The organism is Bergeyella porcorum, assembly GCF_042427575.1.
GTDB classification, from domain to species: domain Bacteria; phylum Bacteroidota; class Bacteroidia; order Flavobacteriales; family Weeksellaceae; genus Bergeyella; species Bergeyella porcorum.
This window is the reverse complement of the sequence record NZ_JBHMFD010000002.1, coordinates 1-57,671: the sequence shown is the minus strand read 5'-3', so window position 1 is coordinate 57,671 and position 57,671 is coordinate 1. Positions and strand designations below refer to the sequence as shown.

The 57,671-nt window shown below is 37.1% G+C and carries 54 protein-coding genes and 1 other RNA gene (1 of these 55 running past the window's edge); 49 read left to right on the top strand and 6 right to left on the bottom strand.

Translation table 11 applies throughout. The features are described from left to right. The 3 genes from ACFFUE_RS01795 to ACFFUE_RS01785 all read left to right on the top strand — a co-directional run. A protein-coding gene (locus ACFFUE_RS01795) for a M16 family metallopeptidase (protein WP_376832311.1) crosses the window boundary here: on the top strand, positions 1–2,347 show its 3' portion. Its footprint begins 518 nt before the window's first position; the window shows 2,347 of its 2,865 coding nt (coding positions 519–2,865); its start codon lies beyond the left edge, outside the window; the stop codon is at positions 2,345–2,347. Positions 2,348–2,749: 402 nt separating this feature from the next. Beyond that, complete coding sequence (locus ACFFUE_RS01790; protein WP_376832309.1) at positions 2,750–3,085, top strand: hypothetical protein; 336 nt, start codon at positions 2,750–2,752, stop codon at positions 3,083–3,085. A 42-nt stretch (positions 3,086–3,127) separates the two neighbouring features. Continuing rightward, a complete protein-coding gene (locus ACFFUE_RS01785; RefSeq protein ID WP_376832307.1) occupies positions 3,128–4,075 on the top strand; it encodes an SPFH domain-containing protein in 948 nt (315 codons plus the stop codon). A 78-nt stretch (positions 4,076–4,153) separates the two neighbouring features. Here ACFFUE_RS01785 and ACFFUE_RS01780 read toward each other — a convergent pair whose 3' ends face one another. After that, positions 4,154–5,842, bottom strand: a complete 1,689-nt coding sequence (locus ACFFUE_RS01780; protein WP_376832305.1) for an APC family permease — start codon at positions 5,840–5,842, stop codon at positions 4,154–4,156. Positions 5,843–6,130: 288 nt separating this feature from the next. Here ACFFUE_RS01780 and ACFFUE_RS01775 point away from each other — a divergent pair, with 288 nt between their 5' ends. The 11 genes from ACFFUE_RS01775 (at position 6,131) to ACFFUE_RS01725 (ending at position 22,944) form a co-directional block, all read left to right on the top strand. Continuing rightward, positions 6,131–9,694, top strand: coding sequence for an FIDD domain-containing protein (locus ACFFUE_RS01775; RefSeq protein ID WP_376832303.1), 3,564 nt, complete (start codon positions 6,131–6,133; stop codon positions 9,692–9,694). 716 nt (positions 9,695–10,410) lie between these two features. Next, on the top strand, positions 10,411–14,766 hold the full coding sequence (locus ACFFUE_RS01770; RefSeq protein ID WP_376832301.1) for a S8 family serine peptidase: 4,356 nt from the start codon (positions 10,411–10,413) through the stop codon (positions 14,764–14,766). A gap of 146 nt (positions 14,767–14,912) precedes the next feature. Next, positions 14,913–15,587 (top strand): VTT domain-containing protein, encoded by a 675-nt coding sequence (locus ACFFUE_RS01765; protein ID WP_327984418.1) that lies wholly within the window; start codon positions 14,913–14,915, stop codon positions 15,585–15,587. Between the two features lie 125 nt (positions 15,588–15,712). Continuing rightward, entirely contained in the window at positions 15,713–15,949 is a 237-nt protein-coding gene (locus ACFFUE_RS01760) for an HP1242/YdcH family protein (RefSeq protein WP_376832299.1), read from the top strand. Between the two features lie 123 nt (positions 15,950–16,072). After that, positions 16,073–17,881, top strand: a complete 1,809-nt coding sequence (gene typA, locus ACFFUE_RS01755; RefSeq protein WP_376832297.1) for a translational GTPase TypA — start codon at positions 16,073–16,075, stop codon at positions 17,879–17,881. Between the two features lie 423 nt (positions 17,882–18,304). After that, the gene (locus ACFFUE_RS01750; protein WP_376832295.1) at positions 18,305–19,444 is read left to right on the top strand and encodes an acyl-CoA dehydrogenase family protein; all 1,140 of its coding nucleotides are present in this window, start codon (positions 18,305–18,307) and stop codon (positions 19,442–19,444) included. 80 nt (positions 19,445–19,524) lie between these two features. Then, on the top strand, positions 19,525–19,992 hold the full coding sequence (locus tag ACFFUE_RS01745; RefSeq protein ID WP_376832293.1) for a pyrophosphohydrolase domain-containing protein: 468 nt from the start codon (positions 19,525–19,527) through the stop codon (positions 19,990–19,992). A gap of 6 nt (positions 19,993–19,998) precedes the next feature. After that, a complete protein-coding gene (locus tag ACFFUE_RS01740) occupies positions 19,999–20,574 on the top strand; it encodes a TlpA family protein disulfide reductase (protein ID WP_376832291.1) in 576 nt (191 codons plus the stop codon). Further along, on the top strand, positions 20,564–21,172 hold the full coding sequence (locus ACFFUE_RS01735; protein WP_376832289.1) for a DUF4230 domain-containing protein: 609 nt from the start codon (positions 20,564–20,566) through the stop codon (positions 21,170–21,172). The genes ACFFUE_RS01740 and ACFFUE_RS01735 overlap by 11 nt, the downstream gene beginning before the upstream one ends. Before the next feature lie 13 nt (positions 21,173–21,185). Further along, complete coding sequence (locus ACFFUE_RS01730; RefSeq protein ID WP_376832287.1) at positions 21,186–22,217, top strand: threonine aldolase family protein; 1,032 nt, start codon at positions 21,186–21,188, stop codon at positions 22,215–22,217. 40 nt (positions 22,218–22,257) lie between these two features. Next, positions 22,258–22,944: an NAD-dependent deacylase gene (locus ACFFUE_RS01725; RefSeq protein WP_376832285.1), complete on the top strand. Its 687-nt coding sequence runs from the start codon at positions 22,258–22,260 to the stop codon at positions 22,942–22,944. 37 nt (positions 22,945–22,981) lie between these two features. Here the strand turns inward: ACFFUE_RS01725 and ACFFUE_RS01720 are convergent, their stop codons facing one another. Next, positions 22,982–24,334 carry a DEAD/DEAH box helicase gene (locus tag ACFFUE_RS01720; RefSeq protein WP_376832283.1) on the bottom strand — a complete coding sequence of 451 codons (1,353 nt, stop codon included), beginning with the start codon at positions 24,332–24,334 and terminating at the stop codon, positions 22,982–22,984. A 175-nt stretch (positions 24,335–24,509) separates the two neighbouring features. On the opposite strand from ACFFUE_RS01720, the gene ACFFUE_RS01715 reads away from it, so the two are divergent. The 14 genes from ACFFUE_RS01715 to ACFFUE_RS01650 all read left to right on the top strand — a co-directional run bounded on the left by ACFFUE_RS01715 (position 24,510) and on the right by ACFFUE_RS01650 (position 37,333). After that, on the top strand, positions 24,510–25,019 hold the full coding sequence (locus tag ACFFUE_RS01715) for a DUF7935 family protein (protein ID WP_376832281.1): 510 nt from the start codon (positions 24,510–24,512) through the stop codon (positions 25,017–25,019). Between the two features lie 16 nt (positions 25,020–25,035). Further along, the gene (locus ACFFUE_RS01710) at positions 25,036–25,647 is read left to right on the top strand and encodes an inorganic pyrophosphatase (protein WP_376832279.1); all 612 of its coding nucleotides are present in this window, start codon (positions 25,036–25,038) and stop codon (positions 25,645–25,647) included. A 462-nt stretch (positions 25,648–26,109) separates the two neighbouring features. Beyond that, on the top strand, positions 26,110–26,613 hold the full coding sequence (locus tag ACFFUE_RS01705; protein WP_376832277.1) for a hypothetical protein: 504 nt from the start codon (positions 26,110–26,112) through the stop codon (positions 26,611–26,613). A gap of 153 nt (positions 26,614–26,766) precedes the next feature. After that, positions 26,767–26,916: a hypothetical protein gene (locus tag ACFFUE_RS01700; protein ID WP_376832275.1), complete on the top strand. Its 150-nt coding sequence runs from the start codon at positions 26,767–26,769 to the stop codon at positions 26,914–26,916. Positions 26,917–26,933: 17 nt separating this feature from the next. Then, positions 26,934–27,383, top strand: coding sequence for a hypothetical protein (locus ACFFUE_RS01695; RefSeq protein ID WP_376832273.1), 450 nt, complete (start codon positions 26,934–26,936; stop codon positions 27,381–27,383). Between the two features lie 6 nt (positions 27,384–27,389). Then, positions 27,390–29,201 (top strand): leucine-rich repeat domain-containing protein, encoded by a 1,812-nt coding sequence (locus ACFFUE_RS01690; protein WP_376832271.1) that lies wholly within the window; start codon positions 27,390–27,392, stop codon positions 29,199–29,201. 159 nt (positions 29,202–29,360) lie between these two features. Then, positions 29,361–30,338: an acyl-ACP desaturase gene (locus ACFFUE_RS01685; protein WP_376832269.1), complete on the top strand. Its 978-nt coding sequence runs from the start codon at positions 29,361–29,363 to the stop codon at positions 30,336–30,338. Between the two features lie 91 nt (positions 30,339–30,429). Then, a complete protein-coding gene (locus ACFFUE_RS01680; RefSeq protein WP_327985349.1) occupies positions 30,430–30,861 on the top strand; it encodes a BT0820 family HAD-type phosphatase in 432 nt (143 codons plus the stop codon). Between the two features lie 44 nt (positions 30,862–30,905). Further along, the gene (map, locus tag ACFFUE_RS01675; RefSeq protein ID WP_376832267.1) at positions 30,906–31,715 is read left to right on the top strand and encodes a type I methionyl aminopeptidase; all 810 of its coding nucleotides are present in this window, start codon (positions 30,906–30,908) and stop codon (positions 31,713–31,715) included. Positions 31,716–31,742: 27 nt separating this feature from the next. Next, entirely contained in the window at positions 31,743–32,624 is an 882-nt protein-coding gene (era, locus tag ACFFUE_RS01670; RefSeq protein WP_376832265.1) for a GTPase Era, read from the top strand. 43 nt (positions 32,625–32,667) lie between these two features. Next, on the top strand, positions 32,668–33,057 hold the full coding sequence (locus ACFFUE_RS01665) for a hypothetical protein (protein WP_376832263.1): 390 nt from the start codon (positions 32,668–32,670) through the stop codon (positions 33,055–33,057). 148 nt (positions 33,058–33,205) lie between these two features. After that, positions 33,206–35,614, top strand: coding sequence for a TonB-dependent receptor (locus tag ACFFUE_RS01660; protein WP_376832261.1), 2,409 nt, complete (start codon positions 33,206–33,208; stop codon positions 35,612–35,614). Positions 35,615–35,692: 78 nt separating this feature from the next. Continuing rightward, positions 35,693–36,982, top strand: coding sequence for a BspA family leucine-rich repeat surface protein (locus ACFFUE_RS01655; protein ID WP_376832259.1), 1,290 nt, complete (start codon positions 35,693–35,695; stop codon positions 36,980–36,982). A 42-nt stretch (positions 36,983–37,024) separates the two neighbouring features. Next, positions 37,025–37,333 (top strand): hypothetical protein, encoded by a 309-nt coding sequence (locus ACFFUE_RS01650; protein ID WP_376832257.1) that lies wholly within the window; start codon positions 37,025–37,027, stop codon positions 37,331–37,333. A 10-nt stretch (positions 37,334–37,343) separates the two neighbouring features. Here ACFFUE_RS01650 and ACFFUE_RS01645 read toward each other — a convergent pair whose 3' ends face one another. The 3 genes from ACFFUE_RS01645 to ACFFUE_RS01635 form a co-directional block, all read right to left on the bottom strand. After that, positions 37,344–38,276 carry an ABC transporter ATP-binding protein gene (locus ACFFUE_RS01645; protein WP_376832255.1) on the bottom strand — a complete coding sequence of 311 codons (933 nt, stop codon included), beginning with the start codon at positions 38,274–38,276 and terminating at the stop codon, positions 37,344–37,346. Between the two features lie 7 nt (positions 38,277–38,283). Next, entirely contained in the window at positions 38,284–39,252 is a 969-nt protein-coding gene (locus ACFFUE_RS01640) for an iron chelate uptake ABC transporter family permease subunit (protein ID WP_376832253.1), read from the bottom strand. A gap of 82 nt (positions 39,253–39,334) precedes the next feature. After that, complete coding sequence (locus tag ACFFUE_RS01635; RefSeq protein ID WP_376832251.1) at positions 39,335–39,877, bottom strand: thioredoxin domain-containing protein; 543 nt, start codon at positions 39,875–39,877, stop codon at positions 39,335–39,337. Between the two features lie 28 nt (positions 39,878–39,905). On the opposite strand from ACFFUE_RS01635, the gene ACFFUE_RS01630 reads away from it, so the two are divergent. The 10 genes from ACFFUE_RS01630 to ACFFUE_RS01585 all read left to right on the top strand — a co-directional run bounded on the left by ACFFUE_RS01630 (position 39,906) and on the right by ACFFUE_RS01585 (position 48,410). Further along, complete coding sequence (locus tag ACFFUE_RS01630; RefSeq protein WP_376832249.1) at positions 39,906–41,030, top strand: 2Fe-2S iron-sulfur cluster-binding protein; 1,125 nt, start codon at positions 39,906–39,908, stop codon at positions 41,028–41,030. A gap of 59 nt (positions 41,031–41,089) precedes the next feature. Continuing rightward, positions 41,090–41,644, top strand: a complete 555-nt coding sequence (locus ACFFUE_RS01625; protein ID WP_376832556.1) for a SanA/YdcF family protein — start codon at positions 41,090–41,092, stop codon at positions 41,642–41,644. Positions 41,645–41,724: 80 nt separating this feature from the next. Then, on the top strand, positions 41,725–42,339 hold the full coding sequence (udk, locus tag ACFFUE_RS01620) for a uridine kinase (RefSeq protein WP_376832247.1): 615 nt from the start codon (positions 41,725–41,727) through the stop codon (positions 42,337–42,339). Between the two features lie 2 nt (positions 42,340–42,341). Next, positions 42,342–42,692 carry an FtsB family cell division protein gene (locus ACFFUE_RS01615; protein ID WP_376832245.1) on the top strand — a complete coding sequence of 117 codons (351 nt, stop codon included), beginning with the start codon at positions 42,342–42,344 and terminating at the stop codon, positions 42,690–42,692. Positions 42,693–42,725: 33 nt separating this feature from the next. Further along, on the top strand, positions 42,726–43,889 hold the full coding sequence (locus ACFFUE_RS01610; RefSeq protein WP_376832242.1) for a methylmalonyl-CoA mutase family protein: 1,164 nt from the start codon (positions 42,726–42,728) through the stop codon (positions 43,887–43,889). 13 nt (positions 43,890–43,902) lie between these two features. Beyond that, positions 43,903–45,054, top strand: coding sequence for a THUMP-like domain-containing protein (locus ACFFUE_RS01605; RefSeq protein ID WP_376832240.1), 1,152 nt, complete (start codon positions 43,903–43,905; stop codon positions 45,052–45,054). 85 nt (positions 45,055–45,139) lie between these two features. Continuing rightward, positions 45,140–45,790, top strand: a complete 651-nt coding sequence (locus ACFFUE_RS01600) for an OmpA family protein (protein ID WP_376832237.1) — start codon at positions 45,140–45,142, stop codon at positions 45,788–45,790. Between the two features lie 201 nt (positions 45,791–45,991). Further along, positions 45,992–46,924 (top strand): 1,4-dihydroxy-2-naphthoate octaprenyltransferase, encoded by a 933-nt coding sequence (gene menA / locus ACFFUE_RS01595; protein ID WP_376832235.1) that lies wholly within the window; start codon positions 45,992–45,994, stop codon positions 46,922–46,924. A 21-nt stretch (positions 46,925–46,945) separates the two neighbouring features. After that, positions 46,946–47,713, top strand: a complete 768-nt coding sequence (locus ACFFUE_RS01590; RefSeq protein ID WP_376832233.1) for a Fic family protein — start codon at positions 46,946–46,948, stop codon at positions 47,711–47,713. A gap of 16 nt (positions 47,714–47,729) precedes the next feature. Then, positions 47,730–48,410, top strand: a complete 681-nt coding sequence (locus tag ACFFUE_RS01585; RefSeq protein ID WP_376832231.1) for a metal-dependent hydrolase — start codon at positions 47,730–47,732, stop codon at positions 48,408–48,410. 64 nt (positions 48,411–48,474) lie between these two features. Here ACFFUE_RS01585 and ffs read toward each other — a convergent pair. After that, positions 48,475–48,572, bottom strand: an RNA gene (gene ffs, locus ACFFUE_RS01580) — signal recognition particle sRNA small type. Positions 48,573–48,647: 75 nt separating this feature from the next. On the opposite strand from ffs, the gene ACFFUE_RS01575 reads away from it, so the two are divergent. The 11 genes from ACFFUE_RS01575 (at position 48,648) to ACFFUE_RS01525 (ending at position 57,347) form a co-directional block, all read left to right on the top strand. Further along, entirely contained in the window at positions 48,648–49,229 is a 582-nt protein-coding gene (locus tag ACFFUE_RS01575) for a DUF4199 domain-containing protein (RefSeq protein WP_327984563.1), read from the top strand. A gap of 106 nt (positions 49,230–49,335) precedes the next feature. Further along, the gene (locus ACFFUE_RS01570) at positions 49,336–50,286 is read left to right on the top strand and encodes a glycosyltransferase family 2 protein (protein WP_376832554.1); all 951 of its coding nucleotides are present in this window, start codon (positions 49,336–49,338) and stop codon (positions 50,284–50,286) included. Positions 50,287–50,371: 85 nt separating this feature from the next. Further along, a complete protein-coding gene (locus ACFFUE_RS01565; RefSeq protein ID WP_376832229.1) occupies positions 50,372–50,785 on the top strand; it encodes a hypothetical protein in 414 nt (137 codons plus the stop codon). Next, positions 50,772–51,479: a GIN domain-containing protein gene (locus tag ACFFUE_RS01560; protein ID WP_376832227.1), complete on the top strand. Its 708-nt coding sequence runs from the start codon at positions 50,772–50,774 to the stop codon at positions 51,477–51,479. Before ACFFUE_RS01565 ends, ACFFUE_RS01560 begins: the two co-directional genes overlap by 14 nt. A 33-nt stretch (positions 51,480–51,512) precedes the next feature. Continuing rightward, complete coding sequence (locus ACFFUE_RS01555) at positions 51,513–53,231, top strand: phospho-sugar mutase (protein ID WP_376832225.1); 1,719 nt, start codon at positions 51,513–51,515, stop codon at positions 53,229–53,231. A gap of 80 nt (positions 53,232–53,311) precedes the next feature. After that, positions 53,312–53,614: a hypothetical protein gene (locus ACFFUE_RS01550; protein ID WP_327984570.1), complete on the top strand. Its 303-nt coding sequence runs from the start codon at positions 53,312–53,314 to the stop codon at positions 53,612–53,614. Between the two features lie 102 nt (positions 53,615–53,716). Further along, complete coding sequence (locus ACFFUE_RS01545) at positions 53,717–54,970, top strand: pyridoxal phosphate-dependent aminotransferase (RefSeq protein ID WP_376832223.1); 1,254 nt, start codon at positions 53,717–53,719, stop codon at positions 54,968–54,970. A gap of 75 nt (positions 54,971–55,045) precedes the next feature. After that, positions 55,046–55,780, top strand: a complete 735-nt coding sequence (gene kdsB / locus ACFFUE_RS01540) for a 3-deoxy-manno-octulosonate cytidylyltransferase (protein ID WP_376832221.1) — start codon at positions 55,046–55,048, stop codon at positions 55,778–55,780. Between the two features lie 138 nt (positions 55,781–55,918). Beyond that, a complete protein-coding gene (locus ACFFUE_RS01535; protein WP_327984573.1) occupies positions 55,919–56,584 on the top strand; it encodes a LolA-like protein in 666 nt (221 codons plus the stop codon). Between the two features lie 240 nt (positions 56,585–56,824). Next, a complete protein-coding gene (locus tag ACFFUE_RS01530; protein WP_376832219.1) occupies positions 56,825–57,052 on the top strand; it encodes a hypothetical protein in 228 nt (75 codons plus the stop codon). A 40-nt stretch (positions 57,053–57,092) separates the two neighbouring features. Beyond that, positions 57,093–57,347, top strand: coding sequence for an integrase core domain-containing protein (locus tag ACFFUE_RS01525; RefSeq protein ID WP_376832217.1), 255 nt, complete (start codon positions 57,093–57,095; stop codon positions 57,345–57,347). Positions 57,348–57,671 lie beyond the last annotated feature (324 nt).

Below are 57,671 nucleotides of genomic sequence, written 5' to 3'. Positions count from 1 at the left end.
GCTGAAAATAGAACGAGAACGGTTTTCAGAGATTGCACTTAGATTGTTTCATACCGAGCTAGAGAGTGTGTATGAGGAGTTTAATAGAGCTCAAGATAATGATGGTAGATTGGTGCAGTACGCTTTGATGGAACTGCTATTTCCTACCCATCCCAATGGACAGCAGACAACTTTGGGGAAAGCCGAACATCTGAAAAACCCTTCTATGAAGGCAATACATCAGTATTTTTCAGATTACTATGTGCCTAATAATTATGCAATGGTTCTGGTGGGCGATTTGGATTTTGAAGAAACCATTCGGCTGATAGACCAATATTTCGGAACTTTTCAATACAAGGCATTGCCAGAGAAAGACCTCATAGAGGAAACTCCTATAACGCAAATCCAAAAAAGAGTAGTCAAGAGCCCTACCATTCCCAGAGTGCAAATCGCTTGGCGTACGGATAGCTACGGTACCAGAGAAAACATCTTGGCAGATGTGGTTGCCAATATCCTGAGCAATAAAGGCGAAGCGGGATTGATAGACCTTAATATCTGCAACGCTCAGAAGGCACTTTATGCGGCGGCGTTTTCTATGGGGCTCAATCAGTATGGCTATTTTTCCGCAGTGATTGTCCCAAAAGAAGAGCAAAGTTTGGATGATGGCATAGGGTTACTTCTTGCCGAGATAGATAATATCAAGCAAGGGAATTTTCCAGATTGGTTGCTCCCTGCCATTATCAATGATTTTAAATTGCAAAGACTGAAAGGATTAGAAACAGCGGATGGCTTGGCTACCAATCTGTATCAAACCTATATCCGAAAAAAAACTTGGAAAGAGGAGCTGGAAGAGATGGATATTTACCAATCTATTACTAAAGAGGAAGTGATTGCTTTTGCTAATGATTTTTTCAAGGAAAACTATGTGGCGGTGTATAAGGAAAGAGGAGAGAATGATAACCTTATCCGTGTGGAAAACCCAGAGATAACTCCAGTGAAAATCAACCGAGAAGAGCAATCTGATTTCTTGAAAGCCATTGCAGAGGAGCAACCTAAAAAGGATATAGAACCACAGTTTATCAATTATCAAAAGGAAATAAAAACCACAGAGATAAAAGGCAAGACGCTTAGCTTTGTGAAGAATAAATACAATGCTATTGCCCAACTGCATTATATTTTCCCTTTGGGAACCGACCACGATAAAGCCCTTACTTTGGCAATCTCTATGATGGAATATCTTGGAACGCCTCAGTTTTCCACAGAGGAACTGAAACAGGAGTTTTATAAACTGAGCATCACCCCAGAGTTTAGCGTGGAAAAGAATATGCTATCCCTTTCGCTTACAGGGTTGGAAGAAAATATGAAGGAAGGCATACGTTTGCTGCACCATTGGATGAAAAATGCCGTGCCTCAGCAAGAGATTTACGAAGAATTTGTACAAACCATCTTAGAAAGTCGTGCTGCAGCAAAGCGAGACAAAGGCAAGATAATGCAAGCCTTGCAGGCGTACGCTAAGTTTGGCAAGGCATCTAGATTGAGAGATGTGCTTACCGAAACGGAGCTACAAAATATACAATGCCAAGACCTTACGGATAAAATGAGTTCCCTTTTTGATTATCCTTACGAATTGTTCTTCTATGGTGAAGATGAGCAGCATTTTAAGGAATACATTGGTGATTTCATCAGCGAAGCCACTTTGGAAACTCCTGAAAGAAAGCAATATCCTCATCCCGAGACCAAAGGAAAAGTCTATTTTGTACATTATGATATGGTGCAAACGGAAATGGTAAAAATAGGTAGGGGAGAAGCCGTGAAAAACTACGATTTTGGGAAAATCAATGTGTTTAATGAATACTTTGGGACAGGTCTATCTTCCGTTGTTTTTCAAGAGATTAGAGAAAGCAAGAGTTTGGCGTATTCCGCGTATGTGGTGTACCGCTCTGGGGCAGAGATGGGCGAGCCAGACTATGTTACCACCTACCTTGGTACGCAGCCAGATAAACTGAAAATAGCCGTGGATACTATGGCAGAGCTGATGGCAGAGCTACCGCAATATCCTACCCAGTTTGAAAATGCCAAACGCTCGGCTTTAAAGCAAATTGCGTCGGGGAGAATTACCAGAACGAATATTTTTTTCAATCATTTAAAATTAAAGAGAATAGGCGTGGAAGGCGATGTAAGGCAAGGAATGTACGAGGAAATCAAACATCTAGACTTGCCAAAGCTTTCCCAATTTTACAATGAAACCATCCAACCGATTGATTTTAACATTGCTCTTTTGGGGAATCGAGAAAATTTAGATATAAAATCCTTATCAAAATTAGGCGAGGTTCAAGAGCTTTCTTTGGAAGATGTTTTTGGGTTTTAGGCATTAGCACCAATGGATTAATTAAAATCAATGAAAGGTGTTTGAAAAATTTATCATCTCAATAAGATTGAGCTTTAGTCCATTCTATGCAGTTTTATGAAAAAAGGCTTTAGCCGAAACTGATACGCATAACATCCTCTTGTCCCCTTTGAAGGAGCGATGTATAGTGAATAATAAAACCCAATGATGTCTAATGCGTCATTGGGTTTTAATTTGGCTAAAGCCTTTTTGAGAAACCATATTAAAAGTCGGGTTAAAACCCGACCCTATTGAAAATTGAAAGGATAGAGGTTAAAAGATTATCTTTCTAAAAAAGGAGCATTGTTTCAACTGCCGTACTATGGGTTTAATCTATGATATGAGCTCAAAGCTGATAATTATCAGCTCCGAGCTCATATTTTGATGCTTTTAGCAGGTTTGGAGGTGCTTTTTGCTCATATTTCGGAGCAAATAGCTCATATTTTGATGCTTTTAGCAGGTCTGGAAGTGCTTTCTGCTCATATTTCGGAGCAAATAGCTCATATTTTGATGCTTTTAGCAGGTTTGGAGGTGCTTTTTGCTCATATTTCGGAGCAAATAGCTCATATTTTGATGCTTTTGGCAGGTCTGGAAGTGCTTTCTGCTCATATTTCGGAACGAATTGCTAAAATCTATCGTATTTATCGCCTATGGCTTACCGCCTATTGCTTAAAAAAAAATGATATTTATTTTGTAACTTTATCGGCAAATCACGACTAATAGAATGTATTAATAACGATAAACCTTTTAATTTTTAATATTATGTCTTATTTTGGAGTACTTATTTTCGTAGCATTACTTATTTTGTTGGCTTCGTTTTTCATTGTAAAACAGCAGACGGCAGCCATTATAGAGCGTTTTGGTAAGTTGCAATCGGTGCGTCACGCGGGGTTTCATCTCAAAATTCCTGTAATAGACCAGATTGCCAGACGCATTAACCTGAGAATACAACAGCTGGATGTGATTATTGATACCAAAACTTTGGATAATGTTTTCGTAAAGATGAAGGTATCCGTACAGTATCAGGTGATTAGAGAGCAGGTGGCAGATGCTTTTTATAAACTGGAATATCCCGAAGGGCAGATTACTTCCTATGTCTTTGATGTGGTGAGAGCTGAGGTGCCAAAGATGAGGTTGGACGATGTCTTTGTGCGTAAAGATGATATTGCTATCGCAGTGAAGGGAGAGCTGCAAGAGGCAATGCAAAGCTATGGTTATGACATCATTAAAGCTTTGGTAACGGATATAGACCCAGATGAGCAGGTGAAGCACGCAATGAACCGAATCAACGCAGCGGAAAGAGAAAAAACAGCTGCGGAATATGAGTCTGAGGCTCAGAGAATCCGTATTGTAGCGGTGGCAAAAGCAGAGGCTGAATCTAAAAAACTACAAGGGCAGGGTATCGCAGACCAGCGAAGAGAAATCGCAAAAGGACTGAAAGAATCTGTGGAAATGCTAAATGATGTGAACATCAACGCTGCAGAAGCATCGGCACTTATTGTGGTAACACAGCACTATGATACGCTACAATCTGTAGGGTCTAACAGCCGAAGCAATTTGGTTTTACTACCCAACTCGCCTACGGCAGCCAGCGGAATGCTAAATGATTTGGTGGTTTCTATGGCAGCTACACAAAAAATAGATCATTTGGAAAAAGAAACAGAACAACCTAAATCCAATTATGATTTTCCGAAAATAGATGAGGAATAATCCACACTTCATCTTGTTAAAATACAACCCCTGAAAATCATCTTTTCAGGGGTTGTTTATGTATAAAAGTGAATAATATTAAGCATTTAAATCGCCATTCATTGCTTGTTCTAGTTTGCTGTTTTTCATTCCGTACATAAAGTAGATAATCAGTCCGATGAAAAACCACAATCCAAACCAAAACCAATTGTTGTGCGTCATTCCTGTAAGGAGATAAAGGCAGGTGCTAAGCCCTAGTAGCGGAATGAGATTGAGGTTTTTGGTAAATGCCAATACCATCAAAACCACATTAATCCCTAAAAAGATACACACTGATAGCCTGAATTCGCCCTCGTTGGGGTCGTTCCAGTCGGTAATGGTGTGGAAAAATTCGGGTTGCCAATAGTAAAACGCCCCCAATATACTGAGAAATACTATCGGGAAGATGTATTTTGCATTGACATAAGGCAAGTGAAACCTTCCTTTTTGTTTTTCTTTTCTCGGCATCATCAGGATACCACCGTTTACAAGTACAAAAGCGAAAATTGTCCCGATGCTGGTAAAGTCTAAGATGAAAGACTTGTCTGTAAACAAAATAGGAAGCCCCACGGCAATACCCGTAACGATAGTGGCAAAAGAAGGTGTTTTAAATTTCGGGTGGATATGGGTAAATTGTTTGGGCAAAAGTCCGTCTCGGCTCATTGCATACCAAATCCTGGGTTGTCCCATCTGAAATACGAGCAAAACGGTAGTAATGGCAATAATAGCGGTGATAGAAACCACGATTTCCATCCAAGGAATGTTGGCATTTTCTGGTGCAAAGATAAAAGCCAAAGGGTCGCCAATGCCATCAAACTTTCGGTAATCTACAATCCCGGTAAGAATCACCGTGAGAGCCATATAGAGCAATGTGCTGAGGATTAGAGAAGCTATCATCCCTCGTGGGAGATTTTTTTGCGGATTTTTGGTTTCTTCAGACAATACGCTCAAGGCATCAAAGCCGATATAAGCAAAAAACACTCCTGAAACAGCCGCCATCACTCCTGAAAATCCGTTGGGCATAATGCTTTTTACCCCTTCGTTGTTGGTAGGCGTCCAGTTGTCTATATTAATGTAAGAAATTCCTACACATAATATCAATACAATCACGGCAAGTTTTAAAACCACCAATAGATTGTTGAAATTTTTACTTTCTCTAATGCCGATATACACCAAAAATGTGATAAACGCATTGATGAGCAATGCAGGAATATCCATAATGAATTTTACCCCTGCAAAGGTAGGAGCACTTTGCCAAGCGTTGAGCAATTCTTTGTTTTCCGAACCGCTTTCGAAGGCTTTTTTGGCTTCGGGATAGCTGGTAGAGAGGTAATCTGGGATGTGAACCCCCAAACGCTCTACAAAACTGGTGAAATAATCACTCCACGAAAAGGCAACATAGATATTCCCGAAGGAATATTCCATAATCAAAGCCCAGCCAATCACCCACGCCATCAGTTCGCCAAAACTGGCATACGCATAGGTATAGGCACTGCCCGCTTTGGGGATTCTACTGGCAAATTCGGCGTAAGACAAGGCGGTGAAACCACAAGCTATACCACAAATTACATAAAGGGAAACCACCCCAGGCCCACCTCTGAAAATAGCTTCGCCCAAGCTGCTAAAACTCCCTGCTCCTATGATGGCTGCTAGACCAAAAAAGATGATGTCCCACACGCCTAAAACGCGATTCATAGGCGTGCTTTGGTCGGAGTCGCTGTATTTTTTTCTTCTGAAAAGTTGGTTCATAGTTAAGTTTCTGAAAAACAAATGTAAGAAAAATGTTGATTTATAGAGCAGAAGTGTTTATTTTTTTTCGATGAAATTCGGAACTGGTTGCTAGTTGATGGTTGTCGGTTGATGGTGAAAACTTAAAACTCAGCACTCAACACTCAACACTTTTTGAGTTGGTCTTTTCTCTTTCTTCTTTCCTCTTTCTTCAAAAAACTCATAACTCAAAACTCAGCACTCAACCCTCAATTAAAATAAAACTTGTTTTTTTGCGTATTATTAATAATGATTTTACATCTTTGTGGTATGAAAAAAATTAGTTTACTTTTTGTTTTCTTTTATTCGGTGATTTTTTGGGCTCAGTCCACCAATAGGCATATTAAAAATGCTTCGGGGACGCTTTTACCAGATATTTTTGATTATTGTGAGGGTGAAAGCTTTAGTCTGAAAGTAGATGCTACAGCAACGGCAACGGGAGATTATATAGATGGAGGAAGTGATTTTCCTATTGCTGAATTGGAAAAAGGTGAAAATAAAACCATAGTGTTTAAAAATACAACACCATCAAATCCACATAAATTTAGTGAGCCTATAGATATAGGATTTTCGTTTAGTTTTTATGGTAAGACTTATGATAAAGTGGTTGTAGGAAATTATGGTAGATTGGTCTTTACAAATGTTGCAGAGCTAAATAATATGTCTAATGATGCTATTTATGAAGATAGACAATTTAGTGGGATATCGCCTAGTACGCGAGTTGTGCTCCCTTCAACTGAATATAATAAAGTTTATAGAGATGAAACGAAAATGTTAAATCTGGCTCAGATTTTCTTTGGATATACCTACTTGTACAAGGCTTCTTGGGATACGGAGAGTAAAAAATATAATTATAGAACAGGTGTTTTTGCGGGAGTTAAAGGTTTGTTGGTAGAGTTTAAAGGCGTAGTGCAAAATACCGGAAGTGGACCTGGAAGAGGGTTTGATAGTTCTGTATTGATATTAGAAGATGGAAGAATTATTGTTTATGTAAAAGATAGAACTTCGGTTAATCAAAACGCTCTTATAGGTATTCAAAATGAAGATGCAACAAAATATTTAGTCCCGAATCCTGTGGATAAGTATAATAATGGAAGATGGCAAAGTCAAGATAGAAACATTTTTATTTTTGAACCTAATCAAAACCTTACTCCAGAAGTGAAATGGCTGGTGAATGGCGTTGAAAAACATATAGGGACATCGTATAATTATACGCCCTCTGGAACTTCGGAAACTTTGAAAGCGGTGATAACCCTTAAAGATGATGCAGGGGCGGTAGTGAAAACGGAGGAAAGTATGGTGGCTTTTCATCCTATAGAACAACCTCAGGTGATGAAAACAGAGGCGGCGAATTGTGGTGAGCCAGCGGTTTTAAAGATTACCAATTATAACGCACGCCTAAGCTATGAATGGTTTTCTACAGCTAATCCTTCTCCAGGTTCGGGTAAGGGAGAAACCTTTAATGCTACGGCATCAGGAACTTACAGAGTGAGGGTAAAGGATATATCTTGTAATAAAGAATCAGATGATATTTCGGTGAATATAGACTCGCCAATTCCGCCATTTGGCTATACCAATGGTCATATTTTTTCATACTGTGAAACTAATCCTACCAAGGTGGTTAATCTTTTGAGATTACTTAACTATTCATTAGATTCCACCCAATATACCGTGAAGTTCTATGAAAATAGCGTGGAAATATCAGATTATTCCAACTATACATTCAATTCTGGGGATTCCAAAAACATTACGGTGAAAGTAGAAACTTTGGCAGGAGCTACACCATCTTGTAGTACAACGCTTAATTTTACGGTGGAGTATCAGGCTTTTCCGACTCAGGTTTCGTTAGATTCAAGGTCATTATGTGAAGGGACTTCACAATACACTGTGGGGGATTTTAAGGCGGACCATCCAGCGTTTTCAGCGTTTGATATTACTTTTTGGAACAATGGTAATTTGCTGGGCGAAATGGTAAATCCTTCTGAGTTATCCACTGTGAAGGTGAGAGCCGTGAAGAATGGCTTTACTTGCCAATTTGATTATGATTTAAGCTTTAGATTTCATCCATCGGTGATAGCGAATACACCTACCACTATTTTGACTAAGAAATGTGAAAGCAATCCAACTTTTGATTTTTCGGTATTGAAAAATGAAATTAATAACTCTACTGAGGTTGAAATTACCTTTCATAAAACGATGGAGGATGCAAGAAATGGTGCCAATGCTGTTGATGGAAGTACATCTTTTCCTGTAGGGATTTCTCCTCCTATTTATATCAGAGTAAAAAATATCAATACGGGTTGTGTCGCTCAGACTTTCCCAAGTTTTAATGTGGAAGTTTTTGCAAAGCCACAGCCTAAATCTACAAGTATTTCAATGACTCAATGTGCTGGTGAAACTTTTAATCTAACCCAATCTATTACCGATTTATTCAGTACTCAAAATACTAATATTCAATACGAAATAAAATATTTCTCTGAAAATGGAGTGGAACTCTCTTCTGCTGAGGTTTTAAGTTATACACCTAATACTCTAGGATTCAAGCCGTATATAGAGATTTCTTATGATGGGCAATGTGCTGATGAAGTGGTGTTTGATTTAAAATACAATGCTCTGCCTACAAGCTCTGTTTCAGAAATTTCAGTTTGTGATGAAAAAACATATTCTTTGAACGATTTTAAGAATAAAGTAGTCGCCAATCCAGCAGATTATGAGTTCTTAAATTCTGATGAAAGTGTAATGATGGCAAGTTTTAATTTATCTTCTTTGCCAAAGATTGTTCAATTTTATTTGAAACGAAAAGATACAGGTTGTCGCTCAGAATTGTTAGCGGTTACATTCAAGCAACTGAGTCCATTACCATTGGATAGTAATAATGTCTCTATAAAAAATTGCGATACACAAGGTGATAGGTTTGATGGCATTGCTTCGTTTGATTTAACCTCTGTACAAACTCAAATTTCCACTGCTAATGGAGCCAGATTTACTTTTTATAAAGATGCAGCAAGAACGCAAATAATAGCCACGCCTACCGCTTTTTCTTCAGCTGATGCCATTGTTTATGTGAAAGTAGAAGTAGATGGTTTTTGTCCTTCTTCAGCGGAAGTTAAGTTGAATGTGAAAACGCCAACCCGTTCCACCACTTTAAAAGAGAAGTATTTTATTTGCTATGGAAGTGACATAACCATAGATGCGGGAAGTGAATATATTGCTTTCTCTTGGAGTGATGGTGCTACAGAGCAAATCGCTACTTTCACCCAAGCGGGCAGTTATTCCGTAACCTTAACCAATGCAGAGGGGTGCAGTTATACACATTATTTTGAAATCTCGGATGAAAACCAGCCTAAAATTCAACAAATTCATCAGGATAATTCTAAAATAGAGGTTATCGCGACAGGGCTTTATCCAATAGAATATTCATTTAATAATGGTGCTGTATTTTCAAGTTCTAATGTATTGCAAAATCCTACAGCACAGGAATATACCGTTAGAGTGCGTTCTGTGCTGCCAGATGGTAGCTATTGTGAAGGAGCACCAAAGCATCTTTATGCTATCAATATTAATAATGTTATCACACCTAATGATGATGGTAAAAATGATATTTGGCGTATTAAAAACCTTGATAAAATGGAGCAAGTAGAAATTCTAATCTCAGACCGATACGGAAAGCCTGTATTCCACACTACAGATAAGAATAAATTGTATTGGGACGGGAAGCAAAACGGGCGTCCATTGCCTACGGCAAGCTATTGGTATGTGGTAAAATGGTTGGATACCGCCACTCAAAAAAGTGAAGTAAGACAAGGTTGGATTTTACTGAAAAATAGAGATTAATACGAGAGAAATCACGAGATACTTGATAAAATTAGCATACCAAATTATAGGTATGCTAATTTTTTTTGAAAACAAAATATAGTTGGCAATTCTAAACTAAAGATGTGGTAGTAGGTGAGATTATTCCATATCTCCTTAAAAAGGAGCGAGATATCAAGCTCACAAAAACAAATAATCTAACTGTTATGCAATAATCTAATTATCAATAATATAAAGTATGTTTATTTAATTCTATATCAAAGTATTTAACATAATATAGCTTAAAATGTCTCTGTTTGTCTTTGATTGGCACTTTATAACACTTCTTGTCCTATATTTTAGGGGCTTTCTTCGGGAGTTCTTCGGGAATCCTTCCCAACTCTTCCCAAAAAATGCGATTTTTGGGAAGGATTCCGCAAGGAAACTGCAAGGAAACCCGAAGAAAAATAGAACGAAAACTCTCTTCCAGCATATTCATTTGGGGTTTTATTATCTCGTATTTATTGGAAGGTTGATCAGAATAAAAGAGAAGATGAAGTATAGTTAGGATACTGAAAAGCTCGTTTCCAGAGCGGCTTATTATTATAGTTATTATTTAAATGTTTGTTTATTAATTAAACTAATGTTTGATTAAAATGGTATTTTATATTTATTTAATTATAGCTTTTTTTATTAAAAGTATTGTATATTTTATTTTGGTTTATTAATTTAGCAAAGTGTAATTTTAAACTAATAATATGAAAGGAAACTATTTTAGAAAGTCAACGAAGATTTTCATTACAGCAGGTTTTCTTGCCTTGTTGTCTGTGAATGCTAATGCTCAGACGGTGGAAGACAAGAAACTACTGAGAGAGAATACCAATCTGGAATCTCTAAAAGGTGTGAAATCTAAGATTAACCGTACCGTAGTTACAGAAGCAAGACTGAAAAAATTTGCAGAAGCTAAGAAAATTCCTTATCGCTTTACGGAAAAAAATGGAAAAGTAATTCAGTTGGTAGCCATTGATGGAATTGGTAATCCTATTTATCTGGCTACGAATAATGAGAGGGCGGCGATTACTTCTGGCGTTAATCTTTTGCACACAGGAGGAGACACGGGCTACAATCTTTCTGGGAAAGATGTGAAAGTGGTAGAGTGGGATGGTGGTAGAATTAGAGCTACCCATGTAGAATTGGCAGGAAAAGTAGAATTTGGGGCAGATTTAGGTGAGGTGCCATCACTTAGCGATCACGCAACGCATGTAGCTGGAACTATTTTAGCAAAAGGTGTTAATAAAAAGGCTAAGGGGATGGCACCAGATGCTAAGGTGATAAATTATGATTTTAATGATAATTTTGAGGAAATTCTTAGATCATTGGATAGACAAGAGGGGATTATCTCCAATCATTCCTATGGTTTTTTAGCGGGATGGTCTTTTAGAGGTTTAGGATATAGTTGGGGAGGAGATCCTGCAGTGAGTAGAACTACTGATTACAAGTTTGGTTATTATTCAGAATATGATGCTGTAATAGATGAAATGCTGAAATATTCGCCTTGGCATACTTATGTCTCATCAGCAGGTAATGACAGAGGAGAAGGACCTGCAAATAGACCTAATGGACAGGAGTTAGATGGAGGTGATACGGGGTATGATACTATTCCGTTTGGAGGGGTAGCAAAAAATACTATTGTAGTGGGGGCAGTAGAGCCTGTAATGAATTATACAGGGGCTAATAGTGTGAAGATGACAAGTTTTAGTTCTTGGGGACCTACAGATGATGGGCGTATTTTGCCGACTATCGTAGCAGATGGGTCTAATGTATATTCATCAATGAGTGGAGGAGATAATTTGTATGATGAAATGAGTGGAACTTCTATGGCTTCACCTGCTACTACTGGGGCAATTGCTTTGATGCAAGAGTTTGCTAAGAAGAAAACAGGAAGATTTTTCACTGCTCCATTAATTAAAAGTCTTGTAACCAATTCTGCAAAAGAAGCAGGAAACCCAGGGCCTGATTACATCTATGGATTTGGATTGCTTGATGCTAAAGCAGCAGTAGAAACCATAGATTATAAAGGGAAAACTACGGAATACAGAGAAGGAAACTTAAGCAATGGAGAGGTTATTACTCTAACCTTTAAAACCCAAGCTGGAGTGCCTTTCAAAGCTACCGTTTCTTGGAACGATAGAGCGGGTACACCAAAGGCTTTTGTTAGTGATACTACACCAAAAGATCCATCTTTTCTTAATGACCGTACTCCGAAATTGGTAGATGATTTGGATATGAGAGTAACGATGGATGGTACAGAGTACACACCTTATATCTTGGATCCTGAAAATCCTGCAAATAATGCAACTACGGGCGATAATTTCAGAGATAATATAGAGCAAATTTATATTGCTAATCCTACTACAGGTACAGTAACCCTTACTATTAGACATAAAGGAACTTTGGATGCGGCTGGGGTAGATTATGGATTGGTAGTTTCTGGTATAGCGGTAGAAAATGATTTGTCATTAGAAGAAGTGAAAGGTAATATATCCCAAACTGAACTGACAGCAGAAGCTCCTGTAATAGCAACTGTTAAGAATGTAGGTTCCACTGATTTTGGAAAATATAAGGTTCTTTTTAAAGTGAAGAATCCAGCAGGGGTAGTATTGGAAGAGAAAATTGTTGAATCTCAAGGATTGGCAATTGGTGCTTCAGAGGACTTAACAACTAGCTTTACATTTGAGGAATTATTTACATCTTATACTGTGACTGCAGAAATCATAGTAGATGAAGATACAGTACCAGGAAATAACAAAAAATATACTTTAGTAACGCCTGTAGTAGCAGATTTAAGGCAAGGTGGAAGTGTATTGTTAGAAGATTTTAATGCGGTTAATCATTCGGAGCACGCTTGGGAATTTGTAAATGTGGATCCTACAACAGCTACTTGGGAGTGGACATCTATTCCTACACTCTCTTTGGATGGTACACAAGCAGCGTATAGTTTCAATGGTGGAGGTATTGCAAATGATTGGATGTTATCAAATCCTGTGTTGCTTCAAGCGGGTTCTAGATATAAAGTTTCCTACTATACTGTGAAAAACTCTCAAAACTCTTCTAGAAATGAGAATATAGAGGTTTATGTAGGTAATGAAAAGTCTGCTGCGGGTATGGGAACTACACCACTTCATAAATACACTTGGGTGCAAAGTAAGCCAAGTGCAGTTTTTGAAAAAGTAGAGTTTGAATTTACAGCACAAACCACAGGGTTGCAATATTTTGGAATTAGACATTTTAGTGATGAAGGTAAAAACAGTTGGATGATAGGTGTAGAAAATTTCCAAGTTCAAAATATGGAAGAAGGGGCGCCTACACCAGAGTTTACATTTGAAGTTGTAGATGGTAATACGGTACTTACTAAATATTCTGATGTGAAATTGGTAAACAACACTTCATCTAATCCAGAAGTTACCAATTGGAATTGGGAAATTACACCTAATACCTATCAGTTTGTAGAAGGTGGAGCGAATAGTGAAAGCCCAGTAGTTAGATTTGATACTGAAGGGGAGTACACCGTGAAACTTAGTGCAGAGAATGCAAATGCTACAAAGTCTAAGACAAAATATTCTTACATCAATGTAGTGGCTCCTACGGTAAAAACAGGATTCTCCATAGATAGAAATAAAATAAAAACCTCTGAAAATGTTCAGTTCAGAAACTTGACATCAGGAGTGCCTTTTGCTACCGCTTATGAGTGGGTTATTACGCCAAATGAAGCGGGTGCATTTACATTCCTTGAAGGAACTTCTAAAAACTCGGAGCATTTGAATGTGAAGTTTAATAAGATTGGTAAATATTCAGTAAAATTGATAGCTACAACACCAGATGGGGATAAAGTTTCTGAAGTAGCAAATATGATAGAAGTAGATGGTAATACCAATCCTCCTCAGAATGTGATGGCTCAAAATGACCAAGCTTCCGTTAATGTATCTTGGGATGCACCTAAGCAGAGATACAGAGATTCATTTATAGACGAAACATTTGAAGGGGCGTTCCCATCTGCTGGCTGGCAAGTATTGGATGCTAATGCAGACTCTAATACTTGGCAAAAATTAAGATTGGAAAATGGTAGTTTCGTGGCGGGTGTATTCTCGTATAAAGATTTAAAACCAGTTCAAACAGATGATTATCTTGTAACTAATGTTATCAACTTCTTGCCAGAAGGGTACAATGAGTTGACATTCAATTCTTATGGGGATCCAAGCTGGCCAGATAATATGAAGATTTACTTTGTAAAAGTAGCGGATGATTCACCGTTGACAGCTGAGCAAATCAAAGCAGGAGTGAAAATCTTTGATGGGATCACCCAAACTGCTACCAGTGAGTTTAATAAAGTAAGTCTTGGTAATCACTATGATGGTACGCCATTTAGATTGGTTTTCTATAGCAATAACTATGATAATTATGTATTGTCATTGGATAATGTGAAGATTTCTGCACCAGGTACGGTAACGCAATCTGTAATGAGTACATTAGGTAATAATATTATTACAAGAGAATCACTTAGAAGAGCTGAGGAAACAGCAGATGGAGTAGTGAACTTGATGACAGCTTCTACATCGCCGAAACCAAACTGGCCTCAGATTAATACAGACTACAGTACCAATATCACGAGTTACGAATTGTATAGAAATGGGGAATTCCTTGCAAGTGTACCGTCTTCAGAAATGGTCTATATAGATAATTCTATTACAGTTGCAGGAAACTACTGCTATAGCGTAGTGGCAATTTTTGATAATATCAATAAATCTACTACTTCCGAAGAGGCTTGTGTAGATATGACTACACTATCTGCAGTAGATGTAAGCAAAGCTACTCAGTTCAATGCTTTTCCTAATCCAGTGGTAGATGTGGTGAAAGTGAAATTCGCTGAAAAGATATCTGGAAAAGCGAAAATTGAACTTTATGCTATGGATGGTAAGAAAGTACTGGAACAATCTCTATCTGAGCAACAATTGCTAGATGAAGGTGTGAAGGTGTCTCATTTCAATAGTGGTGCTTATATCTTGGTAGTTAATGATGGTACTAAGGTACATACCACTAAAATTATCAAAAAATAGATAAGATGGTCTTGTCTTAAAAGACTGTAGTATTATATTTTGGTTAACTGAAGGTTCGGGGGAAGTTTTTCTCTCGAACTTTTTATTTTATATTTCTTATTCCAATAGATAAAGTGTATTTTTGCACCGCATATTAATTATAGATAATGGAAGTTTTACAATCAGTATTAGATTTTTTTCTGCACTTAGACCAGCATCTACACACAATGATAATAGACTATGGTGTGTGGATTTATCTCATATTATTCCTCATTATTTTTGTGGAAACGGGGCTGGTAGTGATGCCATTTTTACCTGGTGATTCATTGCTTTTTGCTGCGGGTGCTTTCTGTGCAGGTGTAGTTGCATCAGAGGGAGAAGTGGCAAAGCTTAGTTTGGGATTGGTATTGGTGTTACTTTCTGTAGCAGCCATTTTGGGAGATTCTCTCAATTATTATTTGGGAGAGAAAATAGGATTAAAGGTTCTCAATTGGAAGTTCAGAGGAAAGCCAATCGTGAATCCCAAATACATAGAGCAAACCCAAGCTTTTTATGAAAAAAATGGGCCTAAAACCATTATCATCGCAAGATTTGTTCCTATTGTAAGAACCTTTGCACCATTTGTGGCGGGGATTGGCTCTATGAGATATTCCACATTTATCAAATACAACATTATCGGAGGTCTGGTATGGGTAGTAGGTTTAACGCTTTTAGGGTACTTTTTTGGTAATATTCCTTGGGTGAAAGATAATTTTGAAACGGTTATTTTCGGGATTATAGGTTTTTCTCTATTGCCAATGGTTTGGGAATTTATTAATGCTAAGTTTATTAAGAAGTCTTAAAATTCCTCTTTCTAAAGGAATAAAAACTTGCATTTAAATAAAATCTAAATTCTCTATCTGATTTGTTTCATATTGACTGGTGTGAAAATATTGAGTAACTTTACATCATAAAATTATTAAACATTATGGAAAATCATATATTAATCAACGAGTTCCCAGAGTTTGTAGAAAAAATAGCACACTTGAAAGCGAACGATGAAAAGTTTCTTAGTCTGTATGTCAATTATGAAGAAGTTAATGCACTGATACAGCATTACGAAGAGGGAGAAGTAAACCATACCACAGATGAGCATCTCACAGATTTGAGAAAAAAACGCGTTCATCTTAAAGATGATATCTACACTTATTTGAATAATAATTGATCATTTTTTCATTTTATTGATTTTATTTATAGCGGTTGCGGTATAGAGCAATCGCTTTTTTCGTAAGAGATAGATTACATTTTTCATAAAAAATCCTTACTTTTGCCCTCGTAAAATTCATTTATGCAAAACATTAGAAACATTGCGATTATCGCACACGTAGACCACGGAAAAACCACATTGGTGGACAAGATTATCCACGCTACTAATATTTTCAGAGAAAACCAAGAATCGGGAGAGTTGATTATGGACAATAATGACCTTGAAAGAGAACGAGGCATTACCATCCTTTCCAAAAATATTTCGGTAACCTATAAAGATACCAAAATCAATGTAATAGACACGCCTGGGCACGCCGATTTTGGTGGAGAAGTAGAGCGGGTTTTGAAGATGGCAGACGGGGTAATCCTTCTAGTAGATGCCTTTGAAGGGCCAATGCCACAGACGCGTTTCGTTTTGCATAAAGCATTGGAATTGGGACTGAAGCCTATCGTAGTGATTAACAAGGTGGATAAAGAAAACTGTCGCCCAGATGAGGTGCACGATAATGTTTTCGATTTGTTCTTCAACCTAGATGCTACCGAAGAACAATTGGATTTCCCTACTTTCTACGGTTCGTCCAAGCAAGGGTGGTTCAATACCAGTTTGGAACCTTCCGATAGCATTTTGCCCCTTCTTGACGGGATTTTAGAATATGTTCCAGAACCGAAAATAGAAGAAGGAAACCTACAGATGCAGATTACCTCCTTAGATTATTCCTCTTTCTTGGGAAGAATTGCCGTAGGAAAAGTAACCCGTGGTAGCGTAAAAGAAGGACAATGGATAGGTTTAGCTCAGGAAAATGGCAATATCCTGAAAGGAAAAGTGAAAGAATTGTATGTTTTCGAAGGATTGGGGAAAAAGAAAGTAGCAGAAGTTCAGGCGGGAGACATCTGTGCCATTGTAGGGTTTGATGCTTTCCAGATTGGAGATACTTTTGTGGATTTAGAAAATCCAGAGCCATTGAGCAGACTTTCCATCGATGAGCCTACACTGAATATGACTTTCTCTATCAACAATTCACCTTTCTTCGGGAAAGATGGCAAATATGTCACCTCTAATCACTTGAAAGAAAGATTAGAAAAAGAATTGGAGAAAAACCTCGCATTGAGAGTAGAGCAGACCGATGATGCTAATACTTTCTTGGTCTTCGGGCGTGGTATTTTGCACCTTTCTGTTTTGATTGAAACAATGAGAAGAGAGGGCTATGAAATGACCATTGGGCAACCACAAGTTATCTTGAGAGATATCGATGGTGAGAAATGTGAGCCTTACGAAACAATGGTAGTAGATGTTCCAGAGGAATACGCTTCTCGTGTTATCGATTTGGCTACGCAGAGAAAAGGCGACCTTCACATAATGGAAACCAAAGGCGAAATGCAGCACTTAGAGTTTGAAATCCCATCTCGTGGATTGATAGGCTTGCGTTCGCAGATGCTAACAGCAACGGCAGGGGAGGCAATTATGGCTCACCGTTTTTCAGAATACAAACCATTTAAAGGAGCCATCGCAGGAAGAAATAATGGTGTTTTGATTTCTAAAAACCAAGGACAAGGTACGGCTTACTCCATCGAAAAATTGCAAGATAGAGGGCGTTTCTTTGTAGATCCAGGTGAGGAAGTTTACACAGGGATGATTGTAGGCGAGCAAAATAAGCCAGGCGACCTTGTAGTGAATATTGTAGAAGGAAAACAGCTTAATAATATGCGTGCGGCAGGTAAAGATAAAGATGGTAACATCGCTCCGAAAATCCTAATGTCTTTGGAAGAATGTATGGAATACATCCAAGCAGACGAATGTATAGAGGTAACGCCTAACTTCATCCGTATGCGTAAGAAAATTCTTGCAGAGGAAGATAGAAAGCGTGCCGAAAGAATGGCAAAATCAGAATAATATAACGCATAACTTGCAAGCAATAACCAACAAAAAAACGCTCAGTAATGGGCGTTTTTTTTCTTCCAACTTGAGAAAGAGTTTCTATATTTTTTGAGGAAAAATTCCTATTTTGTTTTTTAAAAGGAGGGAGGAGTAGGAAAGGTGCTTTTATTTCAAAAATTTCTTCTATCTTAGCAAGGGTAAGTTTTAGGTTAAACGCACGAAATTATATTTTGAAGATACTTGATGAATATACATATTGAATATACATATTGAATATCAGTTTATTATATTTTAATCTTGATTACTTTTGTAGAAAGTGACGAAAATACAAATCGTTAGTTATTAGCAATTTATAAATTTCGTGCGTTTAGCCTAAAAAGTAATTTGATTTTTTAATTTCAATAACAAATTTTTCCTATATTTGGGCAAACGATATTTATGAATACAGAATTGAATCACAACCTGCAAATGATAGCAGAAACAGCGAGAGACTTTGCTGAGAAGAATATCCGTCCTAACATTATGGAATGGGATGAAAGCCAAACCTTTCCAATAGATTTATTTCATCAGTTGGGCGAGATGGGATTTATGGGAATCGTAGTACCAGAAGAATATGGTGGCTCGGGCTTAGGATACCAAGAGTATGTTACCATTTTGGACGAGATTTCTCAAGTTGACCCTTCTATTGGGCTTTCCGTAGCTGCACACAACTCACTCTGTACTAATCATATTTATGAATTTGGGAACGAAGAGCAAAGAAGAAAATGGCTTCCTCAGTTGGCTTCGGGCAAGGTGATTGGTGCTTGGGGACTTACGGAGCACAACACGGGGTCAGACTCTGGAGGAATGAGTACTACAGCGGTGAAAGATGGTGATGAATGGGTACTGAATGGTGCTAAGAACTTTATTACGCACGCTATTTCTGGAGATATTGCGGTGGTAATGACCAGAACAGGAGAGAAGGGAGCTAAAAATAATTCTACAGCTTTCGTTTTAGAAAAAGGAATGCCAGGTTTTACTTCGGGCAAAAAAGAAAATAAACTGGGGATGAGAGCCTCTGAAACGGCAGAACTTATCTTTGATAATGTGAGAGTACCAGATTCTCACCGTTTGGGAGAAGTAGGAGAAGGCTTTAAACAAGCGATGAAAATCCTAGATGGTGGTAGAATTTCCATTGCTGCACTCAGCTTGGGTATTGCTCGTGGTGCTTACAAGGCTGCATTAAAATACTCTTTGGAAAGACATCAGTTTGGCAAGCCAATCAATCAGTTTCAAGCGATAAACTTTATGTTGGCAGATATGGCTACGGAAATAGATGCTGCAGAATTACTCATCAGAAGAGCCGCTACAATGAAAGATGCTAAACAAAAAATGACCAGAGAAGGAGCAATGGCAAAACTTTATGCCTCTGAAGCGTGTGTAAGAATTGCGAATAATGCAGTGCAGGTTTTCGGTGGCTATGGTTATACCAAAGATTTCCCAGCAGAAAAATTCTATAGAGATTCTAAGCTATGTACCATAGGAGAAGGGACTTCTGAAATCCAAAGATTGGTCATTGGTAGAGAAATTTCAAAATAAAAAGATTTTAATTTTAATCATAAAGCACCATAAATTGTGGTGCTTTTTTTATATTTGCTCAATAATTTAAAGTACAATTAATGGAAAAAATAGATAGTTTAAATCAAGTGGCAGCGTTTCATAAAACCTTTAATGCTCCTATTTTAGATACTCCGCAGATACCTTCCGCAGAGCGTTGTCAGCTAAGAGTAGATTTGCTTCAAGAAGAGTTGGACGAATTAAAAAAAGCCATTGAAGACCATAATATTGTAGAGGTAGCAGATGCTCTTTGTGATTTGCAATATGTATTAAGTGGTGCCGTGTTAGAATTTGGTTTAGGCAAAAAATTTGTTGAACTTTTCAATGAAGTGCAGCGTTCTAATATGTCTAAAGCTTGCTCTACACAAGAGGAAGCCAATGAAACCATAGCATTTTACCAAGCTAAAGGTGTGGAAGCTTATTCAGAGGTTTCTGGGGAGAAAATTAATGTACATAGAGTAGCAGATGATAAAGTTTTAAAAAGCGTGAATTACTCTCCTGCAGATTTAAAATCAATCATAGAAAAATAAAAAATAATGAGAATTATTAAATTTTTAAGCGTTGCGATAGTAGCGTTTTTATCATTATCTTCTTGTGAAACTCATAAAGTAGTGGTAAATAGGGAAGTGGAAAGCCAACGCGATGGGAAAATGCTTTTAGGACAACAAACGCTAGAGCAATTTCAGAAAGAACCTTATAGCCAGTGGTATAACACAGAATATTCTCAATATCAAATAGATGAAGTATCCGTTTCTGAATTGAAAAAAGAGAAGTTGAGCAGCCATCAAATCACGGTTTTCTTAGGAACTTGGTGTGATGATAGCCACAGAGAATTTCCAAGGCTGATGAAGATTTTAGATGCGGCAAAGTATCCTACCAATAAGCTTACCATCATCGGTGTTAATAGAAAGAAAGAATCGCCTAATGGTGAAGAAGGATTGTATAATATCCAAAAAGTACCAACCATTATTGTAAAAAAATATGGTAAAGAATTGGGTAGAATTATAGAGTATCCGCAAAGTGGCTATTTAGAAAAAGATATTTTAGAGATTATAAAGAAAAATGACACTTCTGTTGGAGATTTATTAAAAAAGAAAAAAGGTGAAAAATAGAAGTATTGTTGTAGGTTTTCTTGCAGGAGTATTGCTTATGGGAGTTTCATTTTTTGTAATAAAAAAACTGACTTCCAAAGATGAATCTATGCGAAATGATGTTTATATCATTACCAATCAGATTAAAAGAATGAACAAGATGGTAGTGGTAGAGCAGGATTTTTCTGTTATGCAGAAAACCAAGATGACAACGCAGCTTCTGGGAGGATTACTTCCTGATACTGAAAAGCAAATCATCACTTTCACCAAAACCAATGCACAGGTATCTTATGATTTGAACCAAATGAAATTGGAGGTGGATAGCATTGGTAAAAAATTGATTATCCGCGAGCTTCCCAATGCAGAAATTAAGATTATTCCAAGTGTGGAAATCCAATCCATAGACGATTCTTTTTTGAATAGAATCAGTGAGCAGGATATCAAAAGAATACAAGACAATGCCAAACAAAATGCTATAAAATCTGTAGATGAAACCCGCCTCAGAAACGAAGGCAGACAGCAATTGATAGAAAATCTTAATCAGATTTTTATTTTGGCAAAGGCTCTTAATTATACCATAGAAGATAAGACGGGGGAGATAGATATGAAGAAACTTTAAACCCATATCATTAATGAAATATTCTTTTAAAAATGATTATTCGGAGGGATGCCACCCCAGAATATTAGAAGCCTTATCAAGGCATAATATGAGCCAACAGGTAGGATACGGATTGGATGAGTTTAGCCAATCCGTGGAAACAATCATCCAAGAAAAGACCCAATGCTCGGTAGCTAAGGTCGATTTGGTTTCGGGAGGAACACAGGCAAATCTCATTGTGATTTCTTCCATTTTACGCCCTTATCAAAGTGTAATTTCGGCAACAACAGGGCATATTTTCACCAATGAAAGTGGAGCTATAGAGGCTACTGGGCATAAAGTACACGGGGTAGAAACGCCTCACGGAAAGCTTACACCAGAACATATTCAGGAAGTGCTGGATAGCCATACCAATATTCCCCATCAGGTAATGCCCAAGTTGGTGTATATTTCCAATTCTACAGAGATAGGCACCATCTATACCCGAGCAGAACTAGAAAAATTGTCCCTTTTTTGTAAAGAAAAAGGATTGTACCTCTTTATGGATGGAGCAAGGCTGGGACACGCCCTCACGGCGGAGCCTAATGACCTAACCTTAGAAGATATAGCACATTATACCGATGTGTTTTATCTCGGAGGAACTAAAAATGGAGCTTTGATAGGAGAGGCTATTGTAATGACCAACCCTAAGTTGCAAGATAATTTTGGTTTTCATATCAAACAAAAAGGCGCAATGCTTGCCAAAGGAAGACTTTTAGGAATTCAATTTTTAGAATTATTGCGAGATGATTGGTATTTAGAACTAGCAACTCACGCCAATCGGCAAGCAATGAAGCTCAAGAAAGCGTTTGAAAGTTTGGGGTACTCATTCTTAGCAGATACTTATACCAATCAGATTTTTCCAATTCTGAAAAATTCGGATATAGAACATCTATCTCAATATTTTGATTTCTACGTTTGGAAATCCATTGATGAAACAACATCTGCCATCAGGCTTATCACTTCTTGGGCAACCCCCGATGATGCGGTAGCACATTTTATTGAGGTTTTGAAGAAGGGGAAGTAAAATTTGTTTAAAATTATTAAATTAAAGTAGAAAAAATCCAATGAAAAAGAAATTAGTGGTTTTATCAGGTGCGGGTATTTCTGCCGAAAGTGGCATTAGTACTTTTAGAGATGCTGATGGACTGTGGGAAAATCACCGAATAGAAGATGTAGCGTCTCCAGAAGGTTTTGCTAAAAATCCAGAATTGGTTTTAGAGTTTTATAACCTTAGACGCAGACAGCTAAAGGAAGTAATGCCTAACGATGCCCATAGGATTTTGGCTCGGCTAGAGCAATATTTTGATGTGCATATTATTACTCAGAATGTGGATGATTTACACGAGCGGGCAGGCTCTACACAAGTGCTTCACCTCCACGGGGAACTGCGAAAAGTGCGTCCTATTGATTCTGAAAATAGAGTCATACCTTGGGAAGAAGATTTACATTGGGGCGATGTAGATGATAATGGCGTTCAGCTTCGTCCGCATATTGTTTGGTTTGGAGAGGCGGTGCCAGAGATGGAGACTGCCATTCGCACCGCTTCGGAAGCGGATATTTTTCTTGTTATAGGGACATCCTTGCAAGTGTATCCCGCAGCAGGTTTGCTGTATGATATCCCCGCAGATTGCCAGCTTTTTGTGATAGACCCACATCTCCCAGAGCAGTTCAAAACCTCCAAAAACGCATTGCAGATGACCGCTACGGAGGGAATGAAAATATTGGAAAAAACTTTATTACAGTACAGATAATAGGAAACCGCATCATTACAGAGTGCGGTTGATTTTGTTATTTTTTCCTTTTGGCTTTTGACTTCGCCTTCGCTTGAGCTCTATTGCCTCCAGGCTTAGACTTAGGTTGCTTTCTTTTATGAGGACCACCCAGATTAATTTTTTTATTCTTATCCTTTTTCTCGTGAAAGGCTCCACCGCCTTCTTCTAATTTTACGATATTAGGATTTTTCATCTTCACTTCATCCTGCTCAGACGCTATTTTCTTAGGATTGATTTTTACCTCTTGTGGAAAATCCAAGAGCGTAAGCTCTTTATCCATCAAAACTTCAATGTCTAATAGTAAAGCTTCTTCCTTTTTGGTAACAAAAGTGATAGATTTACCATCTTTATCCGCACGCCCCGTTCTACCAATTCGGTGAATGTATTGTTCTGGAATTTCAGGAACTTCAAAATTGATAACATGGGTAATGTTAGAAATATCAAGCCCTCTTGCCATTACATCGGTAGTGATGAGTCCTCGGATTTCTTCATTTTCAAAGGATTTCATCGCTTTGAGACGATAGTTTTGAGATTTATTGGAGTGGATGACATCAAACTGCTCTGGGAACAATTCATTGATGCTATTGAATAGCAAATCAGCGTGTCGTTTATTATTGTTGAAAATTAATATCTTAGAAAGGTCTCCATCGGTTTCTAATAGGTGCTTTAACAAGTTGATTTTAGTATTAAAATTTTCAACTTTATAAGCGGTTTGTTCTATTTTTTCCAATGGCGTCCCCGATTTTGCCAAAGAGATTTCTATTGGATTGGCAAAATATTCATCCAGCATATCATCTACAGCTTCGGTCATTGTCGCAGAAAAGAGAATGTTTTGGCGTTTTTCTCTCATCATTTCGAAGATGTGAGTGAGCTGTGGGCGGAACCCTAGATTGAGCATTTCGTCAAATTCATCAATGATGAGTTTCTGCACTTCTTTGAGGGTAATGGCATTATCTATGGCTAAATCCATCACGCGTCCAGGTGTTCCCACCAAAATATCACAACCATTATCAAATAATAGTTTCTGGGTATTGATATTTTTACCACCATAGACCCCTATAATTCTAGTAGTAAGGTTCTGGGTTAGTTGTTCTAAAATTTCGGTAACCTGTACCACGAGTTCTCGCGTAGGTACAAGAACTAACACGGTAGGGTTGTTATTTTTATTATACTTCCACATTTTCAGTACAGGAAGGAGATAGGCGAGGGTTTTCCCAGTACCCGTCTGGGCAATTCCCATAATATCTCTCCCTGAGAGTATTGGTTTAAAACTTTTTTCTTGAATAGGAGTGGGTTCAAAAAGTTCTAAATCTGCCAATACATCAAGAATTTTTTCTTGTAAATCAAAATCTGCAAAAGTGGTTTTCATCAATTTAATCTTAAATATTAAAGGCGTGGGAACGCATATTTCTGCAAAGATACGGTTTTGAGATTTAAATATAGAGATAAGAAGGATGAGCATTGGATAAAATCAGAAAATAGGATGGCAAAATGGGTGTGATTTATTAAAAATAATTAGTAATTTAGCCACCCGAATTTTTGTAATGGATACAACGATAATTTTTTCTGCTTTTGCATTATTGATTTTAGCATTTTTAGTGCTTCTGTTTAGGCAGTTTGTTTATGCTTATATTAGATTGAAAGAGAAAGAATTGCAGATTTTATCATTGAAATCGGGAGGGCAGCACAAGTTGCAAGCGTATGAAAGGATGACCTTGTTTTTAGAAAGGATAAAGCCTTCTAATTTGGTAAACAATTTTGATAAAGATTTGAAACCTCACGAGTTTTTATTTCTAATCAATAAAAGTATTAAAGAAGAGTTTGAATATAATATTTCTCAAAAGTTGTATATTTCTAAAAATTCTTGGCAGAATATTGTGAATTCTAAAGACAATGTTTTGCAGTTGGCTCGTAAAACTTATGAGCAGTTGGGCAACAATGCCAATTTGGAAGATTATAAAACTTTGTTTTTGATGAACTACATCAATGGAGAAGATTTTATTACCCAGACCACAGAAGAATTAAAAAGAGAAGCATTAGTATTAAGCAATTAAAAAAAAATAGAATATAATGACACCGAAATTTAAAGCCCATCCGTGGCACGGCATTTCTGCGGGAGAAAAAGCTCCAGAAGTAGTAAATGTTTTTGTAGAAATAGTACCATCAGATACTATTAAATATGAGATTGATAAAGAAAGTGGTTTCTTAAAGGTGGATAGACCACAGCAATTTTCAAACATCATCCCAGCATTGTATGGGTTTGTTCCAAAAACTTATTGCGATGAGGAGGTGAAAAAACTTGCCATAGAAAATGGCTCTACCGATGTAGAAATGGGAGATGCAGACCCACTAGACATCTGTGTTCTTAGTTCACACAACATCCACGCAGGAGATTTCTTGATGGAAGCTATTCCTATCGGAGGGTTTAAAATGATAGATAAAGGCGAAGCCGATGATAAAATAGTCGCTGTAATGGTAGGCGACCACGCTTTTGGACACATTAGAGATATATCTGAGCTTCCAGAGGCTGAAGTAAAGAGATTGAAGCACTACTTTCTTACTTATAAAAATTTACCAGATGAGCCTGCAAAATGCAGAATAGATGATATCTACGGGGCAGACCACGCAAGAAAGGTTATCAATGCCTCTATGAAAGATTATGAAACCGAATATGGTGCATAGTTTTAGATTAGTATCAAGTTTCAAAGGCCTCTTTTTGAGGTCTTTTTTTATTGTGAGTTTGTCTCCATTACCAGCTGTATTGTTTTTCAAAAAATCAAGATAAGCTCTTATTCATATTTTTTACATAACCGAAAATTTTATTATCTTTATCGCATCATTTTTTTTGATAAAATAATGTTTTTACCTTTTATAAATTTGCATAAATCTTTGATTTTCCGTATCTTTGAGATGCGAAAGCGTTCAGCGTTCAGCGTTCAGCGTTCAGCGTTCAGCGTTCAGCGTTCAGCGTAAAATTTAGGGTAAATTTCTTTTATAGAATAATGAAAAAATCCATTTCGGAGGCATTGGGTCTTCGGAATGGATTTTTTTTGTTTAAATCCCTCGTCTCTGCGAGGTTATCCTTTTGTAGAGAGGGGAAATCTTAAACTTCAAATGTCAAATTAACATTTAATTTTATAAAAAATGAGCATTAGTAATCTAAACAACAGTCATCTAAGTGATGAACAAATCAAGGCAATCAGCGATGCTTTGGCACAATTAGAAACGGCTATGCAGAGCCTATCCATCAACCTAACTCCAGAAGACCGCAACAAATACGGCAGGGTAAATGAGCAGAACAAGCTTTTTATCCACAAAACGAGAGATTATGCCCAAACCCAGCCGAACCTCCGCACACCAGATGTGGATTGGGAAGAGTTTGAGAAGGATTTCAAGTCCAGAAATTTCTTGGAGCAAGTTATCAGTAGGCTCAATAATCTCTCTATCAGATGCAACAACTCCAAAATCTTTCACGATTTTGATAACTATCAGGATAGCCTTTCAGACTATGCCTACACGCAGTTTAAGGCGAAGAGTAAGGCAGTGGGGTTTGAGCAGAAGTACGAAGACCAAAAGCAGTTTTTTAAGCGACCGAGAAAGGGCAACCAGCCAACGGAAGATAAAAATAACCCTACGGAAGGTGCATAAAACCCAAGAAAAGACCTTGGAGACCCTCCGAAAGACCTTTTAGAGGATTAAGAAGACTAAAATGGTCTTATAGAAGACCAAAAAGGTCTTTGATAAGATGAAAAAGGTATCCCAAAAGACCGCAGAAGTGATACGAAAGATAAAAAAGGTTTTATGAGAGGTCTTGGAGGTCTTTTGGATGGTAAAAAAGCCCCTCCGAAAGGTGAATATTATCTACCGAAAGGTATAAAAAGAACAAAAACTGCTATCCGAAGAGCGGAAAATAAAAGGTGGAACCCGAAAAGCCAACGAGTAGGGAAATAATTTTAATATTTTTTATAATGAAAACATTTTTAATACAAGGCAGAGCAGGTACAGGAAAAACCACCTTATGTGGTTGGATAGAAAAATGGTTATTGGAGCAAGGATATACATTTGTCTTTGATTCCCGAGAAAAGGAATTTCCAGAATATGAATATGATTTTTTGGCAGTGTATGAAAAAGATGGTAAGAAAACTATCATTAATACTTGGAGTGATACTAAAACATCTGCGGAGTATCTTTCTGAAAAATATGAGGAATACAAACCTTTTGATACCATTATCACGGCTATAAGACCATATGATTGGAATAATAGACTACATCTTTGGCTGAAATGGACTTTTATCAGTGATATTACCGAGGATATAATCATAGATTTGGATATACTGAGAGAGCAGTGTGAAAAACCTGAGACCTTTGCAAAAGAAGTCTTGGAAAAGGAATTTATACCAAAATTTTTAAATAACTAAAAAATAATGAAAAAAATAATTACAATTTTAACAATGGCGGTTATGGGAACTGCCTACGGACAAGCCGATACGGATATAGTAAATATCCCTGATGCTAATTTTAAGAAAGCATTGGTGGAAAATACCTCTATTAATACCAATGGAGATACAGAGATTTCTTATGGTGAGGCAAGGGATTATACGGGGAACATTAATGTAAGTAAGAAACAAATCAACACTCTTGAAGGTATAGAGGCTTTTGTGAATGTAATAGGATTGGATTGTTCTGGAAACTCCTTGCATAGCCTTAATTTGAGTAAGAATACAGTATTGCAAACATTAAATTGTGTTGCTAACTATCTTGTGCAATTAGATGTAAGTAAGAGTGTAGCATTACAAGAATTGATATGTTATGATAACAGCCTTATGAGTTTAGATGTAAGTAAGAATACGGCTTTACAAAAACTAGTGTGTTATAAAAACCAACTCACCAATTTGGATGTAAGTAAAAATACAGTTTTAAAAGATTTATCTTGCTATGAAAACCAACTTACCAATTTAGATGTAAGCAAAAGTACGGCTTTGCAAGAATTAGTGTGCCATAGTAACCAACTGACGAGTTTGGATTTAAGTAAGAACACTGCTTTACAAAGATTAAATTGCGGCAATAATCAACTCACCAATTTGGATGTAAGTAAAAATACAGTTTTAAAAGATTTATCTTGCTATGAAAACCAACTTACCAATTTAGATGTAAGCAAGAACACAGCTTTAACAAGTTTAGATTGCTCTTATAACCAACTTACAAATTTAGATGTAAGCAAGAATATGGCTTTACAAAGACTAGTGTGCTATAAAAATCAACTAACTAATTTAGATGTAAGCAAGAATACGACTTTACATTACTTAGAATGCTCTCGTAACCAACTTATAAATTTGGATGTGAGTAAAAATAAAGCTTTGAGTAGTTTAGATTGTTATGATAATCAACTCACGAGTTTAGATGTAAGCGGTGCCACGGCTTTAGGTTTTTTACAATGTCATAATAACCGACTTACAAATTTGGATGTGAGTAAAAATAAAGCTTTGGGTTGGTTGAGTTGTGGTGATAATCAACTAACAAGTTTAGATGTAAGCAATAACACAGCTTTACAAATTTTAGGTTGTAGTAATAACCAACTAACGAGCTTAGATGTAAGTAAGAATACAACTTTGACTAGTTTATATTGTGATGGTAATCAACTTGTAAATTTAGATGTGAGTAAAAATAAAGCTTTGATCGATTTATATTGCAATGGTAATCAACTTAAAAATTTGGATGTGAGTAGGAATACAGATTTAAGGGAGCTGAATTGTTCTAATAACCAACTTAAGAAGTTGGATTTGGCTAAAAATACAATTTTGGAGAAATTAAATAGTTCTAATAACCAACTTATACAACTTAATTTAGCAAATGGAAATAACAAAAGGCTACGCTACGCTGAAATGAATGGTAATAATAATTTAACGTGTATTCAGGTAGATCGTACAATTTTTTCTACTGCTAATTGGAAGAAAGACTCCCACGCTTCATACAGCGATAACTGCAACTACCCAACCCTCTCTACCACAGAGATAAAAGCAGAAAACCATCTGCAAATCCTCAACCCTGTAAAGGAAAACCTCACTATAAAAATCACTGCCAAAGTAGAGAAAATAGAAATCTACAACACGGCAGGGCAGTTGGCAAAGGTATTGTTCAAAGGTAATACTCAAGTGCAAGATTTAGCAAAAGGCATATATATGGTAAAAATAACCACAGACGAAGGCGTTATTACACAGAAAATCATAAAGCAATAAGCCAACACAAAAAAGCAACCCCACAAAGGTTGCTTTTTAGATTAGAAAGTGTATCTAGAATGGACTAAATACATTAAATTCCGTTTAGTTTACAATTTATACTATGTATTAAATAATAATTTTGTACCTTCGCCCAATGAAATCTAATACAAAGTCAAAATGTACAACAAGCTCGTAAGATTAGAGGTGATGAAAACCTTAAGTAAGGAAGTTAATTCTTTCATAGATAGTTATTTAACGCCAGTAGAAAAAATTTGGCAACCTTCAGATTTTTTGCCAGATACCACTTCAGAAAATTTCACTTATGAGCTTCAGGAGTTGCAACACTTCGCCCAAGATATGGACTATGACCTCTTTGTAACCCTCATTGGCGATTGTATCACCGAAGAGGCATTACCGAGCTATGAAAGTTGGATAATGGGGATAGATGGCGTAGAACAAGAGGAAGGTAATAGCTGGAGCCATTGGGTAAGATGCTGGACGGCAGAGGAAAACCGCCACGGCGACCTTCTCAATAAATACCTCTACCTATGCGGAAGAGTGAATATGAGAGAGGTAGAAATTACCACGCAATATTTAATTCAAGATGGTTTTGACCTGGGCACCTCAATGGACCCTTACCGCAATTTTGTTTATACCAGTTTTCAGGAGACCGCCACCAATATTTCGCACAGAAGGGTTGGGACTTTCGCCAAACAAAGTGGCAACAAAAAATTGGCTAAAATGTGTGCTGTGATTGCAGCAGATGAAGCAAGACACGCCAAGGCCTATAAGCATTTTATCACCAGAATTTTTGAATTAGACCCATCGGAGATGATGCTAGCCTTTGAAGATATGATGAGGAAAAAAATTGTGATGCCTGCCCATATGATGAGAGAAAGCGGACAAAAAGCAGGCGAACTTTGGTCGCATTTTTCAGATGCTGCCCAGCGTTGTATGGTTTACACCGCACAAGATTATATCGATATTCTTAAAGGATTGCTAGAGGATTGGAAAATAGAGCATATCTCTGGTCTGAATGAAAAAGCCCAAAAAGCCCAAGAGTTCCTAATGAAGCTCCCAGCAAGGTTGCAAAGAATTACCGATAGAATAGCAACGCCAGATTTGGAATATCAATTTAAGTGGATTAAAAGCTAAGTGAATACCACACTTCATAAAGGCCTGTGAAACATCTCGTGTTTTTCAGGCTTTATTTTTGTATCTTTGTCGGTAAAATAGAAGAATTATGATGAAAAGTAATAAAAAACTGGCAATAGACTTTGATGGTACCATTGTGGAAGATGCCTATCCAGGGATTGGAAAAGCCAAAACATTTGCCTTTGAAACTTTGAAAAAACTTCAATCAGAAGGGTATAGACTCATTCTTTGGACTTACAGACACGGTAAAACTTTGGATGAAGCTGTGGAATTTTGCCGTAAAAATGGAATAGAGTTTTATGCCGTTAATTCTAGCTTTGAAGGAGAAGTTTTTGATGGTAACACGGCTTCCAGAAAACTTGATGCAGATTTATTCATCGATGATAGAAACTTAGGGGGATTCCCAGGCTGGGGAGAGGTCTATAACATCATCAATGAAAAAATAGAATTCCGAGTAGAAGGAAAAGAAGTTTTGCCATATTCCAAACTGAAAAAAGAAAAGAAAAAAGGACTTTTTTGGTAAAAATCAATTAAACTGAAAAAACCTTTTAGGATAAAAATTTTAGAATGATTCAACTCAAAACGATAGAGGAACTTCGCTTAATGCGAGAAAGTGCTCAGTTGGTTTCCAAGACTTTAGGAATGGTAGCCAAGGAAATAAAACCAGGTGTAACCACCAATTATATTGATAAAATAGCAGCAGAATTCATCCGTGATAATGGGGGCGAACCAGCTTTTTTAGGAATGTACGGATTTCCCAAAAACCTATGCATCTCACCTAACGAAGAAGTGGTACACGGAATCCCCAATGATAAACCATTGAAGGAGGGCGATATTTTATCCGTAGATTGTGGCGTTTATATGAATGGGTTTTATGGTGACCACGCTTATTCTTTTGAAGTAGGAGAAGTAGCCCCAGAAACCAAAAAACTTCTAGAAGTGACCAAAGAATCTCTTTACAAAGGCATTGCCCAATGTGTGAGAGGAAAACGTGTAGGGGATATCTCTAATGCCATACAAACCCATTGCGAAGCCCACGGCTATGGCGTGGTGAGAGAATTGGTAGGGCACGGCGTAGGGCGAAAAATGCACGAAGACCCACAGGTACCCAACTACGGAAGAAAAGGCAGTGGAAAAGTGCTAAAAGATGGTATCGCATTGGCGATAGAACCAATGATTAACCTCGGAACACACGAAGTGATATTTCATAAAGATGGCTGGACGGTTACCAGCAAAGACAATACGCCATCTGCTCATTTTGAACACAATGTGTGCATTATTGCAGGGAAACCCGTTTTACTTTCGACCTTTAAATACATCTATGAAGCTTTAGGAATAGAAAGTGATGAGGAAGCACCTTTTACAATGGATTTTTAAAATCATAACCTATAAATATTTATAATTTTGACAACACATAAAGCCGGATTCGTAAATATCGTGGGAAAACCTAATGCAGGAAAATCTACCTTGCTCAATCAGTTGATGGGAGAGAAACTCGCGATAGTTACCCGAAAGGCACAAACTACAAGGCATCGTATCTTTGGGATTTATAATGAAGAAGATCTTCAAATTGTATTCTCAGACACCCCAGGCGTTTTGGAACCGAAGTACGAGTTGCAAGAGAAAATGATGGATTTTGTGAAAGATTCTTTACAAGATGCCGATGCTTTTCTCTTCATTGTAGATATTACGGACAAAACCGAACCGTCTGAATTTCTCATAGATAAGCTCAATAAAATCCCTGTTCCGGTGCTGATTCTCATCAATAAAATAGATGCGTCTAATCAGCAAGATTTGGAAGCGGTGATTGAATTTTGGCATCAGCAAATTCCGAAAGCGGAGATTTTGCCAATTTCTGCTTTGGAAGGTGTTAATACCCAGCTGATTTTACCAAAGCTAAAATCTCTGATGCCAGAAAATCCGCCTTATTATGATAAAGACCAGTTTACGGATAAGCCAGAGCGTTTCTTTGTCAATGAAGCTATTAGAGAGAAAATCCTTCTAAATTACGAAAAGGAAATTCCATACTCTGTAGAGGTGGTTACAGAACTTTTCAAGGAGCAAGAAGGCATCATTTTCATTGATTCTATCATCTATGTAGAGCGAGATACACAGAAAGGAATCCTCATAGGACATAAGGGGGAAGCCATCAAAAAAGTAGGTACACAAGCCCGACTGGACTTAGAGAAGTTTTTTGATAAGAAAATCCATCTTAATCTTTTTGTAAAAGTGAAAAAAGATTGGCGTAAGAACGAGCGGGATTTAAAAAACTTTGGGTATAGATAAAAATAGAAAGAGGTGTTTATTAAAAATGCCTCTTTTTTAATGGATGTACCCGAGGTCTGTCTTGCAAAAAACGCCTAAAAATCGTACTTTTGCAGGGATGAATTTTCTTTGGAAACATAACCATCTGTTTAAGAAATCATTGGTGTTGGCTATGGTTAGTCTTTTTCTGTGGGCTAACTATGGTGTTCATTATACCTCACTTCATCAGCATCACGAGGTAGAACATTCTGAAAAAGGACAAGGGAAAGCGGCTAATGATTGTTCGGTCTGCTTGTTTCAAACTTTGATTTATGAACCATCGGTTCAGACGTTTTTTTATCTTTCAGAAATCAAAATACAAGATGTTTATTCCGTTCCTTTTTATAAAGCATCAGCCTTTCTTTCAGATGCTTATTCTATTTCTTTTTTAAGGGGACCACCCATCAGATTTTAGATTTTCAATTTGTTTTTAAGCAATAAATCAATCTTTTTAGAGGGTTGAAGCATTGCGTATGGTTTTATTCCATCAAGATTTATTGATGGTCTTGCATAGTGATGGTTTAAAATCTAATCATTACAATCTAAAATTTAATTTTATTTTAATGAAAAATAGATATATCGCCCTTGCTGTTTTAGCAATGGGAAGTGGGAATGTGTTTGCACAAGTTTCTAAAAAAGATACACTAACAACGCAAAACATTCAGGCTGTTACCATTATCGGGAAACAGAACAAGTCCAAGGCTATTACCTCAATTTCTAGAGATTACCTAGATGTAATTAAAAGCAATACCCTTGGGGAAACATTGAGTAAAATATCTGGTATTCAGAACAATTACTATGGTCCTAATGCAGGAACGCCTATGATACGGAGTCTTGCAGGAAATCGGGTTAAGATTCTTAGAAATGGCATTGCGATGAATGATTTGTCTGGAATCAGCCCAGATTATAATGTGGATTTCGATGCAGAAAGTACCCAAAGGATGGAGGTTTATAAAAATTCTGCGGCAGTGTTATACGGAGGTAAGGCCATAGGAGGGGCTGTTAATATCCAAAATAGGAGCCTCCCCGTTCAACGGTTTGATAGCAGTGCTTCCGCCACCTTATTTTTAGAAGGTACTTCTAATGATGGTTTCCAGCAAAGCCTAAAAGTAGAAGGCAATGTAGGAAAAAAGCTCAGTTGGCATATCAGTGCATCTGCCAGAGATAGAGATTTCGTGAAAATTCCAAATGAAACGAAATCAGACTACTGTAGAGACCTACGGGTGGTAGGGTTTAGCTCCATTATGCAAGCGATGTGTCAGATGAATGTGGTTTCTGGGCATCGGCTGAATGTAACGTTGTTTCCGTATCTCAATCAGTTTGTGCTAGATAATATTGATAATCCTGTTTGGGAACTGAGCGAAAATGATAAATACACCTTTGAAGCTCAATATTTTGATAGAGCCACAATGTCTTATAAAGATAATCCTAAAAATCCACTCTATGTAGCAGGACAAGACCCCGAAAAAGACCGCTATATTTCTTATGTAGAAAGCATTAATGACTGGGTGAAAACCTCAAAAGGGAGAATGCCCAACAGCCACGCCGAGAAGCGAAGTGCTAATCTTGGCATAAGCTATATAGGAGATAGATTCTATACTGGCATTGGGTATGAAGGTCATTATTCTTACTATGGTATTCCTGGGTACGCTTATTATGGGGAAGTAATGCATCGCCATAGCCACGGGAGTAACGACCATTCTAATGATGAAGTATCCACCATTCTTTTACCTATCAACATTGATTTGAGAAATCATCGGTTTATTTCCGAATCAGGAATGCGTTTTTCGGATTTTTTTATAAAATCAATGAAGCTAAAATATGCTGGACAGTATAGTGAAAACACAGAGCTTCTGGGAGATAAACATGCCAATTTGTTCAAAATCAATCAACACGGCGTTCGCTGGGAGCTAGAGCAGCAGAAAAGGTCTTTCCTTTCAGGAACTTCGGGAATCGACTTTGAATACAGAAAAATGGAAGGTAGCGGAAAACATCGCTATATGCCCAATTCCCTTAGCAAAGAAATCGGTTTTTTCACCTTGCAGCATCTTAATTTTCATTTTCTAAGTCTAGATTTAGGCTTTCGTCACGATGAAGTTGTGAGGGAAGCATTACCCAGCACAGGCTATGTGAAGGGAAGAGGAAGAGCTGGAGGAAATTTGCAAAAAAGATTTTTCGGATTGAATCAGTTTAATATTTCAGCCCGATGGAATGTCTTTAAAAACTATTACATCAATGCCCGTTTTAATCATTCTGAGCGAGCCCCTGAAGTGAATGAACTCTACACGGGTAATGACCATTTCGCTTTGCTCATTGAGGAAAATGGAGATGACCAGCTGAATAAAGAGCAAGCCACCGCCTTAGAATTGGGTATAGGGGTAGATTACAAAAATCTAAAAATATCGGCTTCGGTTTATAGTACTTATTTTCAGAACTATATGTATCTGGGGCATACAGGCATCACCAGAAATGGCTTTGTGGTAAGAGAATGGCGGGCAGGGAATACCCAAGTAGAAGGTGTGGAAGCCAATGTCGCCTATCAATGGAAACTGAATGAAAATGCCGCCATAGAACTGACAGGTTTCTTTGATTGGGTAAGAAATAAAAATACTTCGGACGATGAATTCCGAAAACGTACCGATGGAGATTTTATGCCTAATATGCCTACAAGCCGATTGGGTTTGGGTATATCGGGAGCCATTCATCGGTTTACCGCAAATATCTCTTGGGATAAGTATTTGGAACAAAAATATTTAGGCAGAAATATAGATGTTGAATTACCAATGCCCGCTTATCACTTGATGAGTGCAAGGCTATCTTATCGTGCAAAAATAAGCAAAATGCCTATGGAATTTTACCTCTTTGGAACCAATCTCCTCAACGAAACGGCACGCCCTCAAAATTCTCTTTTGAAATACATTGCACCACTCCCAGGGATTAATATTGGTCTGGGTGTGAAAGCAACGCTTTAAAAAGCAAATCAATAAAATTGAATTAAAACAATCAGGAAAAAAATAAAAATTTATAAAAATCATTTAATTATCAAAACAATGCGTAAAACTTTATTATTATCAGCAATGACCATCGGAGTGGTGGCATTAGGACAGAGCAATCCTATCATTACCAGATGGGAAACTAGTGGTACGGCGGATAAACAAATTGCCATCAACAATCGTGGTACAGCCACATTTACTTATGAAAAAGTGGGAAGCCCATCTATATCTGGAAGCGGAGTGCTACAAGATGAAATCAAAACGCTGATAGATTTACCATCATCTGGAGCTTATATTGTGAAGATAACACCTACATCAGACAATTTTGCCCTGCTCATCGGTCAGACACAAGAGAGTGAAGCGGCTGAACTAAAAGAGCTGTTGCAATGGGGGAATCACCGCTGGGGAAGTACCGTGTCTAGAATGTTTCACAATTGTATCAATCTTGTGATTACAGCTACTGATATTCCAGATTTTAGTGGAGTAACAGATATGGCAAATCTATTTAATAATTGTACTTCTATTGTGGAGATTCCCAACATCAACCAATGGAATGTTTCTAATGTAAGGGATATGAGTGGGATGTTTAATGGTGCCTATCGTTTCAATTCTGATATTAGTGCGTGGGATACAGGCAATGTAAAAACAATGGGGCTGATGTTTGCTTCTTCAAGCCCTAATAATGGTCAGTTCAACCAAAATATTGGTCAATGGAATACCAGCAATGTAGAGCGTATGGAGCGTATGTTCCGTGATAATACTGTTTTTAACCAAGATTTATCAAAATGGAATACCAGCAATGTGATTAAGTTTTATGAAATGTTTTCTGGAGCGGCAGCGTTCAATCAGGATTTAAGTCATTTTGATATTTCAAAAACCAATGATATTGAAAACTTTCTAGATGATTCAGGAATGAGCTGTGACAATTACACCAAGCTTTTAAAGGCTTGGGCTACCAACGCTAATACGCCCTCTGGCTTGAAGTTTTCCGCGAAAGGTGTAAAATATGGAGATGCAGGAAAAAATTATAGAAATCAATTGCTTACAGATAAAGGATGGCAGATGTTGGCTGGGAAAGAAGATGTATATGATGCCTCTTGTACCGCAGGACTTTCGGTAAAAGAAGTGAAAGCTACGGATTTTAAAATCGTCAATCCTGTAAAGGATATTCTAAAAATCCAAACTTCTGAAAATATTTTGAAAACCGAAATCTATTCTGTAGAGGGGAGATTCATAAAAGCATTTACAGGAAAGGAAACCAATGTTGCTTCACTTGCTAAAGGAGTTTATATTCTGAATATTAGCACACCAAGAGGACATTCATCTGTGAAAATCATTAAAGAATAGAATGATAAAAAGCCGACTTACAATGATTAGAAGTCGGCTTTATTGATTGTTTTCATCTCAGCGAAGGTTATTATAGGATATAACGATGCTATTTTCATCTCAGCGAAGGTTGTTATAGCGTGTAACGATAGTATTTTCATCTCAGCGAAGGTTGTTATAGCGTGTAACGATGGTATTTTCATCTCAGCGAAGGTTGTTATAGCGTGTAACGATGGTATTTTCATCTCAGCGAAGGTTGTTATAGCGTATAACGATGGTATTTTCATCTCAGCGAAGGTTGTTACAGCGTATAACGATGGTATTTTTATCTCAGCGAAGAGTGTTATAGCGTATAATGATAACAGCCTCTAGCTTCTAACATCTAACCTCTAACCTCTAATCTCTCTTTTAGCCACCAGAGTATTTCTTCAAAATTTTTAGCCTGATGCGTTTTATTTTCAAAATTCAAATGCCATTGTGAAGAATGCCATTCAAAAGTGAAAGAAGAAAGATTGTTCTGGAAATGTTTTTGTAAAAATTCTAATAGCAATTCTCTTTGCAAATCTGGGGCGATGATGCATGGCGGTTGAAAATCCCCATCGTTAAAATATAAAGGATGAGATAGCTCTTCGTGGACTGCAAGGACATCTTCCGCTATTCCAGAATAAAGCTTTTGCCCTTTGATAAACCAAATTTTATCTGCAAAAGTTTTCGCCAAACGCCAATCGTGAGAGGAAAATAGAATGATTTTATGATGTTTTTTGGCAAAATCTCTGAGGAGTTTCAAAATCATCACTTTATTATCCTCATCCAGATGCGTGGTAGGTTCGTCTAAGATGATCAACGGGGAATGCTGGGCAAAGGCCCTGCCAATAAAAGCTTTTTGTAGATTCCCATCAGAAAGTTTTTGCAGGGGAAAGTGACGGTATTGGCTTAGATTCAATTGGGAAATCAAGTCGGTAACTTCCGCCTTATCTTCAGAATTTAATTCAAAATAATAAGGATAATGAATGTATTTTCCCAACGCAATCAAATCTTCCACAGTATAGCCCAGAGGAATTGTCGCCTTAGAAAACACTACAGCTATTTGTTTTGCAATATCCTGAGCCGAGCAATGGGCGATATTTTTACCTTGCAAAGCGATGCTCCCAGATAATGTGGGAATCTGATTAAGAATGGTTTTGATAAGTGTGGTTTTTCCCACGCCATTATTCCCTATCAGCAGGCAGACATCACCCAAGTCCAACCCCGCATTGATATTGCTTACCAATGGTGTTTTATAACCAATATTGAGATTTTTGAGTTCTAAAAACATAATGGAATTAATATTTACTTTTCAGCATCATTGCGAGAATTACAGGAATTCCAAATAAAGAGGTGATGATATTAATGGGTAATTGAGAAATTTCTGATAAAATAGAAAATAACTCCATCATCAGCATTCCTAATAGAAGATTTAAAATCCATTGTTGCCAAAGCTTTGCAGGGTTCCATATCATTCTGCAAAAGTGGGGTACCACGATACCGATGAATAAAATAGGCCCTAAAAATGCTGTAACAGAAGCCGATAATAAAGAGGATGCGATGATAACCAAATATTTTAATCGGGAAAGATTTACCCCTAAACTCTGGGCATACTGTATCCCAAAAGCGTTGCCTATCAATGGTTTTATACTTTTAAAACCGAGTATCAATCCCAAAGCAACCATTATACTTAAAATGATTAACTGATTTTTAGTCACTTGATTATTAGCCCCAAAGCTCCAAAGAATATAATTTTTTAGGCTCTGATTGTCCGCATACAACTGCAAAATAGAAATCACCGCACCAGCCAATGCCGAAACTAAAAATCCGAAGATAATGAGAAAACTTTTATCTCGGAATCTGTGAGAAAACGCCAATAGTAATAGCATCAGTATCAAGCTTCCCACAATAGCCGCTACCCCGATAAAGCTATTCTGAAGCCACTCTGGAAGGAAAATATTTTGAGAAAAAAAGATGTAGAAAGCCACACTTAGGCTGGCTACAGAGGTTACCCCTAATACCGAAGGACCTGCCAATGGATTTTGAAAATATTCTTGCAACAAAAACCCAGAAGTAGGCACTGCAATTCCTGCCAAAAGCATCACCAAGACCCGATTGATTCGCAGTTCAGCAATCTGAGAATGTTCCGTTTCAGAAAAAAAATCTGCAAAAGAAAGGGGAATAAATCCCACATTGAGATTGATAATGACGGAAACTAGCGTCAAAATCAATAAAGTGATGATGAAATAAAAAAAGGTTTTGCTCACAGACAATCAAGTTTTCACTAAAACTTAAACCAATCCTTTCTACAAAAGATTGGTTTAGAATTTATGCAACAAAAATTTAATATTATTGAAAAGATTTTATTTTGGCATTAAGCTCATCTTTGGTCATCATCCCCACAGTTTCATTGGTTTTATCGCCTTTTCTCATAAAGGTAAAAGGAATAGAGCTGGCATTCCATTCTTTAAAATTACGCGTTGTAAAGTCTTGAGGCATATTAGCCGCGTCATACAGCACGGTATTCGCTTCTATGCCGTGCTCTTTTACAAAACTAGTAACCTTGCTTCCCCAATCCGTTTTTTCATCTACACTGATGAAAGTAAATTTCACAGGCTTTCCTTTTAATTCTGTCATTTTTTCTGTAAAGTGGGGCAATTCTCTCACGCAAGGTCCACACCAAGTTGCAAAAAAATTGGTGATATAGAGCGTATCGTTTTTAGTATTAATCAGCTCATTGATTTGCTCGGTGCTGTACTCTTTGGGCATATAAGACTCTGCAATAGATGGTACTTCAGGCACTTCCGTTGGTATCGTTTCCGTTGCGTTGTTCTCTTTTTTACAAGCCGTAAATAATGCTAAAATACCGAGTGATAAAAAAAGTTTTTTCATAAAATTCATTACTTTTGTGGTTAGAATTATGGAGACAATTTTACCAAAAGCAAAACAGCCTACTTTTCACCCGCTAAAAATAGTGAAAAAAGAGCAACTGACCAAAAATACCTTTTTCTTAGAATTTGAAATTCCGAGCGAATGGCAAGAAGCTTTTCGCTTTGAAGCAGGGCAATATGTTTCAGTGAAGTTTCATCACGGAGGCAAAACATTCATCAAAGATTACTCCATTACTTCTGCACCTTATGAAGGGACCATTGCTTTGGGCATCAAGTGTAATTCTGAAAATAGTTCAAGTGAAATTTTATATAAACATTATAACATAGGTGATATATTGGAAGTTGGAGAGCCTAATGGACGTTTTACTTTAATATCAAAACCAGCGGAATTTCGTACCATTTTAGGCTTTGCGGCAGGTATTGGTATTACCCCTATTTTGAGCCATTTCAAACATATTTTACATTCAGAACCGCGGAGCAGATTGCTCCTATTTTACGGTAATAAAAATAGGGAAGAGGTGGCTTTCAGAGAGGAATTAGAATTATTAAAATCACAATACGGTGAACGCCTTGAAGTCTATTATTTTTATTCACAAGAAAAAATAGGAAACCCACTCTACGAAGGTCGCTTGGATGATAAACGCTTGGATTTGATTATCAATCAACTGATGATGATAGATGATACCGATGAGGAGGTAACCCTTTGGGATTCTGTAGATGAAGTGTTAATTTGTGGTAAAGGAGAAATGATAAAATCCTTAGCCAATGCGTGTTACAACAATGGTATTCCTAAGAAAAACATCCATTTTGAATTGTTTGAAACTTATAATGATGATATCTATCCTGTAGAGGCTGAGTTTCCTTTGGTGGAGCAGGTGAAAGTAGAATTTCAATTCAATGGAGAGGTGTTTCATACGGTGTTGCCAGACAATAGAAATAAGATTTTGCAAAGTTTATCAATGCAAAATTTTAAAGTACCTTTTTCTTGTAAATCAGGGATTTGTGGTAGTTGCGAATGTCAACTTTTGGAGGGCGATGTGGAACTTTTAGAAAACGAATATCTAACGGAAAGAGAAGAAGCTCAAGGAAAAATATTAGCGTGTATGTCTTTCGCTCTGAGCCAGAATATCAAAATAGATTTTGACAAAATTTGAAACGAATTCTCAACATATTAAATGCTTTTTTCAACCTTATTGAAATAGGGGTTTTGCTGATGATGATTGCGAATATTTGGGTTTATGCTCTTACCAATGGGCGTACTTATACCAAAATCTCCAAGATTCCACCTCGGCAAACGGCATTGGTATTGGGAACTTCCCCGAAAACTATGGGAGGTAATGCCAATCCGTATTTTGTGTCGAGAATGGATGCAGCGGCATTGCTGTACCATCACGGGAAAATCAAAAAAATTATTGTGAGTGGAGAAAAAAGCAAAGGTTATGATGAGCCTACGGCAATGAAAAACTTTTTGGTCTATCAGAAAGGCGTGCCAGAGTCCATTATCATTAAAGATTTTAAAGGTTTTAACACCCAAGCCAGCATTAAAAGATGCAAAGAATTGTATAATGAAAACAATATCATCATTGTCTCGCAAGGTTATCACAATTTGAGGGCATTATTCTTTGCAAGGAATAAAAATATGAACGCTTTAGGTTTTGATGCTCAGGATATTAAAAACCCAGAGAGCTTCTATCGTAATCAGTCTCGTGAATTTTTAGCAAGGGTTTTGGCGGTATTTCATTATATTTTCAGAATTGAGGATAAATAGAGTTTCTTCACCAAAACTTATGGATTATAACTTGGCAAATACTTTATAAAAACACTATCTTTGTAAAAAACAATTACGCAATGCTTGTAATAGGAATAGCGGGTGGTACGGGAAGCGGAAAAACTACCGTAGTCAATAAAATCCTTCAGCAACTGAATGCCGAAGGAGTTAATGTACTTTCACAAGATAATTATTATCACGATAATCAGCACCTTACGCTACAAGAAAGGGAGTCGCTAAACTATGACCATCCGAAGTCCATAGACTTTGACTTGTTGCTAAGCCACGTGAAAGCTTTGAAAAAAGGAGAAAGCATAGAACAGCCTATTTACAGTTTTGTTACCCATTCTAGAACGGGCGACCATATTACCATTGAGCCTAAAAATGTCCTCATTGTTGAAGGAATTTTGGTGCTTACCAATGCAGAACTACTGAAAGAGTTTGACCTAAAAGTTTTTGTGCATACAGATTCTGATGAGCGACTCATCCGAAGAATCCGAAGAGATACCCAAGAAAGAGGAAGAGATTTGGAGGAAGTACTGCACCGCTATCAGACAACATTGAAACCTATGCACCAAGAGTTTATAGAACCTTCTAAAAACTTTGCAGACCTTATTGTTCCCAATATGAAACACAATAGTGTAGCGATAGATTTTCTGACTACTGTAATTGATAATTCTCTCAAAAAATCCTAATAATGTCCGAAGAATTAATAAAAGATATAAAAAAAACACCCAAATCAATCCGATTTGTGAAGAAGTATTTGCTTAATAAATATTTCATTGTGATTTTATTCTTTTTGGTTTGGATGATTTTTTTGGATAGTAATTCTTTTTTGGTAATTCAAGAGCAGAATGAAGAAATCAAGCGTTATGAAGAAAAAATCGCCTATTATAAAGAGGAGTATGAAAAAAATGATGCGTTTTATAAAAAATTGATGAACAATAAAGAAGAAAGGGAAAAATACGCTCGCGAAAATTACTTTATGAAAAAGCCGAATGAGGAAATTTTCATTCTGGTGGTAGATAGCACGGAAGTAAAGAAATAATAACTTGTTCCACTGATTATTAAAAATACAAAAATGTTTACAAAAATTGCTTTGAAAGATTGGGAACAATTGGTTCAAAAACAATTAAAAACGGAAGATATTTACAGTCTTTTAACCAAAGAAAATTTGGAAGGACTCAAGGTAAATCCTTACTATGATACAGTGGATAAGCCGCTGGCTAATCTGTCTAAAATAGAGGAATCTACCCATCTGGTAGCACCATATCAGGAGCGCTTAAAAGAGCACGCTTTTGCATTTTTGCTTTGCCAAAATGTGGAGGGATTATCAGAAAAAGCAATATTTGTAGGGCAAGCGGATATTTTGAAAACTTTGAAATATCAGACCGATAATCAGTATTATGCTTTGATAGATGTTTTTGATGAACAAGCAGGAACGCTTTCAGAAGACTTGGCACAAGAACTTTTAAATCAAAATTTTACCCGAAATATCGCTATTGATGTGGCTTTGCATCAGAACGCTGGTGCTGCCATCTACCAGCAGTTGGGCATTGCATTAGCAAAAACTAAAGAACTTGTAGAAGTTTTTGGCAAGGATATTCTTAAAAAACTCATCATCAGAATTGCTGTTGGAAGCAATTATTTCTTTGAACTAAGCAAAATAAGAGCTTTGAAACTTATTTATAATCAATTATCTAAAGAGTTTGGTCTTGATGAGATTCCTTATATCTTCGCAGAAACTACCTTCCGAAATAAGTCCAAAGCTGATGAAGAAAATAATCTCATTAGATCTACTTTGGAACTTGCTGCGTCAATGATAGGTGGGGCAGATGCGGTTTTTGCCAATGATTATAAGTTGCAAAACAATACGGAACTTTCGCAGGAAATTGCCTTTAAACAACAGATTGTTTTGGCGTATGAAAGCATCATCAATGTTTTTGAAGATGCGTCTAATGGCAGCTATTTCATAGAAGACCTCACGCAGCAGATAGCAGAGCAATCTTGGCAGTATTTTATTGATATTGAGGAATGTGGCGGCTATTTGAATAGTTTGAAATCAGGAAAAATTCAGAAAGATATTTATACCCAAGCCATTGCAGAGCAGGAGTGGGTAGAAACAGGGAAAATAAAACTCATTGGGGTAAATCTCTATCCACAATTGGAGAAAAAACGCAACGCTGAAACGCTCTATTCGGAAAAAGAAATAAAGCCTGTTCGCTTAGCCCAAATGTTTGAGTAAATAACTTTTCGGAATGGCAATAGATGAATTATTAAGTCCTGAAATTCAAAAATTTATATTTGAAAACCAAGCAGTTAACATTCAGGATTTGTTGCTGAAAAAATCGCCGTTTCCAGAGGTTTCTATGCAAGATATTGTTCAGCAAATCAAGGGATTGCAAGTGGCACAGCGGAAGTTTCCGTTTTTGTTACAAGATGGTATTGTTTTTCCGCCGCAACTCAACCTAGAACAGGCTTCATCTGAAAAAACGGCACACTACAAATCGAATGTTTTAAAAGGGAAAAAATTAATAGACCTTACCTGTGGATTTGGTATCGATGCATATTATTTGTCCAAAAATTTTGAGGAAGTTACTCTGGTGGAGCAAAATGCAGAACTCTTAGACATTGTAGCCCACAATTGGAATATTCTGAACAAAAAAGCAACATTTATCAATCAAAAATTAGAAGATTTTCTAAATGAAAATCAATCGCGTTTTGATGTGCTTTACCTAGACCCAGCAAGGCGAGACCAGCATCAAAATAAAGTATTTCTGTTGGAAGAACTTTCACCTAATTTATTAGAAATTCAGAACCAATTGCTTGAAATTTCAGAGGAAATCGTCATCAAACTATCTCCATTAATCGATTTAAAATATCTGATTGCGGTTTTGCATCGCATCGCCAAAATTGAAATTATCGCTGTAAAAAATGATGTAAAAGAAGTTTTGGTTTTCATCCAATCTAAAAAAGAAACTGAAAAAATCCTTTGCAGGTGCGTAAACTTAGAGACAGAAGAACCTCCCTTTGAGTTTTATTTCGGCGAAGAAGAATCAGAAACCATCTATTCAGAACCAGAAGAATACCTTTATATTCCGAATAATGCGGTCTTAAAATCAGGAGCGTTCAATGAGATTTCTCGAAAATTTCGACTGAAAAAACTCCATCCCAATACCCACCTATATACTTCTGATGTAGAGTTGACCAACTTCCCAGGACGACAGCTGATGGTGGAAATCATAGAACCTAAGTTTTTGAAAAAAGGCGAGCGGTATAATATTATCTCCAAAAACCATCCACTAAAGCCAGAAGAAATAAAAAAGAAATACAAACTGAAAGACGGAGGAGACCAATATTTGGTTTTTACGCAAACGAAAAAGGGAAAAATCACTTTAAAATCAAAATAATTTTTTGTCAAAATTACAAGATTTCTTATTTTTGGGCATTATTTGCATTTGAGAATAATTTACGATTAGAAAAATAAAAAAAGATATGAAAAAACTATTGTTAGGCTTTGCCGCTGCAGCCTTGGTATTGAGTTGCAAAAAAGTTCCAGAAGGTGGTAACAAAGGCGTTTTGAAAATGGAAAACGGCGTGGAAAGATACGATAACCACGAAACCAGAGGAACTGATGGTACTCACCACGCTACAGCTCACGGAGCAGAAAGAAAAGCTGTAGAAGTAGAAGTGAATGGCACTAAGCTTCACGCTTTTGAAGGTGGATTGGAGCAACAATTGGTGAAGTTCCTTAGCACGGGTGGCTACACCAATGCCGCTGATGATGCCGCTCTAAAAGACCAATGGTATAATTTTGATAATGTAAATTTCAAAATGGGTTCTACCAATCAGTTAGAGGCTGGCTCTGCAGAGCAAGTGGCTAATTTGGTGGCTATTTTGAAAGCCTATCCAGATGCAAAAATCAAAATCGGAGGTTATACAGATAAAACGGGAGATGCTGCTGTGAATAAAGAAATTTCTCAGAAGAGAGCAGACTTCATCAAAGGAGAATTGGCTAAAGCTGGCGTGGGAGCACAAGTAGTTTCTGCCGAAGGCTATGGAAGCGAGTTTGCAAAAGTACCTGCCGAAGCTTCTGATGAAGAAAGAGCCGCGGATAGAAAAATGGCAGTAAGATTTACCAAATAAATCTACGGAGAAACTCAAAAAAAACTTTTGGATAAGCGATGTTATTTGTATATTTTAATACAAATCGCTTATTGTTTTAAAAGTTTTGAGATGAATAAATATTTTGTCCCCTTTGAAACCTCAGAGGGGATTTTATTTTAATAAAAAGCGGGGCATTTAGTAGAAAACGCCTATTTTTGCAGGTAAGAAAGCATAATTATAATGAAAGATTTTATACAAGCCGCTCGGCTTCGTACGCTGCCCCTTTCTATGAGTGGAATTATTCTGGGGGCATTTTTGGCACGCTGGCGTTTGGTAGAAGAAGGTCAGTCTTGGGATTGGCAAGTCTTCGCATTGGCAATGTTGGTAACGCTTTTATATCAGGTGTTATCTAATTTTGCTAACGATTATGGAGATGGAGTCAAGGGAACCGATCAACTTCGAAATCAGGAAGCGGAACAAAGAGCTGTAGCATCTGGCAAAATCTCTGCACAGCAAATGAAAAATGCCGTGTGGATTACCGCTGGGCTTTCCCTATTGGCAACAATAGCACTTTTATATAAAGCCTTTTTCCCTCACTTCATCCAAGAGTTTTGGGTATTTATAGGTTTAGGCGTAGCGTGCATTTTGGCAGCTATAGGCTACACGATGGGCAAAAAACCGTATGGCTATTTAGGTTTGGGAGATATGATGGTGTTTATATTTTTTGGTTTGGTATCTGTAGGAGGAAGTTATTTCCTTTTCACTAAAGAATGGCATTGGGATATATTGCTGCCCGCGTCTGCTATTGGGATGATGAGTGCTGCGGTACTAAACCTTAATAATATGAGGGATATAGAAAGTGATGCCTTGTCTGGAAAGAAAACATTGGCTCTAAGGTTAGGTTTTCGCAATGCGATGATTTACCAGATGGTACTGCTACAGCTACCATTAATCTTGATATTAATTTTCCTGATGATGAACAACCTTCATATCCAAGGGAAATATTATGCTTTTATCGTAATGGTGATGCTATTTCCAACGGCAGGCTTGCGAAGAAAAATTTTGCAGACCAAAGAACCACGCCAATTGGACCCTTTCCTGAAGCAGGTAGGCATCATTACATTGGTGATGGCAGTATTACTCGCTGCAGGTGTGAATATGAGTGCAATTTAGCAAAAGTTTAATCATATTTGGATGAGAATTATAGATAATTATCAATATCAAGCATACAATGATATTTGGCGAGAAAAGTTGCCCAATGCACTTTCTGTATTTCAATTTTCCGAAACAGAAGTAGGGGAGGAATATCAGATTCAAAGTTCTGCCGTATTTTCTTCAAATATAGAGGGCAATAGCATTGATTTAAACTCCTATATGAACTCTAAATTAGCTAAAGAAAAATTTAAACCCACGAAAGAGCTTAAAGAAATAGATGATTTAGTAAAAGCTTATTTTTTTGCTAAAAACAACAGTCTTACAGAGAAGAATTTCCTGTATTGTCATCAGTTGCTTTCGGAGGAGCTTCTCATCAAAAGTTTGAGAGGGGCATATAGAAATGATAAAGTAGGTGTATTCAGTCCCGAAGGCTTGGTTTATCTTGCTGTAGAAGAGCATTTAGTGGTAAAAGAAATGTCCACACTTTTCTCGGATATTGAAGAACTGATAAAAAAAGATTTGAGTGTTGTAGAAACTTTTTATTACGCTTCTATGATACATTTGAGATTGGCTCATATCCATCCTTTCAGGGATGGTAATGGTAGAGCAGCGAGACTTTTAGAAAAATGGTTTTTGGCTCAAAAACTGGGTGTGAAATTTTGGCAAATTCCTAGTGAAAAATATTATAAAACTCATCAGCCTCAGTATTATCAGAATCTTAACTTAGGTTTTGATTTTTATGCTTTAGACTATGAGCGTAGTTTGTTGTTTTTAAATATGTTACCTAATACATTAATAAATAATTAAAAATATAGTTATCATTATGACCATACAATTTCTCGGACAAAATTGCTTTTTGTTTACCTATCAAGGAAAAACAATTCTTACAGACCCATTCTACAATTTTCAAAAAGAACAATCGGGGTTTGATATTTCTAAAAATAATATAGATTTTGTGCTGATTACTCACGCTCACGGAGACCACACTGCCGATGTAAAAGAGGTTTTGGAGCATTATCCTAATGCTACGGTGATTGCTCAGCCAGAGGTATGCGGTTATTTTGGTCACGCCAATGCTATCGATTTAAACATCGGGGGGAGTACTTCTGTAGGAGATTTAAAGATTACAATGCTTCCTGCTGCTCATACCAGTTCGTTTCCAGATGGGAGCTATGGCGGTGTAGCAAGTGGCTATATGCTGAACTACGAGGGTAAAAATATTTATTTTTCTGGTGACACAGGAGTTATCGCCGATATGGAACTATTCCCAGAGTTATTTGGAAGAATAGATTTAGCCATTTTACCTATTGGTGGACATTATACGATGTGCTCAAAATCAGCGGCTTTTGCAGCTTCTAAACTTTTAAGGGTAGAAAAGGTGATGGCGTGTCATTTTGATACTTTTCCACCGATAAGCATCAATCACGAGGAAGCACTTCAGCATTTTGCTGAAAGAAATGTAGATTTGGTATTGCCTTCATTAGGGGAGCAATTTGAATTCTAAATAAAAATGAAGAGATTAAGCATTCTAAAAAAATAACTTAATCTCTTCACTAATAGACATAAAAAAATGGCAAGCTACCTAAATCACACCGCTACAACCGATTACCTTTGCTGCGTTCCCACCCTGGAGGATTTTCAGGAGCTGGTTGTTTAGGACTTGCCGGGTGCAAAGATAGGATAAAAATTTAAAATTCAAAATAGAAAAATTAAAATTATTAAAAAACAAAATTGATTAGCAATGTTTAAGAATGTATATGTTATTGGTATTATGATATTTACTGTTATAATGCTCGTGTTTTTTACCACTAATATTTTTTTCAGAGATGTTAACTATTATCGCAATACCATCACGCTGAATGCTTTTTTACTGCCCATTATTTTTGCTATTGGAGCCTTTCTTTCTGTCACTACTTACAGCAGATGGAAAAAGAGATTAACCTTTAAAGAAGCTTATGGAAGGGCTTTTGTACCAATGTTTGTGGGTGGTTTTCTATCCATAGGTTCTATTTTTTTTTATATTAATTATGTAGATAGAGAAACCAAAGACCTTCTAAATCATCAGTATATTGAAAGTTTTAAGACTTCTTTGGAAGAAGAATATCAAAAATCCAAAAAAGTTTTCAAACCCGAAAGTGAGGAAATGAAAGAAGTAGAACAAAAATATGCCGAAGGCAAAGTAAGAATAGCAGAGAAAGAAAAACGAAATGAAGATATGTTTTCTGCAAAGTATTTCGGGTATGTATTTGCAGGGTATTGTGCTTATTTTCTGTTACTTTCATTGTTTTTTGGAAGTTTTTTCAGAACGAGAAGTTATGAGTAATTTTATTTGTATTTTTGGATTTGAAACAGATGTCAAATATTTAGTTTTTGATGATTTTTTATAACATTGAAAATTAATTAATTATAAAATAAAAGGATTGAAAACAATAGATTTATCCATCATCATCCCGCTTCTTAATGAGGAAGCTTCCCTAGAAGAGTTATATACTAGGATTCACAATGTCTGCGAAAGTCACCAGCTATCTTATGAGGTTTGGTTTGTGGACGATGGTAGTACAGATGCGTCTTGGAGCATTATAGAGTTTTTGAAAAATCAAAATCCTAATATTCACGGGATTAAATTTTCTAGAAATTATGGGAAATCACAGGCACTTCACGCTGCCTTTGCACGGGTAAATGGAGATGTAGTGATTACGATGGATGCCGATTTGCAAGATTTTCCAGAGGAAATTCCAGAGCTGTATAAAATGGTGGTAGAGGAGCAGTACGATATTGTATCGGGGTGGAAGAAAAAACGATATGATAATGTGATGACTAAAAACTTGCCCTCTAAACTCTTCAATGCAGCGGCAAGAAAAGTGTCTGGCGTATCGCTTCACGATTTCAATTGCGGTCTTAAAGCCTACAGAAAGCAGGTGGTAAAATCTATAGAAGTCTATGGTGATATGCACCGTTATATTCCTGTTTTGGCAGCCAATGCTGGGTTTAGAAGAATCACCGAAAAGCCCGTTCAGCATCAAGCGCGTCCTTATGGAACTTCCAAATTTGGCACGGAGCGTTTTATTCGCGGATTTTTAGATTTGATTACCCTATGGTTTGTCAGTCGTTTCGGTGGTCGCCCAATGCACTTTTTTGGAGCAGCAGGAACGCTGATGTTCCTCGTAGGATTTCTATCGGCATTATGGTTGGGCGTATCCAAACTCATCGACATTTCTAGAGGAATTTATGGTAACTTGATTGCAGAGAATCCTTGGTTTTTCATCGCTCTAACGATGATGATTTTAGGAACTTTATTATTCATAGGAGGTTTCTTGGGAGAGATGATTATTCGTACCAATAGGGAGCATAGAAATTATTACATCGAAGAAGAGATTTAGTTTTATATCATTGATTAACAATGTAAAAGCATAAGATTTCACAATTTGAAGATAATTAAAAAGATATTCAACAGAATAAATATCAATGAAAACCTTTAAAAATAATAGAATAACTTTAACTAATGATGGAACTTATCTTCGGATAAGCGAAAGCCTATTTTATAAAGTAGTTAATATTATATTAGGATTTTTTGGGATAATATTTTCTATTACAAATCTGTATAATCAAGATTTTCAGTTGAGCGGTTTTGGGATTTTTTATTATTTAATTTTAGCGTTATGGTTGTATATCATCATTGCTGAACTGACAGCTGATACCAATAATGAAATTAGATTATCCGAAATTAAGAAAGTGAATTTTAAGGAGAGAAAGCTATTAGAGAATGTGGCAATCTCTATTTTGTATCAAGATAAAAAAAGAAAATTAGGAGTCTTTACTTCAAAAGACGCTCACGATTTAAGACGATTTTTTAAAACCATTCAAGATGAAAGCCATTAAGCATATCTGTGCCATTTCAATTTTAAGCATTACAATATCCTGCGGAAAAATAGAACCCAAAGGCGATATTGTATCAAAAGATTATCCCGTGGAAGCATTTCAAAATGTGCAACTTTCAGGGAAATATAAGGTGTTTTTTGTATCGAGTGGGCAAAACTTCGTTAATATAGAAAGCTATCAAAACATTGCGGATAACCTAAAAATAGAGGTGAAAAACAATACCTTGATGATTAGCGAAAAACGAGAAACGGAAGCTATTGACTTCTACAATCTTGTCATTTACTCCAAAACGCCTTTGCAAAGCATCACCGCAGGAGATGATGTAGAATTTAATGTATCGGGGGAAATAAAAGGAGAAAATGTGCGTGTAGATTTAAAAAATAATGCTAAATTTATAGGGTCAATTCGTTCCAAAATGGCAACGGTAGAGATGAAAGACCTTTCTAGGGCTAATTTTATTGGGGAAACGCAAAATGCAACCATCAAGATTGCAGATACCGCTAATATTATTGCACCTTATTGGCAAATATCCACCCTCGATTTGGAAGCGAAAAATGGCAATTATACTGAGGTCAATGTGAAAGATACCCTGAAGGGAAACATTAGAAATACCTCAAAACTGGTGTTTTACAGCGAACCCGTTAAGGTTTTTAAAGCAGATAAAACAGCGAGTATAAAACAGCAAAAATTGTAATATTAATATAGTATAACCAAAAAATAAATCAAAATGACAACAGTAGATAAAGCAAAACTTTGGCTTACAGAAACTTTTGATGAAGAAACTAGAAATGCCGTTCAGGCGTTAATCGATAGCCAATCTTCAGAGTTGGAAGATGCCTTTTATAGAGAGCTAGAATTTGGTACGGGTGGTATGCGTGGCATTATGGGCGTGGGTACCAATCGGCTGAACAAATACACCTTAGGACAGGCGACGCAAGGTTTGGCGAATTATCTACACCAAAGCTTCCCTAATGAAGAAATCAAAGTTGCCATTGCTTATGATGTGAGAAACAACTCCAAGGCATTTGGAAAAATTGTTGCCGATGTGCTTACAGCCAATGGTATCAAAGTGCTTTTATTCAAAGAGCATAGACCTACACCAGAATTGTCTTTCACCGTAAGAGAGAAAAAATGCAATGCGGGAATTGTGCTTACAGCATCTCACAACCCACCAGAATACAACGGCTATAAAGTTTATTGGAATGATGGTGCTCAGGTAGTGCCACCTAATGATGAAAACATCATCAAAGAGGTTTATGCTACTGCTTTTGATGCCATTAAATTTGATGGAAATGATGATTTAATAGAATGGATAGGAGAGGAGCAAGACGATGTGTATATCAACGCTTGTATGGAAAACTCTCTTTATCATAAAGATAAAAAAGGATATGACCAGCTAAACATTGTGTTCACCTCCATCCACGGAACGACTTATACTACCATCCCAAAGGCGTTGGCAAAAGCAGGTTTCACTAGAGTGGATTTGGTGAAAGAACAGATGATACCAAGTGGAAATTTCCCTACCGTAGAATCTCCTAATCCAGAGGAACCCGCTGCTCTGTCTATGGCGATGGATTTAGCAAGAATTACCAATGCGGATATTGTGATAGGCACCGACCCAGATGGCGACCGATTGGGTATTGCGGTGAGAAACTTGGAGGGCGAAATGCAACTTCTCAACGGAAACCAAACCAATACAATTCTTACCTATTATATTTTAGACCAATGGAAGCAATTGGGTAAAATTACGGGCAAGGAGTTTATCGGTTCTACCATTGTAACATCAGATATTTTCTTTGATATTGCGGAGAAATTTGGCGTAGATTGCAAAGTGGGGCTCACAGGCTTTAAGTGGATTGGCAAGATGATTCGCGATGTAGAAGGGCAAGAGAAATTCATCTGTGGTGGTGAGGAGTCGTTCGGATTTATGACGGGAGATTTTGTGAGGGATAAAGACTCTTGTGGTTCTATTCTCCTAGCGTGTGAAATTGCTGCTTGGTGCAAAGCCAATGGAAAAACAATGTACCAATACCTTATAGACATTTACAAAGAAACGGGAATGTACTATGAAGGCCTAATCAATGTGGTGAAAAAGGGTAGAGAAGGTGCAGAACTGATTCAGGAGATGATGAAAAACTTCCGCGAAAATCCACCAAAATCCATCGCAGGTTCTTTGGTAGAAGAGATTAAAGATTTCAAAGAGCAAACTTGCCAAGTGGTTTCTAAAAATGAAACCAAGGTGATGGATGATATTCCAAAATCTAATGTGTTGATTTACTATACAGAAGACGGTACAAAAGTTTGCGTAAGACCATCAGGCACAGAACCGAAAATCAAGTTTTATGTTTCTGTGAAGGCTCCTATCGCTTCGGAGGAAGATTTCAAAACGCAATTGCCAATCTTATCCGATAAAATAGAGAAAGTAAAAGCAGATCTTAATCTTTAACCTATTGAAAACTAACCCCAAACCCTTTCGGAATCAACTTCTGGGAGGGTTTGGTATGAATATTTTAAACTATTAGCTCTATGGAAACAAATTCACAAGAAAATCAAGGCGTAAAAAATATGGATACTCAAAAAATTATCATTATTGAGAGCAGAAAAAGTATTGGTGTAGCATTTTTGTTAACCTTCTTTTTCGGGCCGTTTGGGATGCTCTATTCTACGGTAGTAGGCGGAATTATTATGCTGATTGCATCTGTAGTTATCGGTTTAGTAACATTCGGCTTTGGGGTATTCATTACTTGGCCTATCTGTATTATTTGGGGGATGATAGCAGCGGATAATCATAACAAAAGAATAAGTAATAAAATAAAGAGACTTGATTAGTTTACTCTACTCTATAAAAGTTAATTAAAAAGAAAAATAAAACCTAAATCGGTTTCGTTTTATAAATTGAAATTGTTAAATATAAAATCACAATAAAAAACAATGAAAGTATCAAAACTTGCAGCCCATCTTATCGGTTCCGAAATTGTGAAAATAGGAAACGAAGTGAATGATATGAAAGCCAAAGGCACTGAAATTGCCAATCTTACCATAGGAGATTTAAACTCCAATCTGTATCCTATTCCTGCTCTGTTAAAGGAAGGTATTCAGAAAGCTTATCAGAATAATCTTACCAATTATCCACCCGCTAATGGTGTCCTTAGTTTAAGAAAATCGGTATCAGAAGATTTGAAACAACGCTGGAATCTAGATTATTCCCCTAATGATATTTTGATATCAGGCGGCTCTCGTCCTTTGATATACGCTACATTCAAAACCATTGTAGATGAAGGCGATAAGGTGGTATATCCCGTTCCTTCTTGGAATAACAACCACTATTCTTACCTTACCCACGCCAATAAAGTGGAGGTAGAAACCACTGCAGAAAATAATTTCTTACCTACCGCAGAGGAACTAAGACCGCATTTGGAAGGTGCTACGCTACTAGCATTATGCTCACCTCTTAATCCTACGGGGACAATGTTCACCAAGGAGCAATTAGCAGAAATCTGCCAATTGGTATTAGAAGAAAATGCTAAACGAAGCGAAGACGAAAAGCCTCTGTATCTGATGTATGACCAAATCTATGCAATGCTAACCTTCGGAGCTGAGCATTTCAATCCTGTTTCCTTATTTCCAGAGATGAAAGCCTATACCATTTTTATCGATGGAACTTCCAAATGTTTCGCCGCTACGGGGGTGCGTGTAGGTTGGGCATTTGGTCCTACGGAAGTGATAGACAAGATGAAAGCTTTGCTTACCCACATAGGAGCTTGGGCTCCAAAACCAGAGCAAGAAGCCGTAGCAGAATTTTTGCAAAAAACAGATACTGTTGATACATTCGTTACAGATTTCAAAGGAAAAATAGCGCATAGCCTTAATGTGCTTCACGAAGGTGTACAATCTATGAAAGCTCAAGGTCTTACCGTAGATAGCATACAGCCAATGGGAGCTATGTATCTCACCATTCAGCTAGATTATATAGGAGCCACTAAGCCCGATGGCGGTAAAATAGAAAACACTTCAGATTTGGTATTTTACCTCATTGCAGAGGCGGGCGTTGCTTTAGTACCGTTTTCCGCTTTTGGGAATAGCCGTACGATGCCTTGGTTCAGAGCATCTGCAGGTGGCGTAAGTGTCGAAGAAATCCAAACAATGCTACCAAAATTAGAAGCAGCACTTCTAAAACTTAAATAATAAAAATCAGAAAGGCAATTGCTTCTGATTCCTCAGATGAATTGCCTTTCTATTCTAACCAACAACCATCAACCATTGAAAATAATCGCTGTAATCCCCGCAAGATACCAAGCATCGCGTTTCCCAGGCAAGCTGATGAAACTCTTGGGTAATAAAACCGTTATTGCCACCACTTACCAAAATGTAGTGGAAACAGGGCTGTTTCAGGAAGTTTTTGTAGCCACCGACTCGGCAGAAATCTATCAAGAAATTACTAATATAGGCGGCAAAGCTGTAATGACGGGCGAGCACGAAACGGGGAGCGACCGCATTGCAGAGACAGTACAAGATATAGATTGTGATATTGTGGTCAATGTTCAAGGGGATGAACCTTTCCTTAAAACAGAGCCATTGAAACAGCTTATTCAAGTGTTTTATGATGATGAACCAAAGGAAATTTCTTTGGCTTCGCTTAAAATAAAGCTGACTGAAACCGAGGAAATTGAAAATCCCAATAATGTGAAAGTTATCACCGATTTGCAAGGCTTTGCAATGTATTTCAGCCGTTCGGTGTTGCCTTTTCATAGAGAAAAAACATTTGCCGTAGAGTATTATAAACATATTGGGGTATATGCCTTCAGGAAAGAGGCTTTGCTGAAATTCTCCCGTTTGGAGATGACGCCATTAGAGCAATCCGAAAAAATAGAATGCCTCCGATACTTGGAAAATGGAATGAAAATCAAAATGATTGAAACCAATTTCGTAGGAGTGGGTATTGATGTTCCAGAGGATTTGGAAAAAGCTAATGCCATTTTGAAAGATAATGGTTAATTATTAATGATAAATTAGTAATCAACTTAAAACTCAAAACTCAAAACTCAAAACTCAACACTCAACACTCAAAACTTCTTAATACTCAACACTCAAAATTAATTTTTCATTATCTTTGAACCTTCTTAAATCTATTGAATGAAAAAAATATTTTTAATCCTATTCAGCTGGATGACCTTTCAAGGTATTATGGCTCAGACGGGAAAAGAAATTATAGAGAAAAATATTGAACTCTCTGGGGGATTGACCAATTGGAAACTGCTCAATACCGTTTTGCTTTCGGGTAAGGTAACTCTGGGAATTAATGATGAATATCCCATCAAAATTTATCAAAACCGTCCTAATCTTACCAAAACAGTGGTTACTGTAGGGAAGAAAGAAACGGTGGTAGAGGGCTATGATGGCAAGAAAGGCTATGCGATGAATTACGCTGCCAATAAACTGCAAGAGTATCCTAATTATATCCCAGAAAGTTTTGATAACGATTTCATCGATTTTGAAAATAAAGGCTTCACTGCTGAATATCAGGGAAAAGAAAAGGTGGGAAACATCTATTGTCATAAAGTGGTGCTCACTAAAAATGTGAACAAAACCATCTATTATTTTGATACTAAAACCTATATGCTCCTCAAAGAAGAGAAGAAAGACGAGGTGCTGCTTTATTCAGATTATAAGAAAGTAGGGGCATTGCTATTCCCTTTCAGAATAGAAAGTGCTAGTGCCAAGAAGGATGGCGACTATGTGATGCTACTCAATAAAATAGAAATCAACCGTGCCTTTCCAGAAGGAACATTTAAGTTTTAGATTATGAGTCTATCTTGACTTTTTGAAAACTATAATGTTCCCCAACAATCAGACCACGGGTTAAGTTAAAAAAAAGTATTAATCTTAACTCGTAAAAAAATAAAAAATAAGAAGAAAATTTAGCCCCGCCTTCAAGGCACAAGTTGCTATTGAAGCCCTGAAAGAGAGAGAAATACTATCAGAATTAGCTGCCCGTTCGATGTTCACCCTCAACAAATCCAGAACTGGAAAAAAGAGTTTTTGAGCCAATCAGACCAAGTTTTCTCATCAGAAAGGAGAAAAGAACAATCGGCTGGTAAAGAAGAAAAGCTTTATCAAAAAATCGGTCAATTGCAGATAGAGATTGATTTCTTAAAAAAACTTAGGGATGCTAGAGGAATGAAAGAACGGGAAAAAATGATAGATAAAGAGCATCGATTGAGTCTTTATAGACAATGTAACTTATTGTGTATTAATCAGAAACTTTAATCAAGGGAGCCAATATACCTCTACCCATTGGATAGACTTTATGGAAAATCACGATATAAAAGTCAGTATAGATGGCAAAGGTAGGGCTACGGACAACATCTATATCGAACGGTTTTTCAGGAGGATAAAGTATGATTATATTTATCTCAATCCTGTGGAATCAGGCTTGGAACTGTACAAAGGGATTAGGGATTTTATTGCAGGATACAACAACCGAAAACATCAAGAAATTAACTATCAAAAACCAAAAGATTTAATTCAATTTGAACCCAATTATCAACTTAAATCCGCTTAACTGTGGTCTAAATTTTGGAGAACGGTATATTAATGGTCGAGGGGGTATTAACTTAGTGGTTGAGGGGTATTAATTTAATGGTCAAGGGGTATTAACTTAGTGGTTGAGGGGTATTAATTTAATGGTCAAAGGGTATTGATTTAATGGTCAAAGGGTATTAACTTAGTGGTTGAGGGGTATTAACTTAGTGGTCAAGGGGTACTAACTTAGTGGTCGAGGGGTATTAACTTAGTGGTCAAAGGGTATTAATTTAATGGTTGATAGTTGTTGGTTGTCGGTTGATGGTCTTTTTTCTTTCTTCTTTCTTCAAAAAACTCAGCACTC

Coding starts and splice junctions, on each gene's coding strand:
- ACFFUE_RS01790 (WP_376832309.1), top strand. CDS start 2,750: ATGCTTTTAGCAGGTTTGGAGGTGCTTTTTGCTCATATTTCGGAGCAA.
- ACFFUE_RS01785 (WP_376832307.1), top strand. CDS start 3,128: ATGTCTTATTTTGGAGTACTTATTTTCGTAGCATTACTTATTTTGTTG.
- ACFFUE_RS01780 (WP_376832305.1), bottom strand. CDS start 5,842: ATGAACCAACTTTTCAGAAGAAAAAAATACAGCGACTCCGACCAAAGC.
- ACFFUE_RS01775 (WP_376832303.1), top strand. CDS start 6,131: ATGAAAAAAATTAGTTTACTTTTTGTTTTCTTTTATTCGGTGATTTTT.
- ACFFUE_RS01770 (WP_376832301.1), top strand. CDS start 10,411: ATGAAAGGAAACTATTTTAGAAAGTCAACGAAGATTTTCATTACAGCA.
- ACFFUE_RS01765 (WP_327984418.1), top strand. CDS start 14,913: ATGGAAGTTTTACAATCAGTATTAGATTTTTTTCTGCACTTAGACCAG.
- ACFFUE_RS01760 (WP_376832299.1), top strand. CDS start 15,713: ATGGAAAATCATATATTAATCAACGAGTTCCCAGAGTTTGTAGAAAAA.
- typA (WP_376832297.1), top strand. CDS start 16,073: ATGCAAAACATTAGAAACATTGCGATTATCGCACACGTAGACCACGGA.
- ACFFUE_RS01750 (WP_376832295.1), top strand. CDS start 18,305: ATGAATACAGAATTGAATCACAACCTGCAAATGATAGCAGAAACAGCG.
- ACFFUE_RS01745 (WP_376832293.1), top strand. CDS start 19,525: ATGGAAAAAATAGATAGTTTAAATCAAGTGGCAGCGTTTCATAAAACC.
- ACFFUE_RS01740 (WP_376832291.1), top strand. CDS start 19,999: ATGAGAATTATTAAATTTTTAAGCGTTGCGATAGTAGCGTTTTTATCA.
- ACFFUE_RS01730 (WP_376832287.1), top strand. CDS start 21,186: ATGAAATATTCTTTTAAAAATGATTATTCGGAGGGATGCCACCCCAGA.
- ACFFUE_RS01725 (WP_376832285.1), top strand. CDS start 22,258: ATGAAAAAGAAATTAGTGGTTTTATCAGGTGCGGGTATTTCTGCCGAA.
- ACFFUE_RS01720 (WP_376832283.1), bottom strand. CDS start 24,334: ATGAAAACCACTTTTGCAGATTTTGATTTACAAGAAAAAATTCTTGAT.
- ACFFUE_RS01715 (WP_376832281.1), top strand. CDS start 24,510: ATGGATACAACGATAATTTTTTCTGCTTTTGCATTATTGATTTTAGCA.
- ACFFUE_RS01710 (WP_376832279.1), top strand. CDS start 25,036: ATGACACCGAAATTTAAAGCCCATCCGTGGCACGGCATTTCTGCGGGA.
- ACFFUE_RS01705 (WP_376832277.1), top strand. CDS start 26,110: ATGAGCATTAGTAATCTAAACAACAGTCATCTAAGTGATGAACAAATC.
- ACFFUE_RS01700 (WP_376832275.1), top strand. CDS start 26,767: ATGAGAGGTCTTGGAGGTCTTTTGGATGGTAAAAAAGCCCCTCCGAAA.
- ACFFUE_RS01695 (WP_376832273.1), top strand. CDS start 26,934: ATGAAAACATTTTTAATACAAGGCAGAGCAGGTACAGGAAAAACCACC.
- ACFFUE_RS01690 (WP_376832271.1), top strand. CDS start 27,390: ATGAAAAAAATAATTACAATTTTAACAATGGCGGTTATGGGAACTGCC.
- ACFFUE_RS01685 (WP_376832269.1), top strand. CDS start 29,361: ATGTACAACAAGCTCGTAAGATTAGAGGTGATGAAAACCTTAAGTAAG.
- ACFFUE_RS01680 (WP_327985349.1), top strand. CDS start 30,430: ATGAAAAGTAATAAAAAACTGGCAATAGACTTTGATGGTACCATTGTG.
- map (WP_376832267.1), top strand. CDS start 30,906: ATGATTCAACTCAAAACGATAGAGGAACTTCGCTTAATGCGAGAAAGT.
- ACFFUE_RS01665 (WP_376832263.1), top strand. CDS start 32,668: ATGTACCCGAGGTCTGTCTTGCAAAAAACGCCTAAAAATCGTACTTTT.
- ACFFUE_RS01660 (WP_376832261.1), top strand. CDS start 33,206: ATGAAAAATAGATATATCGCCCTTGCTGTTTTAGCAATGGGAAGTGGG.
- ACFFUE_RS01655 (WP_376832259.1), top strand. CDS start 35,693: ATGCGTAAAACTTTATTATTATCAGCAATGACCATCGGAGTGGTGGCA.
- ACFFUE_RS01645 (WP_376832255.1), bottom strand. CDS start 38,276: ATGTTTTTAGAACTCAAAAATCTCAATATTGGTTATAAAACACCATTG.
- ACFFUE_RS01635 (WP_376832251.1), bottom strand. CDS start 39,877: ATGAAAAAACTTTTTTTATCACTCGGTATTTTAGCATTATTTACGGCT.
- ACFFUE_RS01630 (WP_376832249.1), top strand. CDS start 39,906: ATGGAGACAATTTTACCAAAAGCAAAACAGCCTACTTTTCACCCGCTA.
- ACFFUE_RS01625 (WP_376832556.1), top strand. CDS start 41,090: ATGATGATTGCGAATATTTGGGTTTATGCTCTTACCAATGGGCGTACT.
- udk (WP_376832247.1), top strand. CDS start 41,725: ATGCTTGTAATAGGAATAGCGGGTGGTACGGGAAGCGGAAAAACTACC.
- ACFFUE_RS01615 (WP_376832245.1), top strand. CDS start 42,342: ATGTCCGAAGAATTAATAAAAGATATAAAAAAAACACCCAAATCAATC.
- ACFFUE_RS01610 (WP_376832242.1), top strand. CDS start 42,726: ATGTTTACAAAAATTGCTTTGAAAGATTGGGAACAATTGGTTCAAAAA.
- ACFFUE_RS01605 (WP_376832240.1), top strand. CDS start 43,903: ATGGCAATAGATGAATTATTAAGTCCTGAAATTCAAAAATTTATATTT.
- ACFFUE_RS01600 (WP_376832237.1), top strand. CDS start 45,140: ATGAAAAAACTATTGTTAGGCTTTGCCGCTGCAGCCTTGGTATTGAGT.
- menA (WP_376832235.1), top strand. CDS start 45,992: ATGAAAGATTTTATACAAGCCGCTCGGCTTCGTACGCTGCCCCTTTCT.
- ACFFUE_RS01590 (WP_376832233.1), top strand. CDS start 46,946: ATGAGAATTATAGATAATTATCAATATCAAGCATACAATGATATTTGG.
- ACFFUE_RS01585 (WP_376832231.1), top strand. CDS start 47,730: ATGACCATACAATTTCTCGGACAAAATTGCTTTTTGTTTACCTATCAA.
- ACFFUE_RS01575 (WP_327984563.1), top strand. CDS start 48,648: ATGTTTAAGAATGTATATGTTATTGGTATTATGATATTTACTGTTATA.
- ACFFUE_RS01565 (WP_376832229.1), top strand. CDS start 50,372: ATGAAAACCTTTAAAAATAATAGAATAACTTTAACTAATGATGGAACT.
- ACFFUE_RS01560 (WP_376832227.1), top strand. CDS start 50,772: ATGAAAGCCATTAAGCATATCTGTGCCATTTCAATTTTAAGCATTACA.
- ACFFUE_RS01555 (WP_376832225.1), top strand. CDS start 51,513: ATGACAACAGTAGATAAAGCAAAACTTTGGCTTACAGAAACTTTTGAT.
- ACFFUE_RS01550 (WP_327984570.1), top strand. CDS start 53,312: ATGGAAACAAATTCACAAGAAAATCAAGGCGTAAAAAATATGGATACT.
- ACFFUE_RS01545 (WP_376832223.1), top strand. CDS start 53,717: ATGAAAGTATCAAAACTTGCAGCCCATCTTATCGGTTCCGAAATTGTG.
- ACFFUE_RS01535 (WP_327984573.1), top strand. CDS start 55,919: ATGAAAAAAATATTTTTAATCCTATTCAGCTGGATGACCTTTCAAGGT.
- ACFFUE_RS01525 (WP_376832217.1), top strand. CDS start 57,093: ATGGAAAATCACGATATAAAAGTCAGTATAGATGGCAAAGGTAGGGCT.